Source organism: Flavobacterium chuncheonense, from assembly GCF_042686145.1.
GTDB lineage: Bacteria > Bacteroidota > Bacteroidia > Flavobacteriales > Flavobacteriaceae > Flavobacterium > Flavobacterium chuncheonense.
In genome coordinates, this window is sequence record NZ_JBHUPC010000020.1 from 719 (window position 1) to 58,389 (window position 57,671).

Annotated in this window: 50 protein-coding genes (1 of these 50 cut by a window edge); 24 read left to right on the plus strand and 26 right to left on the minus strand. The window is 32.5% G+C overall.

Going from position 1 to position 57,671, the window contains the following annotated elements; genetic code table 11:
* Positions 1-3,279, minus strand: a 3,279-nt coding sequence (locus ACFS5J_RS12445; RefSeq protein WP_379812548.1) for a beta strand repeat-containing protein, incomplete at its 3' end; no start/stop codon positions are given.
* Between the two features lie 8 nt (positions 3,280-3,287).
* A complete protein-coding gene (locus ACFS5J_RS12450; RefSeq protein ID WP_379812549.1) occupies positions 3,288-3,704 on the minus strand; it encodes a hypothetical protein in 417 nt (138 codons plus the stop codon).
* A 306-nt stretch (positions 3,705-4,010) separates the two neighbouring features.
* On the opposite strand from ACFS5J_RS12450, the gene folE reads away from it, so the two are divergent.
* The 4 genes from folE (at position 4,011) to lgt (ending at position 7,511) form a co-directional block, all read left to right on the plus strand.
* Positions 4,011-4,682: a GTP cyclohydrolase I FolE gene (folE, locus tag ACFS5J_RS12455; RefSeq protein WP_379812551.1), complete on the plus strand. Its 672-nt coding sequence runs from the start codon at positions 4,011-4,013 to the stop codon at positions 4,680-4,682.
* 107 nt (positions 4,683-4,789) lie between these two features.
* Positions 4,790-6,271, plus strand: coding sequence for a cysteine--tRNA ligase (cysS, locus tag ACFS5J_RS12460; RefSeq protein ID WP_379812552.1), 1,482 nt, complete (start codon positions 4,790-4,792; stop codon positions 6,269-6,271).
* 10 nt (positions 6,272-6,281) lie between these two features.
* Positions 6,282-6,503, plus strand: coding sequence for a membrane protein insertion efficiency factor YidD (gene yidD, locus ACFS5J_RS12465; RefSeq protein ID WP_379812672.1), 222 nt, complete (start codon positions 6,282-6,284; stop codon positions 6,501-6,503).
* Between the two features lie 84 nt (positions 6,504-6,587).
* Positions 6,588-7,511 carry a prolipoprotein diacylglyceryl transferase gene (lgt, locus tag ACFS5J_RS12470; RefSeq protein ID WP_379812553.1) on the plus strand — a complete coding sequence of 308 codons (924 nt, stop codon included), beginning with the start codon at positions 6,588-6,590 and terminating at the stop codon, positions 7,509-7,511.
* A gap of 32 nt (positions 7,512-7,543) precedes the next feature.
* Here lgt and ACFS5J_RS12475 read toward each other — a convergent pair whose 3' ends face one another.
* The 8 genes from ACFS5J_RS12475 to ACFS5J_RS12510 all read right to left on the minus strand — a co-directional run bounded on the left by ACFS5J_RS12475 (position 7,544) and on the right by ACFS5J_RS12510 (position 20,665).
* Positions 7,544-8,002 carry a hypothetical protein gene (locus tag ACFS5J_RS12475; protein ID WP_379812554.1) on the minus strand — a complete coding sequence of 153 codons (459 nt, stop codon included), beginning with the start codon at positions 8,000-8,002 and terminating at the stop codon, positions 7,544-7,546.
* 74 nt (positions 8,003-8,076) lie between these two features.
* Positions 8,077-11,004, minus strand: a complete 2,928-nt coding sequence (secDF, locus tag ACFS5J_RS12480) for a protein translocase subunit SecDF (protein ID WP_379812555.1) — start codon at positions 11,002-11,004, stop codon at positions 8,077-8,079.
* Between the two features lie 188 nt (positions 11,005-11,192).
* On the minus strand, positions 11,193-12,125 hold the full coding sequence (gene mdh / locus ACFS5J_RS12485; RefSeq protein ID WP_379812556.1) for a malate dehydrogenase: 933 nt from the start codon (positions 12,123-12,125) through the stop codon (positions 11,193-11,195).
* A gap of 40 nt (positions 12,126-12,165) precedes the next feature.
* Positions 12,166-13,173, minus strand: coding sequence for a DUF6588 family protein (locus ACFS5J_RS12490; RefSeq protein ID WP_379812557.1), 1,008 nt, complete (start codon positions 13,171-13,173; stop codon positions 12,166-12,168).
* Entirely contained in the window at positions 13,154-15,094 is a 1,941-nt protein-coding gene (gyrB, locus tag ACFS5J_RS12495) for a DNA topoisomerase (ATP-hydrolyzing) subunit B (protein WP_379812558.1), read from the minus strand. The genes ACFS5J_RS12490 and gyrB overlap by 20 nt, the downstream gene beginning before the upstream one ends.
* 255 nt (positions 15,095-15,349) lie before the next feature.
* Positions 15,350-15,799 (minus strand): hypothetical protein, encoded by a 450-nt coding sequence (locus tag ACFS5J_RS12500; RefSeq protein WP_379812559.1) that lies wholly within the window; start codon positions 15,797-15,799, stop codon positions 15,350-15,352.
* Between the two features lie 65 nt (positions 15,800-15,864).
* Positions 15,865-17,625 (minus strand): TonB-dependent receptor, encoded by a 1,761-nt coding sequence (locus ACFS5J_RS12505; RefSeq protein WP_379812560.1) that lies wholly within the window; start codon positions 17,623-17,625, stop codon positions 15,865-15,867.
* A 25-nt stretch (positions 17,626-17,650) separates the two neighbouring features.
* A complete protein-coding gene (locus tag ACFS5J_RS12510; protein WP_379812561.1) occupies positions 17,651-20,665 on the minus strand; it encodes a tetratricopeptide repeat protein in 3,015 nt (1,004 codons plus the stop codon).
* Between the two features lie 186 nt (positions 20,666-20,851).
* Between ACFS5J_RS12510 and ACFS5J_RS12515 the strand changes: the two genes are divergently transcribed.
* Positions 20,852-21,535 carry a cell division ATP-binding protein FtsE gene (locus ACFS5J_RS12515; RefSeq protein ID WP_379812562.1) on the plus strand — a complete coding sequence of 228 codons (684 nt, stop codon included), beginning with the start codon at positions 20,852-20,854 and terminating at the stop codon, positions 21,533-21,535.
* Here ACFS5J_RS12515 and ACFS5J_RS12520 read toward each other — a convergent pair.
* Complete coding sequence (locus tag ACFS5J_RS12520) at positions 21,532-22,680, minus strand: hypothetical protein (protein ID WP_379812564.1); 1,149 nt, start codon at positions 22,678-22,680, stop codon at positions 21,532-21,534. The genes ACFS5J_RS12515 and ACFS5J_RS12520 overlap by 4 nt on opposite strands.
* A 93-nt stretch (positions 22,681-22,773) precedes the next feature.
* On the opposite strand from ACFS5J_RS12520, the gene ACFS5J_RS12525 reads away from it, so the two are divergent.
* On the plus strand, positions 22,774-23,928 hold the full coding sequence (locus tag ACFS5J_RS12525) for a glycosyltransferase family 4 protein (RefSeq protein WP_379812565.1): 1,155 nt from the start codon (positions 22,774-22,776) through the stop codon (positions 23,926-23,928).
* Here ACFS5J_RS12525 and ACFS5J_RS12530 read toward each other — a convergent pair.
* The gene (locus ACFS5J_RS12530; protein WP_379812566.1) at positions 23,925-24,329 is read right to left on the minus strand and encodes a sugar 3,4-ketoisomerase; all 405 of its coding nucleotides are present in this window, start codon (positions 24,327-24,329) and stop codon (positions 23,925-23,927) included. The genes ACFS5J_RS12525 and ACFS5J_RS12530 overlap by 4 nt on opposite strands.
* A complete protein-coding gene (locus tag ACFS5J_RS12535) occupies positions 24,307-25,122 on the minus strand; it encodes a glycosyltransferase family 2 protein (protein ID WP_379812567.1) in 816 nt (271 codons plus the stop codon). The genes ACFS5J_RS12530 and ACFS5J_RS12535 overlap by 23 nt, the downstream gene beginning before the upstream one ends.
* A 57-nt stretch (positions 25,123-25,179) precedes the next feature.
* On the opposite strand from ACFS5J_RS12535, the gene ACFS5J_RS12540 reads away from it, so the two are divergent.
* Positions 25,180-26,334 (plus strand): glycosyltransferase family protein, encoded by a 1,155-nt coding sequence (locus ACFS5J_RS12540; RefSeq protein WP_379812568.1) that lies wholly within the window; start codon positions 25,180-25,182, stop codon positions 26,332-26,334.
* Here the strand turns inward: ACFS5J_RS12540 and ACFS5J_RS12545 are convergent.
* The 5 genes from ACFS5J_RS12545 to ACFS5J_RS12565 are packed head-to-tail and all read right to left on the minus strand — an operon-like array spanning position 26,285 to position 31,710.
* The gene (locus tag ACFS5J_RS12545) at positions 26,285-27,643 is read right to left on the minus strand and encodes a hypothetical protein (protein WP_379812569.1); all 1,359 of its coding nucleotides are present in this window, start codon (positions 27,641-27,643) and stop codon (positions 26,285-26,287) included. The genes ACFS5J_RS12540 and ACFS5J_RS12545 overlap by 50 nt on opposite strands.
* On the minus strand, positions 27,633-28,367 hold the full coding sequence (locus ACFS5J_RS12550; protein ID WP_379812570.1) for a glycosyltransferase: 735 nt from the start codon (positions 28,365-28,367) through the stop codon (positions 27,633-27,635). The genes ACFS5J_RS12545 and ACFS5J_RS12550 overlap by 11 nt, the downstream gene beginning before the upstream one ends.
* Positions 28,364-29,635: an O-antigen translocase gene (locus ACFS5J_RS12555; protein WP_379812571.1), complete on the minus strand. Its 1,272-nt coding sequence runs from the start codon at positions 29,633-29,635 to the stop codon at positions 28,364-28,366. The genes ACFS5J_RS12550 and ACFS5J_RS12555 overlap by 4 nt, the downstream gene beginning before the upstream one ends.
* 1 nt (position 29,636) lies before the next feature.
* Entirely contained in the window at positions 29,637-30,734 is a 1,098-nt protein-coding gene (locus ACFS5J_RS12560) for a DegT/DnrJ/EryC1/StrS family aminotransferase (protein WP_379812572.1), read from the minus strand.
* A gap of 1 nt (position 30,735) precedes the next feature.
* The gene (locus tag ACFS5J_RS12565; protein WP_379812573.1) at positions 30,736-31,710 is read right to left on the minus strand and encodes a FemAB family protein; all 975 of its coding nucleotides are present in this window, start codon (positions 31,708-31,710) and stop codon (positions 30,736-30,738) included.
* A 96-nt stretch (positions 31,711-31,806) separates the two neighbouring features.
* Here ACFS5J_RS12565 and ACFS5J_RS12570 point away from each other — a divergent pair, with 96 nt between their 5' ends.
* The 5 genes from ACFS5J_RS12570 (at position 31,807) to ACFS5J_RS12590 (ending at position 38,706) form a co-directional block, all read left to right on the plus strand.
* A complete protein-coding gene (locus tag ACFS5J_RS12570; RefSeq protein WP_379812574.1) occupies positions 31,807-33,627 on the plus strand; it encodes a T9SS type B sorting domain-containing protein in 1,821 nt (606 codons plus the stop codon).
* 149 nt (positions 33,628-33,776) lie between these two features.
* The gene (locus ACFS5J_RS12575; RefSeq protein WP_379812575.1) at positions 33,777-34,571 is read left to right on the plus strand and encodes a TrmH family RNA methyltransferase; all 795 of its coding nucleotides are present in this window, start codon (positions 33,777-33,779) and stop codon (positions 34,569-34,571) included.
* An 82-nt stretch (positions 34,572-34,653) separates the two neighbouring features.
* A complete protein-coding gene (locus ACFS5J_RS12580; RefSeq protein ID WP_379812576.1) occupies positions 34,654-36,873 on the plus strand; it encodes a RelA/SpoT family protein in 2,220 nt (739 codons plus the stop codon).
* 91 nt (positions 36,874-36,964) lie between these two features.
* Complete coding sequence (locus ACFS5J_RS12585; protein WP_379812577.1) at positions 36,965-37,405, plus strand: Fur family transcriptional regulator; 441 nt, start codon at positions 36,965-36,967, stop codon at positions 37,403-37,405.
* A 29-nt stretch (positions 37,406-37,434) separates the two neighbouring features.
* Positions 37,435-38,706 (plus strand): adenylosuccinate synthase, encoded by a 1,272-nt coding sequence (locus ACFS5J_RS12590; RefSeq protein WP_379812578.1) that lies wholly within the window; start codon positions 37,435-37,437, stop codon positions 38,704-38,706.
* A gap of 42 nt (positions 38,707-38,748) precedes the next feature.
* Here ACFS5J_RS12590 and ACFS5J_RS12595 read toward each other — a convergent pair whose 3' ends face one another.
* The 4 genes from ACFS5J_RS12595 to ACFS5J_RS12610 are packed head-to-tail and all read right to left on the minus strand — an operon-like array spanning position 38,749 to position 41,298.
* Positions 38,749-39,591 carry a DUF5777 family beta-barrel protein gene (locus tag ACFS5J_RS12595; RefSeq protein ID WP_379812579.1) on the minus strand — a complete coding sequence of 281 codons (843 nt, stop codon included), beginning with the start codon at positions 39,589-39,591 and terminating at the stop codon, positions 38,749-38,751.
* A gap of 12 nt (positions 39,592-39,603) precedes the next feature.
* A complete protein-coding gene (locus ACFS5J_RS12600; RefSeq protein WP_379812580.1) occupies positions 39,604-40,386 on the minus strand; it encodes a T9SS type A sorting domain-containing protein in 783 nt (260 codons plus the stop codon).
* Between the two features lie 6 nt (positions 40,387-40,392).
* Positions 40,393-40,905: an ankyrin repeat domain-containing protein gene (locus ACFS5J_RS12605; RefSeq protein WP_379812581.1), complete on the minus strand. Its 513-nt coding sequence runs from the start codon at positions 40,903-40,905 to the stop codon at positions 40,393-40,395.
* A gap of 3 nt (positions 40,906-40,908) precedes the next feature.
* Positions 40,909-41,298 carry an OB-fold protein gene (locus tag ACFS5J_RS12610; RefSeq protein WP_379812582.1) on the minus strand — a complete coding sequence of 130 codons (390 nt, stop codon included), beginning with the start codon at positions 41,296-41,298 and terminating at the stop codon, positions 40,909-40,911.
* 86 nt (positions 41,299-41,384) lie between these two features.
* On the opposite strand from ACFS5J_RS12610, the gene ACFS5J_RS12615 reads away from it, so the two are divergent.
* The 8 genes from ACFS5J_RS12615 to ACFS5J_RS12650 all read left to right on the plus strand — a co-directional run bounded on the left by ACFS5J_RS12615 (position 41,385) and on the right by ACFS5J_RS12650 (position 50,694).
* Positions 41,385-41,747 (plus strand): c-type cytochrome, encoded by a 363-nt coding sequence (locus ACFS5J_RS12615; RefSeq protein ID WP_379812583.1) that lies wholly within the window; start codon positions 41,385-41,387, stop codon positions 41,745-41,747.
* Positions 41,748-41,755: 8 nt separating this feature from the next.
* Complete coding sequence (locus ACFS5J_RS12620; RefSeq protein WP_379812584.1) at positions 41,756-42,292, plus strand: YceI family protein; 537 nt, start codon at positions 41,756-41,758, stop codon at positions 42,290-42,292.
* A gap of 76 nt (positions 42,293-42,368) precedes the next feature.
* Positions 42,369-44,066, plus strand: coding sequence for an OstA-like protein (locus ACFS5J_RS12625; RefSeq protein WP_379812585.1), 1,698 nt, complete (start codon positions 42,369-42,371; stop codon positions 44,064-44,066).
* Positions 44,067-44,106: 40 nt separating this feature from the next.
* Complete coding sequence (locus ACFS5J_RS12630; protein ID WP_379812587.1) at positions 44,107-45,288, plus strand: aspartate aminotransferase family protein; 1,182 nt, start codon at positions 44,107-44,109, stop codon at positions 45,286-45,288.
* A 108-nt stretch (positions 45,289-45,396) separates the two neighbouring features.
* Complete coding sequence (locus ACFS5J_RS12635; RefSeq protein WP_379812588.1) at positions 45,397-46,791, plus strand: tetratricopeptide repeat protein; 1,395 nt, start codon at positions 45,397-45,399, stop codon at positions 46,789-46,791.
* A gap of 70 nt (positions 46,792-46,861) precedes the next feature.
* The gene (locus ACFS5J_RS12640; protein ID WP_379812590.1) at positions 46,862-47,833 is read left to right on the plus strand and encodes a DUF368 domain-containing protein; all 972 of its coding nucleotides are present in this window, start codon (positions 46,862-46,864) and stop codon (positions 47,831-47,833) included.
* A 1-nt stretch (position 47,834) separates the two neighbouring features.
* A complete protein-coding gene (locus ACFS5J_RS12645) occupies positions 47,835-48,596 on the plus strand; it encodes a shikimate dehydrogenase family protein (RefSeq protein WP_379812591.1) in 762 nt (253 codons plus the stop codon).
* A gap of 205 nt (positions 48,597-48,801) precedes the next feature.
* Positions 48,802-50,694 carry a DUF349 domain-containing protein gene (locus ACFS5J_RS12650; RefSeq protein WP_379812592.1) on the plus strand — a complete coding sequence of 631 codons (1,893 nt, stop codon included), beginning with the start codon at positions 48,802-48,804 and terminating at the stop codon, positions 50,692-50,694.
* Between the two features lie 64 nt (positions 50,695-50,758).
* Here ACFS5J_RS12650 and ACFS5J_RS12655 read toward each other — a convergent pair whose 3' ends face one another.
* From ACFS5J_RS12655 to def, 4 genes are all read right to left on the minus strand, one after another.
* The gene (locus tag ACFS5J_RS12655) at positions 50,759-51,838 is read right to left on the minus strand and encodes a BamA/TamA family outer membrane protein (protein WP_379812593.1); all 1,080 of its coding nucleotides are present in this window, start codon (positions 51,836-51,838) and stop codon (positions 50,759-50,761) included.
* 95 nt (positions 51,839-51,933) lie between these two features.
* Complete coding sequence (gene mazG / locus ACFS5J_RS12660; protein WP_379812594.1) at positions 51,934-52,707, minus strand: nucleoside triphosphate pyrophosphohydrolase; 774 nt, start codon at positions 52,705-52,707, stop codon at positions 51,934-51,936.
* Positions 52,708-52,798: 91 nt separating this feature from the next.
* Positions 52,799-53,224, minus strand: coding sequence for a DUF5606 family protein (locus ACFS5J_RS12665; RefSeq protein WP_379812595.1), 426 nt, complete (start codon positions 53,222-53,224; stop codon positions 52,799-52,801).
* A 119-nt stretch (positions 53,225-53,343) separates the two neighbouring features.
* Positions 53,344-53,931, minus strand: coding sequence for a peptide deformylase (gene def / locus ACFS5J_RS12670; protein WP_379812596.1), 588 nt, complete (start codon positions 53,929-53,931; stop codon positions 53,344-53,346).
* Between the two features lie 204 nt (positions 53,932-54,135).
* Here def and ACFS5J_RS12675 point away from each other — a divergent pair, with 204 nt between their 5' ends.
* The 4 genes in view from ACFS5J_RS12675 to ACFS5J_RS12690 are tightly spaced (at most 11 nt apart) and all read left to right on the plus strand, a layout consistent with a single transcriptional unit that may run on beyond the window.
* On the plus strand, positions 54,136-54,717 hold the full coding sequence (locus ACFS5J_RS12675) for a GNAT family N-acetyltransferase (RefSeq protein WP_379812597.1): 582 nt from the start codon (positions 54,136-54,138) through the stop codon (positions 54,715-54,717).
* Positions 54,692-55,897, plus strand: coding sequence for an argininosuccinate synthase (locus ACFS5J_RS12680; RefSeq protein WP_379812598.1), 1,206 nt, complete (start codon positions 54,692-54,694; stop codon positions 55,895-55,897). The genes ACFS5J_RS12675 and ACFS5J_RS12680 overlap by 26 nt, the downstream gene beginning before the upstream one ends.
* Positions 55,897-56,871 carry an N-acetyl-gamma-glutamyl-phosphate reductase gene (gene argC, locus ACFS5J_RS12685; RefSeq protein ID WP_379812599.1) on the plus strand — a complete coding sequence of 325 codons (975 nt, stop codon included), beginning with the start codon at positions 55,897-55,899 and terminating at the stop codon, positions 56,869-56,871. The genes ACFS5J_RS12680 and argC overlap by 1 nt, the downstream gene beginning before the upstream one ends.
* Positions 56,872-56,882: 11 nt before the next feature.
* A protein-coding gene (locus tag ACFS5J_RS12690) for an aspartate aminotransferase family protein (protein ID WP_379812600.1) crosses the window boundary here: on the plus strand, positions 56,883-57,671 show its 5' portion. The gene runs 357 nt beyond the window's last position; the window shows 789 of its 1,146 coding nt (coding positions 1-789); it begins with the start codon at positions 56,883-56,885; its stop codon lies off the right edge, out of view.

Consider the following 57,671-nt stretch of genomic DNA (forward strand, 5'->3'; position numbering starts at 1 on the left):
GCCTGTTCCTAAAACTGTGTATGTAATGGTAGCTGTACCAGCTGAAACTCCTGTAATAACTCCCGTAGTTGTATCTACTGTTGCAATTGTTGCATCTCCTGAACTAAATGTTCCTCCTGCATCACCATTACTTGTATATGTTGTAGTACCAGCAATACAAATTGCTTGATTTCCACTCAATACTCCTGCATTTGGTGGTGTAGTAACGGTTACATCTAATGTCGTGAAAGTATCAGCACATCCCCCTGTTCCTAAAACGGTATACGTAATTGTTGCTGTACCGGCTGAAACTCCTGTAATAACTCCCGTAGTTGTATCAACTGTTGCAACTGCTGTATTATTAGAACTAAATGTTCCACCTGCATCACCATCACTCATAAATGTCGTAGTACCTGCAATACAGATTGCTTGATTTCCACTTAACACACCTGCATTTGGTGGTGTAGTAACGGTTACATCTAATGTAGTGAAAGTATCTGCACATCCGCCTGTTCCTAAAACTGTGTATGTAATGGTAGCCGTACCGGCTGAAACTCCTGTAATAACTCCCGTAGTTGTATCAACTGTTGCAACTGCTGTATTATTAGAACTAAATGTTCCACCTGCATCACCATCACTCATAAATGTCGTAGTACCTGCAATACAGATTGCTTGGTTTCCACTTAACACACCTGCATTTGGTGGTGTAGTAACGGTTACATCTAATGTAGTGAAAGCATCAGCACATCCTCCTGTTCCTAAAACGGTGTATGTAATGGTAGCTGTACCGGCTGAAACACCTGTAATAACTCCCGTAGTTGTATCTACTGTTGCAATTGTTGCATCTCCTGAACTAAATGTTCCCCCAGCATTACCATTACTTGTATATGTTGTAGTACCAGCAATACAAATTGCTTGATTTCCACTCAATACTCCTGCATTTGGTGGTGTAGTAACGGTTACATCTAATGTAGTGAAAGTATCTGCACATCCGCCTGTTCCTAAAACGGTGTATGTAATGGTTGCTGTACCGGCTGAAACTCCTGTAATAACTCCCGTAGTTGTATCTACTGTTGCTATTGAAGTATCAGCTGAAGTAAAACTTCCACCTGTATCACCATCACTCACAAATGTTGTAGTGCCTGCAATACAAATTGCTTGGTTTCCACTCAATACTCCTGCATTTGGTGGCGTAGTAACGGTTACATCTAATGTAGTGAAAGTATCTGCACATCCTCCTGTTCCTAAAACGGTGTATGTAATGGTAGCTGTACCGGCTGAAACTCCTGTAATAATTCCTGAAGCATCAACTGTTGCGATTGTTGTATCGCCTGAACTAAATGTTCCTCCTGTGTCTCCATCACTCACAAATGTTGTAGTACCTGCAACACAGATTGCTTGGTTTCCTGTTAAAGCTCCTGCATTTGGTGGTGTAGTAACGGTTACATCTAATGTAGATACAACATCCAAACACCCACCCGTTCCAGTAACTGTATAATTAATTGCAGTAATTCCTGCTGAAACTCCTGTAATTACACCTGTAGAAGCATCAACAGTTGCAATAGACGGATCTACTGAACTCCATGTTCCTCCTGCATCTCCATCACTTACAAATGTTGTAGTACCTCCAATACAAATCGCTTGAATACCACTTACCATTCCTGCATTTGGTGGTGTAGTAACGGTAACATCAATTGTTGAAGAATCCGCAGGACAACTTCCTACAGCTGCTAGATAATATGTAATAGTTGCTGTTCCAGCAGAAACTCCTGTAACAATTCCTGTTGCTGTATCAACTGTTGCAATAGCTGTATTACTTGAACTCCAAGTTCCTCCAGCATCACCATCACTCACAAACGTGGTTGTACCTGCAACACAAATTGCTTGATTTCCGGCTATTGTTCCCGCATTAGATAAAGCCCTAACATCTATTGTTCCTTGTTGAGATACATCAGCTGTACATCCTGAAGTTGTAACTGTATAATTAAACACCCCTGATTCAGTAGGAGTACCACTAATTGTTAAGGTAAAATCTGTAGGATTAAAAACGCTTGTTAAACCTAAAGGCAACCCTGTAACAGTCGCTCCTGTAGCTTCTCCTCCTGCTGTATATACAATATCTACGATAGCATCAGTCAAACAAATAATTTGATTGTCTGTACCAACAGCAGAAGTTAAATCTAACTCACATAATGGTGGACAATCCTCTGTTAAACTTATAAAATCAAAATTACCACAAACACCTGCAAGCACCTCAATTCCAATCATAGTATTTCCAGACCATACAAAATTTGTTGGATCTGTAATTGGGTTTCCTATCTCATCTACATAGTTAAAAACAAAGGTATTTGGATCGTTTGGAGCTACAATTCCCGCCTCTAATTGTGTTAAATCGAACGGATTTGTAGTTGTTCCACAATAAAGAACATTTCCAGGACTATTAAAAGGCACTGAACCATTAAAAGTTACCTCTATTTCATCAGTTGCAACGTCTGAACATCCAGGACGAATAACTTCAACTGAATAAGTTCCAGATGCTGTAACATTTAAGGTGTTAGTTGTTGTAGTTGCAAAAGGTGTAGTACCTCCATTAAAATACCAAGTATAGGTAGGAGTACCAGCAGTTGTAGGGGCTTGATTAAACTCAGCTACTAAATCAACATTGGTAACATTCCCACAAAAGAAACGATCTGGACCTAAATCGACACCACAAACAACATCACATGAGATTTGACCTGATGAAGGAGTAACTCCTGTTTGATTGATTGTAAATGTTCCTGCTTGTCCACTAAAATTTGTCACCAAAAGTAAATAGGTTTCTCCTTCTTGAGCATTAGGTATATGGATTGTTTCATTAAATGTAGAAGAATAACTTGCATCAACAAGATTACACGGTCCTGTATAAGTAGTTCCTGGAAAACCAGACAAACTGTTACAAATTGCAGATAAATTATTATTTGGAAATGGTCCCCATAACGCAAAGTCAACATCGATACCGTTACCTGAGTTGTTAAATTGTTGTAAATTCAATTCAATAGGACCAGACTGACCAATTGTTAAGGTAAACCATGCGGGTCTTGGAGTAGAACCAAGTGAACCATTATTACCATGGCTATTACTTCCTCCACATCCTGTAATATTACCATATCCTGTTTGATTTCCTCCAACAGTACCTGTATTAGTATTAAGATATGGACCACCTTGTCCTGAACACATTGCTGAAGCTGTTGCACAATCGGGTGATTGTGAAAATACAAAAACAGAAAACAGCAATGAAAATACTAGTAAAATTTTTTTCATCTTCAATTTTAGTTTATGTATGAAAAGTACTTCCAATCTGAAATCTCCTCACAATTTGAAACAATTCTAACTCTATATTTAAAACACTTCGCCATCATTTCGATGTGCTTTAATGTAATACTATTTTTTGTTTTAAAATTTTTATCTGAACTAGAAATCAAAATAGATTCTTTGAATTCTCTAGCAGTCTCACCATTGAAGCAGTCTAAAATAGGAACTACTTCTATCTGAACATTAGCTTTAGTCATATTAAGTTTTGAAAAATCCCAAGAAAGTACTGCATACTTATCTACAATTGAAACTTCCTTACCAGATTCTACAAGTTTAATAGTATAATCAAACTTACAATTTAAACTTTTACTCTGAGAAAAGCCAAACAGGGAAATCCCTAAAAAAAAGAGGGTTAAAAAATATTTTTTCTTCATAATTTATTTTAGTTTAAAACAAATTTAACTATATTTTAATACCTTCATTTTGTTTTTGTTTTTTTTAACATTTTAACTCAATTATGTTTAAAAAAAACACTTTACAGCTCTTAAATAACATCGATATACGTTAATCGATTAAAATTATAACAAAATATAATACTTAAATTGTAAAATTTATGAATCAAAATACATAAATGCACTTAATTAAAGTCTATACTTATTGCAAAAACATTATCATCTTTTAAACTTTATTAATTATCTTTGCGCATCAAAAAATTGCTATAATAAATTTTATTGTTACTAATGACAAATAACGAGGAATTACAAGACGAACTAGGTAACAACCATATTGCTACTAGTGCTGAAACACCTTTAAGACCAGATGCTTTTGAACTTTCTGACGAAGCAAAGATAGAATCCATAAAAAAAGACGTTGAAAGTATTTTAACAACTTTAGGTATGGACCTAACGGATGACAGCTTAAAAGGAACTCCAAATAGAGTTGCAAAAATGTTTGTTAAAGAGATTTTTGGTGGGTTAAATCCTGCAAAAAAACCAGGTTCTTCTACTTTCGACAACAAATACAAATACAATGAAATGTTAGTTGAAAAGAATATTGTAGTTTATTCAACTTGTGAACACCATTTACTACCTATTGTAGGACGCGCTCATGTTGCTTACATTTCAAACGGAACCGTTGTTGGTCTTTCTAAAATGAACCGCATTGTAGATTACTATGCAAAACGTCCTCAAGTACAAGAACGTTTGAATATTCAAATTGTTCAAGAACTTCAAAGAGTATTAGGAACTGAAGACGTTGCTTGTGTGATTGATGCTAAACATTTATGTGTTAATTCGAGAGGAATTAAAGATATCGAAAGCAGTACAGTAACAGCTGAATTTGGAGGAAAATTCAAAGAAGAAAAAACCAGAAGGGAATTTCTCGATTACATTAAATTAGACACTACGTTTTAATTATATAAATGATGAATTTAACTTTTAAATTCATCATTTTAATTTATATTTGATTCTACTTATTAAACTACTTTCACATCAACAGTAGACTACAAAAAATAATAACAATGCAATTATATCAAAACCAAAACTTAAAAATATACAACTCATTAACTGGAGAAAAAGACATTTTCAAACCGATACACGAAGGCCGTGTGGGCATGTATGTGTGTGGACCTACCGTATACAGCAATGTGCACTTGGGTAATGTTCGTACTTTTATGAGTTTTGATGTGATATATCGCTATTTGTTACATTTGGGTTATAAAGTACGCTATGTACGTAACATTACTGATGTAGGTCATATTGTTGACGATGTGGATGATGGTGAGGACAAAATTGCACGCATTGCACGCATTGAAAAAGTAGAACCAATGGAAATTGTTCAACGTTATACTGTTGATTTCCATGAAATATTGCAAGAGTTCAATTTACTACCTCCAAGTATTGAGCCTACAGCAACTGGTCATATGATTGAACAAATTGAGATTATCAAAGAAATTCTCAATAAAGGTTATGCTTACGAAGCCAATGGGTCGGTATATTTCAATGTTGTGAAATTCAACAATGATTTCAAATATGGAAAATTAAGTGGCCGCAATCTGGAGGATATGATTGCAAATACAAGAACTCTTGATGGACAAAGTGATAAATTAAACCCTCAAGATTTTGCACTTTGGAAAAAAGCTGAACCACAACACATCATGAGATGGCCGTCTCCATGGAGCGATGGATTCCCAGGTTGGCATTTAGAATGTACTGCTATGAGTACAAAATACTTAGGCGAAACCTTTGATATTCACGGAGGAGGAATGGATTTGAAATTTCCGCATCACGAATGTGAAATTGCTCAAGCAGAAGCTTGCAATGGTCATAGCCCTGTTAATTATTGGATGCATGCCAACATGCTTACCTTAAATGGTAAAAAAATGTCAAAATCTACAGGAAATAATATTTTACCTCGAGAAATTTTTACTGGCGAGAATCCGACATTAAGCAAAGGGTTCAGTTCTGGTGTTGCGCGTTTTTTCATGATGCAAGCACATTATCGTAGTATTTTAGACTTTTCAAACGATGCGATTCTAGCTGCCGAAAAAGGATATCAACGCTTTATGGAAGGATTAGATTTAATTGAAAAAATTCCTTCAAATAACACTTCATCAATAGATATCTTAACTTGGAGACAAAGTTGTTACGATGCCATGAATGATGACTTCAACACTCCTATATTGGTAGCACAACTTTTCGAAGGTATTCGATATATCAACTTAGTTAATGACGGTAAGGAAACGCTTACTACTGAAGATATCAACATATTAAAAACAACTTTAACCACTTTTGTTTTTGACGTATTGGGAATTAAAAATGAAAAACAATCATCTAATAACTCAGATAAATTAGAAGGCGTTGTTCATATGTTAATTGATATGCGAAACGAAGCTAGAGCTAATAAAAATTGGTCTTTATCCGATGAAATCAGAGACAAGTTATTAGCATTAGGCATTCAATTAAAAGATGGTAAAGAAGGAACTGGTTTTACAATAAATTAACTTGAAAAGAATAACCAAAATACTTGCCTTACCCTTTATAGTACTGGTCAGATTTTATCAAGTTGCAATATCACCCTATACACCAGCGGCATGTAGGTTTGAGCCTACATGCTCCCACTATACACTTGAAGCCTTAAAAAAGCATGGCTTTTTCAAAGGTGGTTGGTTAGCAATCAAACGTATAGGTAGCTGTCATCCTTGGGGTAAAAGTGGCTACGATCCTGTGCCGTAAAATTCAACAAAACATTTCTTTTTATTTAACACATAAACGGTTAATAATTTTTATTTTTAACCCTTAATCTACAAAACAACAATTATGCAATATGCTCTTAATATGGTTTGGAACCCATCCGAAGGAATTGATTTAGGATTTTTTATGATACGGTATTACAGCTTAATGTTTGTAATAGCGTTTGGACTTGGGTGGTATGTAATGAAAGCTATTTACCAAAGAGAAGGAATATCATTAGAAAAACTAGACAATTTATTTGTTTATACTGTATTAGCAACTTTAATAGGAGCACGTTTAGGGCATGTCTTTTTTTACGATTGGGATTATTTTAAAGATCACAAATTAGAAATCTTATTACCTATTCGAGAAAGCGCTACAGGATGGGAATTTACTGGATTTGCTGGTCTTGCGAGTCATGGTGCAGCTATTGCAATAATTTTAGTAATGTATTTTTATAGCCAGAAAGTAGTTCAAAAACCAATATTATGGATTTTGGACCGCATAGTATTACCAGTTGCAAGCGGCGCAATATTTGTCCGTTTGGGTAACTTTTTCAATTCTGAAATTGTAGGTAACGAAACTACGTCTGCTTTTGGAATAAAGTTCATCCGTGATAAATTCAATGCAAGAGAAGCTATTGAAAAAACTGGTATAAACAACGTAAACGAAGCTTATGAAGCAATTGCCAAAAACCCACAATTTAGTGATGTTTTAGCTGCTGTTACTCCAAAGCACCCAGCACAATTATACGAAGCAGTTGGTTATGTTTTTGTATTTATTATTTTATACTATTTATATTGGAAAACAGATGTCCGTAACAAAAAAGGGTATTTATTCGGTATCTTTTTAATTTTACTTTGGACTGTGCGTTTCATCGTAGAATTTGTAAAGGAAAGTCAAGGTGGTTTTGAATCTGCATTAGGCCTTTTATCAACAGGACAATGGCTAAGCATACCTTTTATACTAGCAGGCTTTTATTTCGTATTTAAAGCCAAGAAAACAAACTAAAAAAAGGCTTCTCAATATGAGAAGCCTTTTTTTTAATTCGACTTTCTAACATTAAGACCAATTCCAAGCACATTTGGCAAATAAACCAGCTTAGATGCTTGTTTTATTTCAATAGCATAAACACCTTTTTCCAAAGAAGCCTTAGACTTTAAAACGTGATATACATCACAGATATCACCAGTACAATCCCCTAAATCTTTACCATCTTTACCTTTTATCAGCACATCTACTTTAAGCCTTTCAATAGTACCACTAGGAGCTTTAATCACAACTTCTAAAGGCACATTGTCTAAGTTATAATCGTAAATGTGACCAAATTGAACCTCCAAATCATATAATTGAACATCATCTTCAATCGTAACCTCAAATAAACGTATATCATCATTAAACCATCTATTTTCACTAAAATCCTTTTGAAATTTAGTATAAACATAGTTTACATTATTACATGATGATAAAAACAAAACAGAAAACATTAGTAGGTATTTCATAATAAATATATTTCCTACAAGATAAAAAAAAAGTCCTAATTTTCATTAGGACTTTTTTTTATAGACAAATGGTCTTATTCTTCTTTTTTATTCATAGCCATTCTTTCAGCTTCTTTTTCACTCATAGTATCTGTCATTACAGGAGTAGCAACGAATAATGATGAATAAGTACCTACTAAAATACCAACTAGTATCGCAAATACGAAACCTCTAATAGTTTCTCCACCAAACATAAAGATAGCAATCAATACTACTAATGTTGTTGCAGAAGTATTAATAGTTCTACTTAATGTAGAGTTCAGCGCTTTGTTTACTAAACCTTTGAAATCTGGAGATGAATTATAGTCTAAATATTCTCTCACACGGTCAAACACAATTACCGTATCGTTCAATGAATAACCAATTACTGTCAAAATTGCAGCAATAAATGCTTGGTCAATTTCCATGTTGAATGGTAAAATTGAATGCCCTACAGAGAAAATTCCTAAAACAATGATTACGTCATGCGCAACTGCAGCAACAGCTCCAAGACCAAACTGCCATTTTCTGAACGAAATCATTAAGTAAGCAAATACTACTAGTAAAGATCCTAATACCGCCCAAATAGAGTTTGTTTTAATGTCTTTAGAAATTGTACCCGAAACTTTAGAAGCTTGCATCACCCCGTATTGTTTACCTTCATATGATGTTACAAATTTCTCATAAGATAAATCAGCTGGAAGGTATTTTTTCAATCCTTCATATAATTTTTCATTTACTTCTTTATCAATTCCTTCACCTTCTTCGTCAACTTTGTATTTTGTAGTAATCTTTAACTGATTATCATTACCAAAAACTTTTGCCTCAGCACTTCCAAAAACAGCAACTAAGTCAGCAGTAACTTCCGGAGCAGAAACCGCTTTATCAAAACGAACTTGATACGTTCTTCCTCCTACGAAATCTACACCTTGGTTTAATTTTAAAGTGAATAAAGAAATTAAACTCAATACAATCAACACACCTGAAATAGCGTAAGCCATTTTACGTTTCGCTAAGAAATCAAAGTTTAAGTTTTTAAACCAGTTTTTAGTAATTGATGTTGAGAATGTAATGTTTTCATTTCTTGACAAACTCCAATCTAAGAAGATTCTTGTAATGAAGATTGCAGTAAATAAAGATGTTAAAATACCTATTAATAAAGTTGTAGCAAAACCTTTAATTGGACCTGTACCAAATACTAATAATATAATAGCTGTTAAAGCAGTAGTGATATTAGCATCAACAATAGATGACATCGCACCTTTCCAAGTATATGAATAATTAACTGCTTCTTCAACTGTTTTACCTGAATCCAATTCTTCTTTTGCTCGTTCGTAAATAATTACGTTAGCATCAACCGCCATACCGATTGTTAATACAATACCCGCAATACCAGGTAATGTCAATACCGCACCAAAACTTGCTAATGCACCGAAGATAAATAAAATGTTCACCAATAACGCTAAGTTTGCGTAGAAACCAGCTTTACCATAGTAAACTACCATCCATAATAATACTAATGAGAAACCAATGATGAAAGAAATCATACCACTGTTTACAGCTTCAGCTCCTAAAGATGGACCTACAACATCAGATTGAATAATCTCAGCAGCAGCAGGTAATTTACCCGCACGTAATACGTTTGCTAAGTCTTTTGTTTCATTGATTGTGAAACTTCCAGAAATTTCAGATTGACCTCCTGAAATAGCTCCTCTACTTACACCAGGAGCAGAGTAAACAATATTATCTAAAACAATAGCAATAGCATTACCTTGTTGTGATACAGTACCTGTTAATTTTTCCCACTCTCTTGCACCTGCACCGTTCATTTGCATAGAAACGGCTGGTTTACCCATTTGGTCAAAAGTATCTCTTGCATCAACAATAACACCACCACTAATTGGTGCTTTTGAATCTCTTGTTCCCTTTAAAGCGTATAATTCTACAACTTCAGGAGCTTTATCGTTGATTTTACCCCAACAAAACTTAACATTTGAAAGTTGAGCTGGCAAAAGTGAACGAATATCTTTTCTTCTTAAATAACCGCCTACTTTAGAAGTATCTTTTGTTAAGAACATTCCAATATATGGAGCACCTTGTTGACCTGGAGCAACCATAGACTCAAATAAAGGATTAACCTCTACTTTTGTAGAATCTGCTTTATCTGTTAATAAAGAATCAATACCTGTAGCTACTTCTTCTTTTACTTCTTCAGTAGTTGCAACTTCTGTTTTCTTTAGAGCTTCGTTAGCAGCCATTAAGAAATTACCAATTTCTTCTACTTTATAAGTTTCCCAAAACTCAAGTTTTGCAGTTCCTTGTAATAATTTTTTAATACGATCTACGTCTTTAGCCCCTGGTAATTCAACTAAAATTCTACCAGAGTTTCCTAACATTTGTATATTAGGTTGTGTAACACCGAACTGGTCGATACGCTTTCTTAATACTTCAAAAGCACTCTCTACAGATTCTAGAACTTTTTGTTTGATAATTGGTTCAACTTGAGCATTAGTCATGTTAAACTTAATTACTTCATCCAAGTTTCTGTTACCAAAAATATCAGCATCCGCTAATTTGATGTTAGCTTTATTAGCCTCCACCATAAAAGCATCAAAATAATCTTGATTTCCTTGTTGATTTGCTTTAGCATCAGCCAAAGCTTTATTGAAAGCAGGATTGTTAGACTCATTTGCTAACCCTTTCAAAATGTCTTTTACTGAAATTTGAAGAATAACGTTAATTCCCCCTTCTAAGTCAAGACCTTTATTTAATTGATTATCTCTTACTTCATTGTATGTTTTTCCTAAAAAAACCTCTTGTTGACCTATTGAATCAAGATACGTTATTTCTTTAGAAAAATCTCCATTTGCATACGCTTTTGCGTCTTTCTCAATACTATTTGCAACAAACGTAAACGAAAGTTGATAAATACATACCAGAGCAAATAGAATCGCGAAAAATTTAATTAGTCCTTTATTCTGCATTACTATTAAAAATTAATTATTCTTTTTATAAAACGGACAAATATATAATTTACAATATGATTAACCAATTTTATTTGCCAATAAAATGGGATTTTTTTAATCTTTTTTTAAGAAAATCCTATCGTTAAATGTTATAAAAAAAACTGCCAAATAAATTTGGCAGTTTTCTATAGTTTTACTGTTATATTTTACAATACTACTGTTAACGCTTCATTCATATTGCGAACAGCGTCTGCACTTTTAGCAAACAATGCTTTTTCAGCATCATTTAGTTGAACATCTATAATTTGCTCTACTCCATCCTTACCAATAATACAAGGGACACCGATACAAATATCATTTTGACCATATTCACCCTCAAGCATTACAGAACACGGTACCATGCGTTTTTGGTCATTTAAAATTGAATCCACCAAATAGGCCACAGAAGCCCCTGGTGCATACCACGCAGAAGTACCTAACAAACCTGTTAAAGTGGCTCCACCTACCATAGTTGACGACGCTACTTTATCCATTTCTTCTTGCGATAAGAAATTTGAAACTGGAGACCCATTATAAGAAGCCAAACGCGTTAATGGAATCATCGTTGTATCACCATGACCACCAATCACCATTCCTTGAACATCTGTTCCTGGTTTTTGTAAAGCTTGTGACAAGAAATATTTAAAACGAGAACTATCAAGAGCTCCACCCATACCAATCACTCTATTTTTTGGTAAACCTGTTGCTTTTAAGGTTAAGTAAGTCATCGTATCCATAGGATTCGACACTACAATTATAACAGCATTAGGAGAATGTGCTAATATATTTTCTGCTACTGATTTTACAATACCAGCATTAATACCAATTAATTCTTCACGAGTCATTCCTGGTTTTCTTGGCACTCCTGAAGTAATAACAACGACATCACTTCCTGCTGTTTTTGAGTAATCATTTGAACTACCCGATACTTTTGTATTAAAACCTGTAGTAGTAGCACATTGCATGATATCCATAGCTTTACCTTCCGCAAAACCCTCTTTAATATCCAACAATACTACTTCGCTCGCAATACCTCTGTACGCAATAACATCTGCACAAGTTGCACCTACGTTACCCGCACCAACAATAGTTACTTTCATTATTCTTTTACGTTTTAAGTTAGTTAATTTTTATGATTGTTTAATTAATAGCGTAATTCAATCCCACATTGATATTTGTAAATTTACCAAATGAAAACGAGCTTTTAACAAAAAAATCATTAAAAAAATAGTTAAATCCAACTTCACCCATAAAATTCGTCTTTGTATCTGACAAAGAAGTCAATTGTTCATTGATTAGATTTTTAAATAAATTTTCATCTCTTCCTGAACCATCTGCCCTATACTTAAAGTCACTTGTATTAATTATAGCACTTAACATAATTTCAAACTTTTTAATTTCTTTGGAAACAGAAGCTTGAAAATGATAAGTATCCACAAAGCCTGTTAGCTGGTCTAAACCAAAATCAATATTAGCTGCACTAACATTTAAAAAATCAAAACTAATTTCTTCGTTAGAATACATAGCCATAGCTGAAAAATAAATCTTATTTTCCTCAATACTTTTAAAATACTGACTAAAGTTATGTTTTAATCCAAAACCATAAACTTGATATTCCCCTTTCTTTAATTTTGTACGGGTAGAATAGCGTCCAACGAACTCAAAGCCTAATGGCAAACCTAAGCTTGCTTGCAAATATGGATATGCAATTCTTTTTTGATTAACTCCTTCTGGTGTTTTAAAGCGAACTTCATTACCCATAAATTCTCCTACCAAATAATATTGTGTATCATTCCCTATTGCAGTAGGAACTGTTACAGCTGATTCATTTTCTATATGAAAGAATTGAAAATCATTATTATCAACATCAAAAGACTGATCGCGATTCGGTACAAAAAAAACATTAGCATGCAATCCAATATCTACTTGCCATTTCTTTTTCTTTTTAGCAGAATTCATCCATGAAGATGAAGCTTGATAAACTGCTGCGTCAGTTGCAGGAGTTATATACTGTTCTGAATAGAAAAGGGCATCTGACAACAGATACCCTAATTCTGAATTATTTGTTGTTTGTGCTTTACCCGTAAAAACACAAACCACAAATACTACTATAGATTTTACAATACTACTACGCATCAATTTTTGCATAAGCAGCATTCTTTTCAATAAACTCTCTACGAGGAGGAACTTCATCTCCCATTAACATTGAGAAAATTCTATCCGCTTCTGATAAACTATCAATTGTAACTTGACGTAACGTTCTAAAATCTGGATTAAGCGTAGTGTCCCATAATTGTTCTGCGTTCATCTCTCCAAGACCTTTATAACGCTGAATATTAACTCCACCACCCATTTCCATAGCTATTCGATCACGTTGGTTATCGTTCCAGGCATATTGCTTCTTATTACCCTTTTTAACCAAATACAATGGTGGTGCTGCAATATACACGTGACCACCTTCAATAAGCTCCTTCATAAATCTGAAGAAGAAGGTTAAAATAAGTGTTGAAATGTGAGAACCATCGACATCGGCATCACACATGATAACCACTTTATGATAACGTAATTTTGTTAAGTTTAAAGCTTTACTGTCTTCTTCAGTTCCGATTGTAACACCAAGTGCCGTAAAAATATTTCGAATCTCTTCGTTTTCAAAAACTTTATGTTGCATTGCTTTCTCCACATTCAAAATCTTACCACGTAATGGTAAAATAGCTTGAAAGTTTCGATCACGACCTTGTTTTGCAGTACCACCCGCCGAATCTCCCTCGACAAGGAATATTTCGCATTTTGCTGGATCTTGCTCAGAACAATCTGACAACTTACCTGGCAATCCTCCACCACCCATTACGGTTTTACGCTGCACCATTTCACGTGCTTTTTTAGCAGCATGACGTGCTTGAGCAGCTAAGATTACTTTTTGAACGATAATTTTAGCATCGTTAGGATTTTCTTCTAAATAGTTTTCTAGCATTTCAGCAACTGCTTGTGAAACTGGCGAAACTACTTCTCTATTTCCTAACTTTGTTTTCGTTTGTCCTTCAAACTGTGGTTCTGAAACTTTAACAGAAATAATTGCTGTTAAACCCTCACGGAAATCATCACCTGAAATCTCAAATTTTAATTTATCTAATAAACCTGAAGAGTCAGCATATTTTTTCAACGTACGCGTTAACCCCATACGGAAACCTTGTAAATGCGTTCCTCCTTCATGTGTATTAATATTATTTACATATGAAAATATGTTCTCCGAATAACTCTCATTGTAGATTAAAGCTACCTCAACAGGAACTTCTCCTTTTTCATTTTCCATCGAAATCACATGTCCAATAATTGGCACACGGTTTCCATCTAAAAACTTAACGAATTCTTTTAATCCTTCTTTAGAATGAAAAACTTCTCCAGCAAACTCTCCTTTATCATCTTTATTCCTTCTATCTGTCAATGAAATTGTAATTCCTTTATTCAAGAACGACAACTCACGCATACGAGCAGCTAAAGTATCATACGAATATTCTAGTGTTTGTGTAAAAATTGTACCATCTGGTTTAAAAGTAACTTGCGTTCCTCTTTTATCTGTAGTACCAATTTGTTTTACAGGGTACATCGCTTTACCACGCTCATATTCTTGCTCCCAAATTTTACCATCACGATGAACAGTAGCTTTCAAATGATCTGATAACGCATTAACACACGAAACCCCCACTCCATGAAGACCACCAGAAACCTTGTACGAATCTTTATCAAACTTACCTCCAGCTCCAATTTTGGTCATTACTACCTCAAGAGCAGAAACACCTTCCTTTTTGTGAATATCAACAGGAATACCACGTCCGTTATCTTCAACGGTTATAGAATTATCTTCATTAATAACTACTGAAATAGTATCACAATGGCCCGCTAAAGCCTCATCAATAGAGTTATCTACCACTTCATATACTAGGTGATGCAAACCTCTAACACCAGTATCACCAATATACATCGAGGGACGCATTCTTACGTGCTCCATTCCTTCTAACGCTTGAATACTATCCGCCGAATAATTATTCTTCTTAACTTCTTCGCTCATATATTTTGTGCTTAAAAACTCGTTTTTGTTAACAGACAAATATAACCATTATCAAAAAATATCCTCCCACTTTCTTTTTAAATATTAGGGAAGTTATTAACAAATGTTGAATATTTTAATTTTAAAGCCGTTTTAAAGCCTTAAAATTAAAAAAGCATAACTGAGTATGGTCGGAGTTCAAAAAACAACTCCTATACAATTAATTACAGTTTACCTTCTAAAAGAAAAACAGAAATTTTATAAATAACAAAAGTTTTAGATAATACTTTGAATAACAAAAGAACTTGCGTTCACACCAAAGGTTTGCCCTACAGATTTTCCCAACATTTCTTTCCCTAAAGGAGAATGCGAAGACAGTGCGATAATTTGATGACCGTCAACAACTATTTTTGGTAAAGCACAACTAACAAAAAAGTACATCCCCTCCACTTCTACCAAACTTCCCAAAACAACTTTTGATACATTTTGTTCATTTGCAATACCCTCTAAAATTGCTTTATGTTCTAAAACTTCTTTTAGCTTTTGGTTCAATTTTTCTTGCTCCAGATGCATCATAGAAAGCGCTGTTTCATGTTTATCTCCTGCTGAACCTTTGGCATCATTCTGCGCATCTTCAGCTAAATCTGTAATCATATTTCGTAACGTTGAAATACGCTTCGATATAAAATCTTGATAATTGATGTGAACTTTTTCTTTTAATGTCATTTGTCAAAAATAAAAAAACCCACAAGAATTACTACTTGCGGGTTGTACTTAAATTTTGTTCTTATTTAAAAATCAAATTTATAATTTGCTCCTATAACCACTTGAATACCTTGTACAGGATAGTTTGTCCAACGGTTGTATTGTTGATTCGCTAAATTATTTCCTCTTAAAAAGGCTGTAAGTCTATCATTATATTTATATCCTACATGCGCATTTAAATCGAAATAACTATCTAAGCTAACCACCTCTTGTGAAAATTCAGGAGGAAAAACAGCAACAAGGCTTTGCTTACTTACCATATCTTTACGTTCTCCTACAAAGAAAATTTTTGAACCGGCATACCATTTTTCTGTAATATCCACGTCTACACTTGCTCCAATTTTCATTGTTGGTAAATTCCAAGCTTCGTTGTAAACATCAGTTGAATAAGCACTAAAAGTCCCATTTAAACCAGCTGTGAAACTTTTAGAAAAATCGGCTTTTAATTCACCAAAAAATGAAAAAGTACTCACATCATCATAAACTACTTGAAAAGAGTTTGCATTAGCATAACCTTCAGTATTGGTGTTTTCAAACACATAAGCATTACTCATAAACATCGCTTTACTTACTTCATTTTTATAGGAACCTCTTACATTAAACGCTACAGCATTTGCCAATTTCCCTTTTAAACCAACATAAATATCAAATTTATTATCAGTAGGCACAACATATAATGTAGGCGACACAAATGGATTTTGATCCACAAAATCAGCATATGAGTTTTGATTCAATCCACCTTCTGCACCAGCATAACCAATTAATAAATCACCTACTAATTTATATGATGCTTTTATGTTTGGGTAAATTAAAATTTTACCATCTGTCTCATTATTTAATTTTGTTGACGCATAAAAAAGACCAACTCCTACTTGAATTGACAAATCATCTTCTTGATACAGAATGCTAGGTTTTACTCCCAAAGCGAAAGTACTATAATCAATACCTGCAGCATCACTTTCATACATTTTATCAAAATTACCTCCTACATAATCCAATACAAAATCGGCATTCACTTTTTGATCCATTACGTTAAAATCAAAATTTGGCTGAATCCAAAAACGATTTTCTCCTGAACCTAATGCATCTGAAAAGCGCTTAAATTGCATTGAAGCTTCATTGAAAAAACTTTTCTCCATGCTCATTTTTCCACCCAACATAATTGTTGTATAAGATTGCTTTTCATCTATATTTCCAATTGTTTCTTCAGAAAAAACGATATTTTCTATTGGCAAACCGTACCAATTACTAATTTGATTTTTTATTCCCAAATCAGCACTCCAACTCATATCCCGAGTTCTACTTCCGTAGGTAACATCAAAATCAGTAGTCGCGTATTTATCATCTAAAACAACTCCACTAATACCTCCTTGTGAAGACAAGTGACGCAACATACCGCCAATATAACTATTTCTACCGAAATTTTCAGTTACAAAAAGTTCTGCATTAATAGTTGGATAATTACCAAAACCAAAAGTCGCATAATTACGGTACAACTTCTCTCTTTCTGCTTTATCTACAGCAGCTGCTTTCCCTTTTGCTGGTGTAAAAGTTGACGCTACTGGAAATGAAAAGATATTGTATTGAATTTCTTCTTTTTGAGTATTCGATTCATCTTCTATAACCGGAGTTTCCTTTACTTTAAACGCATCAGAAATTGTTGGCGTATAAGGTTTAACAATGTTTACTACTTCTGAACCGATATTCTCATCTTTAACCTGAGAAAAGGAAATCTGACTTACCATTAAAGTAATACCGGCTGTTATATATATATTTAATCTATTCATAATAAATACTATAGGATATAAAAAATTATTCTGTTACTGATGAGTTTGTTTTAGCAGCTTCGGCTTTAATTTTTTCCAATTCTGCTTTTGCTTCTTCCACTACATCTGGATAATCTGTAAAATTTTTAATTACACTTTCTAAAATATAAGTCGCTTGGAAACTATCTTTTAATCCATAAAAGTTCTTAGCCATTATAACTAAACCTTTGGCTCCATAATATTTATAACCTGAATAATCTTTTGCTATCTTTTGAATAACGGTATTTGATGCTTCAAATTTCGATTCTTTATTTTTGAAGTAAGCATCATAATACAATGCTTCAGCTGCCAACTCCCCTTTTGCAATTTTCAACAAGTCTGCATACGCTTGTTTTGCTTTAACTTCATTATTCGTTTTAATCGCTGAACGCGCTACAATAATTTGCGCATCACTTTTAATTCTATCGTCAATTTTATCATTAGCTAATACCTTATCCGCATACACTACTGCACTCGTGTAATTTTCCTTTTCGTAATACACTTTCATCAAATTCGATTGTGCATACGTTTTATTTTGAGGAAAATCAGCTTCATTCTCCAAACGTAATAAAACTGCAATCGCTTTATCATTTTGTTTTGCTTTCAAATGTACTTGACACAAACGCGCTAATGCTTGCTCGGTAAACTCATTTCTAGGTTGTGCAACCACATATTCGTAATGTTTAACCGAATTACTTTCTAAACCGTCAGCAAAATACAATTGTGCTAAATAGAAATTTGCTTTTAATGCATTCAATCCATTTGGGAATTTCACTAAATAATTTGTAAATCCTGAAATAGCTTGTTTTGAATTATTCATCAAATATTGCTTCTCAGCCGACTCATAAGACGTATTATCCAAATCAGCATCTGAAACTTCAACAAAACTTAAAGTTTTCACCCAAGCCGAATATTCATCAACACGTCCATTATCAACATAAATCAAACGTGCTGTTGCTACTGCTTGAATTGATTCTGGCGAATTCGGGAACTCTGCTACAACCTTTTTAAACTTCACCAAAGCTGGTTCGCTCTTGTTATTATTATAGTAAATCAAACCTTGTTTCAAAATTGATTTTGCTACATATGAACTCGATTTATAATTGGCAATCAATTTATCATATGTTGCAATTGCTTTCGATTCGTTGTTCTCATTTACATAGGTATTTCCTAATTCATAAAGCGCATCATCTGCGTATTGAGAAGACGGATACGTTTTTACGAACTTTTCTAAATCTTCAATTTTTCTATCATTTTTACCCACAAATCCGTAGCTAATTCCTTTTTGAAAAGCAGCATAATCTGCATTCACACTTTTCATATCAATAGCTTTATTGTAAGCATCCATTGCAGGCCAATATTTTGCCGAAATGAAATTACAATCTCCTAAACGTAAATAAGCGTCGGTTTTGCGTACATTATCGTTTTTAACTTGACCAATAAATTCCGTAAAATGTTTTATGGCATTATCATAATCTTTTAATTTGAAATATGAATACGCTAAATTGTAATTCACATTTTTGAACTCTGGAGTTGCAGCAGCTTGATCATAATTAACAAACTGTTTAAAACTCAACATGGCCTCGGTGTATTGATCTAAATTGTATTCCGTTTCCGCTTTCCAAAAAGTTGCACGAGCCGTGTAGATCAAATCTTTATTTTCTGCAATTGATTTTTTAAACAAATCAAAAGCCCCACTATAATTCCCATCGGTATACAACTCTAAACCTCTGTAAAATGCCACTTTTTGATAAGCTAATCGATTTTCGGCAGTCTTATTTTTCTCTAATAGCGATAGCGCTTCTGTATAGTTCTTCGAAGTAATGTATGAGTTTATCAACAGATTGTTGATTTCCTGCTTGTACGATGAATTTGGATACTTTGCCAAATAACCATTTAAAACTTCTGGAACCGATTGATACGGATTACCCAATTCATAACTCAGTTTTGCATAGTTTAAATACGCATCTTCTTGAATTTTTGGCTCAAATTCCATTTCTGAAGCTGTTTTGAAAGCATTTAAAGATTGTTGCTTTTTATCGGTTTTCAAATAACTTTCTGCCAAATGATAATACGCATTATGCGCTACATGATCGTTACCATCAATAATTTTATTGAATTGCGCAATGGCATTTTCATAATCCTTTTGTTGGTAATAAACATAGCCTAATTGATAATAATCCGTGTTGTTCCATTTTCCTTTTTTACCCTTATAAGCTTTTAAATAAGGTAAGGCTTTATCGTATTGTTTTAGATTAAAATAGCTTTCACCAATAATTTTTGACAATTCACTTTTTTCAACTGCATTCGATTTTGGCAATTGTGCTTCACCTAATTCAATGGCTTTTTGAAAATTTCCAAGCTTAAAATTCATATCTGCTTGAAAATACCCCATTTTCTCTTTGTACTTCTCTTGATCTGAAACTTGGTCAAAATATTGACTTGCTCCTTTGTAATCATCAGAATCATACGAAATATAGCCTAAATAATATTTCGCTTGACTACCGTATACTGGTGAGTTAATTACTTTATTAAAGTATTTTTGAGCTTCTTTGTTATTCTTGGTAGCAAAAAAAGCATACCCTTTTTGAAAATTATACCTTTCTCTATCTGTATTTGACATAGAGGAAGTATCAGCCTTATTGAACCACTCTAATGCTTTTGGATAATTCCCTTCATCAAAATAATAATGGGCTACTTCAATAAAAGCTTGGTTTTGTTTAGTACTTGTTGGGAATTCTTCTACAAATCGTTCAATCAATGCATCTGCTCCATACTGATTCAATCGAATAGCACAATTGGCAATATAATAAGCACAATCAGATTTAACTTCTAAATTATTCTGAGAGGCTTTTACTTTTTCAAAAAGAATTTGAGCAGATTGGTATTGTTTTTCTTTATACAAGCTTACGGCATTATCAAACTCTTTTAAATCGTGAGTATAAATTGACGATTGTTGGGCTTGTAATAAAATAGGGCTGGATGTTAATAAAAATAACGAAAGTCGGAATGTTTTTATCATTTCTCGTATAATTTGGTGCTTCAAAGATAAGATTAGTTCAACACAATAACGAAGCACTGTGCCATATTATTGCAACAACTTTTGAACAAGTTTTATGCCAAAACAATAAATTTTACCGAAAGTAGTTATAAATTTTGTTAGCCAAATTTTAGTTATTACTTTTACACCATAATCCATATTTTTATTATGTCAATCACTATCCTTTCTTTACAAAATGTAAATGTTTATCAAGACAAAAATCCTGTTCTTACAAATGTTAACCTTGATGTAAAAAGAGGGGAATTTATTTACTTAATTGGAAAAACTGGTGCAGGAAAAAGTAGTTTTTTAAAAACACTATATGCTGACTTGCCATTGACTGATGGACAAGGTACTATAGTAGACTATCAGTTAAACGGATTAAAGGAAAAAGACATCCCTTATTTAAGAAGAAAATTAGGAGTGGTTTTCCAAGACTTCAAGTTACTTCCAGACCGAAATGTAAAAGAAAATCTTTTATTCGTACTAAGTGCTACTGGGTGGACAGTGAAGGAAGACATGAATAACAAAATTGATGAAGTATTGGATAAAGTAGGCATGAAAAATTACCTTAATAAAATGCCACATCAATTGTCTGGTGGAGAACAACAACGTATTGCAATTGCCAGAGCGCTTTTAAATGATCCAGAGCTTATTTTAGCAGACGAACCTACAGGTAATCTAGACCCTCAAACAAGTGTTGAAGTAATGGAACTTTTACGTAAAATCAACTCAAATGGCAAAACAATCGTAATGGCTACTCACGATTATGCTTTATTACTTAAATATCCTTCTAAAACATTAAAATTTGATGAAGGAAAAGTATTTGAAGTTATTCAAAGGACGGTTTAATCAATAACCTCTACTAGCTTTTTTGCATTTTGAAAATCGTTTAATTTTTCAATAAGAACTTTTTTTCGTCTAATCAGTTCTTTTTGTGCATACGGCATTTCCATTAATCTATTTATAGTTTCAACTAATTCACTGCTAGAAGCAACAATGTGGCACAATCCTATTACTTCTTGACTATCTGTAATATTTTGATTGATTACATTATGTCTTGATTGAAACAAAGTATTAATCAGTTTAAGTTTTGTACCTGATTTTTGAAATGACCACGATATACAAATATGCGCATTTGTAAATAATTCTTTCAATTGTTCGTTTGTTTGTAACTCAATAAACTGTATGTTTTGAAGGTGCTCTATTTTTTTAGTTATAATTTCTTTACCTGAACTTGAAGCAATGACAAGCTTACGATTTTTTATTTTCTTAAAAATTTCAATAACAAAAAAAGCTGATTTTAAATTATCTGAAGTTTTTAGATCACCATGAAAAAGGGTAAATTCACCAAATTCAGATAAACATTCATCTACAGAAGAATTACCGTGAAAAACAGGAACTAAAACTGAATTTCCAAAAATAGTATTCACATGATAATCATCCGCATTTGAAAGTGTGAGTACGGATTTAAAACCGCCTAAAACTGTGTTTTCATATTTTTTATAACGATTGGATTCTATCCAAAACAAAAATTTCTTAACCAAATTTGTTTCACTTAGTGCCAATCCTTTATAATAATTGTGCTCAATATTATGATATCTCAAATATTTACTTTTTGCTTTTAACCGAACATCATTATAAAGACAAGTCGTTTTTAGTCCTTCAAATAAAATTGGCGCATCAATTTTAACTAAATTATCAACTAATTCTTTTTGAGCTCTTGAAATAACTGAAATAGGCAAACTACTGAATAAATGATACCATTTAACCTCCGTCTTATAAAAGTTTACCGAAGCAGTAATTAACTGTAATTCAATACATTCCTTCGGAACTTCTTTAACAAAACAATGCAAATGAATGTCAAAACCAATTTCATATAGCGCTTTGATTTTGTAATAAACATCAATCACGCCACCGTAATTGGGTGGATAAGGGTTATCAAAAGCCACTATATTAAGTATCTTGTCTTGCATAAGTATCCAAAAATAGTACATTTGCTTGTATAATTTAAGACTAAGGAATATCTTTTTATAATTTAAACCTTGCTTTTCCCTATAAATACTTTTAAATCATTTAATACTAAACATATGAAAGTTTTACTAATAAATAATTTCAGTCAAAGCCTTGTTTTAGGCGGGGTAGAAAATTATTTATTAGAACTAATTCAGTATGCAACAAAAGATAAAAACATTGAATTTCTTTGGTATGGAAATGATTCCAAAAAAGTCAATTGGATACAGAAATTTTACAACAACAAATCGACAAAAGAGATAAAAAAGTTAATTGATGATTTTAAACCCGATGTAATCCATTGCTTCAATATTGGATCTACTATTACGCCTCATTTCATGCGGTATGCTAAAAACAAAAACATCACTATACTTTATTCTTTTCGTGATTACTATTATATCTGCCCAAAAAGTTACATGTTAACCTATGACGGTAAAATCATTAAAGAGCATAATAGTGCTTTAGAATGTATTTTTTATCATCACCCAAAGCGAAATATAGTTTTTGACAGTCTGCGTTACTTAAAACAGCAATATCACAAAAAATTTCTGAACAAATACGTAAGCTACTTTTTAACCCCTTCTGATAACTTAACTGATGCCGTAAAAAAACATTTTCACTTAGAAGGTAAAACTTTAGCCAACCCTTGCCTATTAGACAATTCCGAAAATATCAATACTTCTACTAGTAATCACATTTTGTTTGTTGGTAGAATTGAACCCGAAAAAGGGCTTATAACTTTATTAAAAGCATTTAAAGTTGTTACACAAAAGTTTCCAAAAGAAAAATTAGTTATTGCAGGTGAAGGTACTCAACTTGAACAACTTGAACATTTTAAACAGCAACATCAATTAACACAAGTTGAATTCGTTGGCAATCAAAATAGGGAACAACTCAAAACACTCTATGCTAATGCTAAATTTGTAGTGTTGCCAAGTGAATTTTTAGAATCTTATGGAAATACTGTACTCGAAGCATTTTCATTTTCAAAAACTGTAATTGCTAGTGATTTAGTAGGCATTAAAAACCAAATTATAAATAGTAATAGTGGTTTGATATATACTCATAATAATTCAAAGGCATTACAAAAAAGCATGCAAGAATTGATAAAAAATGAACAACTTAGAAAAGAATTAGAAAGCAATGCATACACCTACTCCAAAACACAGTCTATGGAAAATCATTATAAAAATCTAAAAATAATTTACAATAATTTACTTTTAAGTAATTAAATAGTTCCCTTTTTAAAATCTTCATAATCTCTTATATAATCCTCCTCATCAAAAATATCTGAAGCAATTACTAAACATACAGAACCTGAAGAAAAATCTTTCAATTCACGCCAAATTCCATTAGTAATTAACAATCCTTCGAAAGGTTTATTCAAAGTTACCTCTTTTCTAGATCTCCCATCATCTAATATTACATTAAAACTACCAGAAAGTGCAACTAAAAACTCATGTTGAAACTTATGCGAATGTCCGCCTCGCTCAGCTCCAGCCGGAACATCATACAAGTAATAAACGCGTTTAATGTCAAATGGAATAACCTCATTTTCTATAACAGAAAGATTACCTCTGGGATCTTCAATTTTTGGAATTATTATAGTTTTACAGTTTTGTATGATTGACATAAGCCTTTTTTCCTTTAATTGCTTCTGAAAACAAACTTTTCAGTTGTTGTACTTTAATTTTATGCTGTTTCACATCAAAAAACAACTTTAACAGAATCCAAAGTACATATTTCTGCTTAAATATTCTATAAAAAACAGCACTTTGATTTTGATAAATTTCTTTACTAGTTGATTTAGTTCCAGTTGTATCGTTTGGGTGTCTTAAAATAGTTTCAGGTACAAATCCTAATTTACCCTTTTTAGCTTTTAAATCGGCTAAAAAAACAGCTTCTTCACCCATTGCAAATGATGCACCTAAGCCAAAATCTTCATCAAAAGACAAATTAAATTTTTCAATTGACTCCGTTTTCAAAACCAATTCTACAGATGAAGTGTCTAAGATTTGAAACCAATTTAATTCACTTCTAGATTCTTTAGGATAATTTTTAGCCAAAATCCCTTGTTTTAAAAACTGAAATCGAATCACATCCAACTCCATAAAAGAATTGAAAGCTTCTATTATTGTAGTTTTAAAATCGGGTAAAAACACTACATCATCATCGCTTAGTAGTATCAATTTCCCTTTTGCTTGCTTAAGTATAAGGTTCCTACTTTTTGACAAACCAAATTCTTCAATATTTAGTACTCTAATATTTTTGTAATTGGAAACCAAGGGAATACCCAAAGTTTGATTAACAATCAGAATGGAATGTAATTTCCAGCTATCATTTGAAAACATCTTAAATAAAAATTCAAGATTCTCTTGATGCATGGTTGAAATTGCAATTTCTAAATCGTCTTGTTTATAAAGCACTTTAAATTATAGTATATTTACGCAAATATAATCAGAAATTAGTTATTTGAATATTTCATGAAAATACTTTTACTTGGCGAATACAGCAGACTCCACAATTCTTTAAAAGAAGGTTTAGAAACTTTAGGTCATCAAGTAATTATTGTAGGCTGTGGAGACAAATTCAAGCAATTTCCTGTGGATTATTCAATTTATGCCAAAATTTGCAATCAAAAAGGGATTTTAAATTTTTTGTTTCGTGCTATACGAAAAGCAACTACCCTTGACTTGGAAAAAATTGAAAAAGCCATTCGCTTTTATTTTCTCATTGATAAGTTTAAAGATTTTGATCATGTACAGCTTATCAATTCTGATGCCCTAGAAACTTACCCTGGTTTATCACGTTTATTATACAAAAGGTTGTTTTCTAATATAAAATCAAGAAGTTTATTAGTTTGTGGTGACGAAACTCCTATTATCGATTACCTTCTTAAAAACGAACTAAAATATTCTATTTTAACCCCATATTTTGAAGATCCAACTTTAGAAAAACAATTTCGTTATCCTTTAAAATACCAAAAAGAGGCCTATCGAAAAACTTTTGATTGGTTGGCTCAAAATTGTCAAAATTTAATCACATCTGATTTGGATTATGAAATTCCAATGCAAAAAATGGGGTTCAAAACAACATTTATTCCTAACCCGATTAACACGTTCAAAATTGAGTATACACCTTTTGAAATCAAGGATAAAATCATTATTTTTTTAGGCATTAACCGATTAAGCTATTTGAAAAAAGGAATCACTTATTTTGAAAAAGCTCTCCAACAAATTCAAGAGAAATATCTAGAAAAAGTTGAAATTACAATTACAGAAAACATTCCTTACTCACAATATATTACCCTATATAACAAAGCTCATATCCTACTCGATCAAGTTTATGCTTACGATCAAGGATACAACGCATTAGAAGCTATGGCAAAAGGCAAAGTTTTATTTACAGGTGCTGGACAAGATTTTTTGAGTCATTACAAACTTGAAGAAAATGAGGTCTGTATTAATGCTATTCCAAATACATCCGACCTTGTTAACAAATTATCCTACTTAATTGAAAACCCGGAAGCAATAAATACGATTGGAATTAATGCGCGAAAGTTCATTATCAAAAATCATGAATACACTATTATTGCAAAAACTTATTCCAATCTTTGGGAAGCTTCACAAAGTGCTTAACGAATAAAAATACCGTTAATATCATCAAGAATTCATACGGAAAACTATATTTTACATTTGTCCCATATGTTACTAAACCTTGTAATACAGAACCTGCAAAAACTACAGCTACTATAACAATTTCTGGAGTAATTTTCCTTTGTTTGAAAAACAGAAAAGTGTAAAAAGGAACTAACAATAAAAAAGAAAATTTTAAGATATACAAGATAAATCCTTGGATTTTCCAAATTACTAAAAATAAAATGTTAGCATATTTAAAATTGAATTCATCGTACCTCCAGTAAATTCGAACCTTCCAGAAATCAAACCACGACTTTGTGATTACTTGATAAAAATAATCGTCCAAATTATTTTTAATCGTTGCCTTAGCATACTCACCTAAATGATAAGAACACTCTGGAAAATATGGATAACGATATCTTAATTCATCGTAATGTGCTTGCCAAACTGACATTGCAACATCTTCGCCACTTACAATGCGCGCTTCACGTGCTTTTACATAGGGTTCCATAATCCATTTATATTCTTTGGGGCCTTTCTCTGCAAAGTAGACGCAATTTTGTGATATATTCAAACCTAAAAAACTAGTCGAAACAAAATACCCTGTATTCAATTTATTGACATAAGACCATCCAAAATACGCTACTAATGGAAAAATAAGAATGACTATTTTTTGATTGACAAATGTTCGCCAACTAAAATTTTTAATAACTGAAAAAGCATAAATAAGAAATGGAATATAGGCAAAGAATGGTTTTATCAACACCAAATATCCAAAAAGTAAACTCAACACAATTTCATTCTTTAAACTCTTTTTCTCGAAATAACTATCCGTCAGGTAGTAAAAAATGACTCCAAAAAAGAAAAGAGAAAATGATTCCATTAAAATAGCTGTCTCATAAAAGAACACATGTAAAAAAGTCTCTAGAAATAGAGTAATCCAAAGTGCATTTTGCGTTTTAAAATTTAAATTCAAGGCAATTTTATACCAAAAAACAGAGGTAAATACTCCTAAAATAAATTGGTAAATAACCGTCAAAATATTACTCCCTAATCCCAAAAAAATAAGTAAGGGATATCCAGGGCTGCGTTCACCGGTATACTCTGATAAATCAAAATTCATCAAATAATCCGCTAATTCCCAAAAACCTCCACTATCTGGATATTTTGTAACTGTTGTATAAAACAACACCAATACAAATCGGTATAAAAAACCAAATAGTACTAAAAATTTCACTTCCTTACTTTTTAAAAAAGGAATGGAAATTGCATCAAGTTTATTTAATAAAACATTGAATTTATCTAACATAATGGAAATATATTTTTAACAGTTGAAAAGGCACTTTAAGTAAGTCTGAAAATTTTATCTTAGAATTTCCTTTTTCAATCCAAGTTTGTAATGGTAATTCAATCGTTTTCAATTCAAATTGAGGGTCTAATTGTTTAAAGCGAAGCAACAATTCAACATCAAAAAGCCATTTGGTAATAAAAGGCTTCTTGAAAATAGCTATAGCTAAATTCATTTTTATAATTTTTGCACCGCATTGGGTATCATAAACTGGTATTTTGAGTACAACTTGACTTACAATAGTTGCAAAAACACGACCAAAATAATGACGTTTTAAACTACGTTGTATTGTATTACCTAACAATTTAATTCGGCTGCCCATTATAAAATTAAACTGTTGATTTTGAGTGGCAAAATCATAAATACGAGCTATTTCTTCAATTGGTGTTGCCAGATCAGCATCTAAGTATCCAATATAATCATAATTTTTAGCATCAACTCTTAAAACCGCTTCACGGATAGCTGCAGCTTTCCCATTGTTTAGATCTAAAATAATATGATTTACATTTGAAAATTCTTCACTTAATTGTTTTAATATTCTAGGGGTAGCATCATTACTTCCATCATCTACTAAAACAAAATCTAACTTTTTGTAAGTATGAAATGCTTCATGAAAATCTTGAAAAAAAACACGTTCTTCCTCATTATAAAAAGGAATAATTAATACCACTCTAGTTCCCATCATAACATTTTTCTAAAATAAAACACTATTGCCAGAAAATAAAGAACATAAGTAATAGCATACGCCATTACTGCACCCTCTAGTCCAAAATTCTGAATACAATAATAACTCGATATACATAAAATTGAAAATGATAAAACTTCAGTGATGAAATAGGTTTTTACAATTCGCTTCGCAAAAAATTGTATGGCCAAAATAAGAGTAGCGGCTCTAAAAAAATCACCTACAAGCTGCCAAATAAACAAATTGGAAACTGATGAAAACTCATCGGTATATAATATTTCTACTACTGTATCACGCATAAAATACAACAAGACTAATCCTAACGCAAAAACAGGAAAAATTGTTTTATAATACTGATATATAATAGGCTTATTATCTACAATACGAATAGTTTTTGACATTTCAGGCAGAAAATATAAAGATACCAAACTTGTGATAAACATCATATAAAAACTTGAAATTCGATTCATCGCTTCATAAAAACCAGAAGCTTCAAGCGATTGAAATTGCATAATCAATTTTCGTATGTAAATGTAAATCAAAGGTGAAACTATAGCAGAAAATAAAGCCATAGAAGCGTAAACCCATATTTTTTTTATTTGATTAAAATCAAAATTTTGAAAATCCAACAAAGTTGACACTGAAACCAATTTTGTGAAATAAAATCCTGAAAAACAAAATAAAAAAATCGACAATAATGAAACCGCTAATAAAGCTCCTAAAACACCCCATTTCCACATTAAAAAAACTGTAAGAAAAAGTCCAAAAACATGACTAAAAATCGTGGTACTTATAACCTTTTTATAAGCACTGAAACCATTGATTACAGCGGTAAAAAATAAATGTAAAATACCAAATGGAACTGTAAGTGCTACAATTTTAAAAGCCAATTCGTATTGCATATTACCATTTAACAGTGTAATAGTAAAATAGTCTGAATTAAAAAAAACACAACTACTTAGTAAGGCCGAAAAACCTAACAACACATAAAAAACCGTTGACAATAAAGTATAGACTTCTTTTTTATCTTTCTGTTTTTCAGCAATCGTTTTAACAATACCATTTTGCAAACCTAAAGTACCGACAGCTTCCAAACTACTGGTAAAACTTCTAAAATTTCCCATTAAAGCCATTCCTGAAGGACCAACTAATCTTGAAATAGCCCAAGAAGATACTAACCCTGTAAAAATACGGATTAATAAACTTAAACTATTTAATGAAGAAACTCTAAATAGATTGCTATAAAAAAAATTCCTAATCTTAGACAAATCAGTATTGGTTTAATGTCGTGATTATTTTTTGTACTTCTAACTCACTCAATGAACAATTCAATGGGATACTCAATATTTCCTCATGAATTTTATCGGTTATAGGGTAAGACAATGAATTCCATAAATCAAATGCATTTTGTTTATGTGGTGCAATAGGATAATGAATCATAGTCTCAATTCTATTTTCTTTCAAATAGGCAGCCAAATGATTTCTATCCTTCGTTCGAACTACAAATAAATGAAAAACATGATTGGAGCTTAAATTCCAAAAAGGTAAAAAAATCTTGTCGTTTTGTATTTCGGAAATATAACGTTTTGCTAAACTTCTTCTTGTTTCATTGTCCCTTTCTAAAGAAGGAAGTTTTACATTTAAAAAAGCCGCTTGTAATTCATCTAATCTTGAATTCACACCTATTCTATCGTTTTTATATTTCACTTCCGATCCATAATTTCGAATAGAAAACAAAACTTGAGCTAAAGCATCATCATTTGTAGTAATAGCTCCAGCATCTCCCAGAGCGCCTAAATTTTTACCCGGATAAAAACTAAACCCCGCAGCATGACCAAAACTTCCCGCTTTCTGACCTTCACTTGACGCACCATGTGCTTGAGCCGCATCTTCAATAACTAAAAGATTATATTCTTTTGCTAATCTCAATATAGATTGCATTTCACACAACTGCCCATATAAATGAACGGGTAAAATGGCTTTGGTTTTAGTGGTAATTTTACTTCGTATTAATTCGGTATCAATATTATAATTTTGTAAATTAGGTTCTACCATAACAGGAACCAAATCAGCTTGAATAATAGCTAAAATTGTTGCTATATAAGTATTAGCAGGAACAATAACCTCATCCTCTTTTTTCAATTTACCAAGTGCTATATAGCCTTTTAAAATTAAAACCAAAGCATCTAAACCATTTCCAACTCCAATACAGTGTTTAACACCGCAGTAGTCCGCAAAGTTTTGCTCAAACAATTTAACCTCATTTCCCAAAATATACCAACCTGCATCCAAAAAGCTTCGAAATTTAGATTGATATTCCGCTTCAAAAGGTTTATTTATTTTCTTTAAATCAAGAAATTTTATCATACTAAATAGAAGTTAACAAATTTAGCTCGTAATAATCTTGACAAAAAATCACACCCCCTAATTCTTCTTTTTGTTTTAAAAGTCCTGGATTAAAACCTTCTTTAAAAGTTGAGTCCATAACAATTCCCATATCAAAATATTCTTTACCTTCTTCTTTGTATTTTTCAAAAAGTTCAAAAAACAAAAAATCCAAAGCTCTTATTTTTTCACCTAAAACAGTTGTAGCACCATATTGTGATTTTACCACTTTTTCATTCTCAAAAACAGTAATCCCCGCAACAAGATTTCCTTCAAAATACGCATTGAATTGTTTAATATTATTTGGAAATCGATTGGCTAATAACCCAATTTCTTGACAACTATGAACTGGTTTAGCTTGATGTTTTTCTAAAAGTCGGGGTACTAAAACTTGTTCCCAAAAACCACTAAAATTAGTTTCCTGCTTTATTTCCATATAAAGTGATTTTGCTTTTCTATTATGTTTCAACTTACTTTTCGATAATAATTCTGTCTTATGCAACGGAAAAGCTAAATTCATATCTCTTCTGATGATAGTTGCTTTTTTACTGAATAAATAAAAATCAATTTCAGAAGAATGGTATTTATTATAAATAATCGGAAGACTCTTCATAATAAACTTTTTAAATCCTTGCAGCTTCAAATACTCGAGTAACAAATCCATTATAGTAAAAAGTTCTTCTCCTTTTAACTTTTTATCTATTATAAGTCCTCCGTAAGTCAATCCTTTATGTGAAAAAACAACATCTCCTTCCCTATTGGCAGGAAGAACAGCTTTCAATTTATTTTTCTCATCAAAAACCATTAATGAAAAATCTTCAAATCTATCACTATGATATTCCATAAAATCGCGGTGAAATAAAAAAGTAGCATTTTTTGCTTGAGCAATAAACGCATTCCAAAGCGCAAAATAATCTGAATTATACTGCTTAATGATGTAGTTTTTCAAAGGATTCATTTAATTTTGGAAAATTACAAAATTTTAAGTCACCTATCAATCATATCAAATAATTTCTGAAATTATTAGTAACTTGGTAGTTTAATTCCCAATAAAATGAAATTGCATATTAAAATAGTACTTTACACATTCCTACTTCTTAACACTTTACATGCTTTTTCTCAAGACATTAGCCTTTATACACAATGGAATGGTCGTTACGATTTTACTTTTATTGGTAACACCATGAACCCAGTAGAAAATACAAATTCATACCCCAATGGAATTTTTACATCTTCCACAGCTACTCTTAATTTACAAAACGACGACACTATAATAGCTGCCTATCTATATTGGGCTGGAATGGGAACAGGTGATACAGAAATAAAACTAAACGGAACCGATATGACACCAGATATCTTATTTGGTTTAAATGGGAGCTTCAGCAATTATGACTATTTCAGTGCTTTTAAAGATATTACCTCTTTTGTACAATCCACAGGGAATGGAGACTATACACTATCTGATTTTGATTTGAATTACTTAATTTCAACATACATACAAAATGCTACTCAGTTTGCGGGTTGGGCCATTTTAGTAATTTATGAAAACCAAAATCTAGCGCTTAATCAAATTAATGTTTATCATGGTTATGAAGCTTTATCACCAAATCCATATGTAGTTCCTCCAATAATGGATTCACTAACAATTAACTTAGACAATCTCTATTTAATAAGTAATACAGGGGCTAAAATAGGCTTCATTGCTTGGGAAGGTGATAGTGGCCTTGCTACTAATGAAGAATTGCATTTTTCTTCAAATGGTGTTACCAATATTCTTAGTAATAGTTTGAATCCACCAACAAATGCTTTTAATGGAACTAGTACTGAAACGAATTCCGCTACGCTTTACAATATGGATTTAGACATCTACTCCATAGAAAATTACATTGTTCCTGGAACTACTTCTGCCACCGTAACCCTACAATCAGGTCATGATTATGTCATGCTAAATACCATTGTTACCAAACTTAACAGCCAATTACCTGACGCTACTGTAACACTTTCTGAATACAATACTTCATGTGATATTGGAAATTTTAGCATAGCATATACCGTAAACAACACAAATAGTACTGATGTTTTACCTGCTAACACTACAATTGGTTTTTACATTAATAACATCTTAATTGGTACTGCAACCACTCAAAATGATATCCCTATTGGAGGAAGTGAAACTGGTGTAATAACGCTCATCATTCCTCTAAATGCTCCTGAAAACTTTACATTAACCGCAATAGTTGATTACACTGAATCAGTACCAGAATTAAATGAAGACAACAACAGTTTTAATATTACGCTATCTCAATGGTTATCGCCAATATCCAACGGATTACCTCCATTAGAAACATGTAATTTAGGCTTAACAAAAGGTGTCTTTGATTTTTCGTCATATGAAAATTTAGTTGTTAATGACAACAACGACAATGTAAGTTTCCATGAATCACAAGAAGACGCACTTAGTAACAGTAATCCCATTCTAAATACAAGTAACTACGAAACTTCAATTACTCCAAAAGAAATATTTGTTCGTATTGAAAATGAATTGGGTTGCTTTTCAATTACATCATTTATATTACTTACTAAAAACTGTCCTCCCACAGTGTACAATGCTGTTTCCGCTAACAACGATGGCATGAATGATGATTTTTTCATTGATGGTTTACGAGATATTTTTGTCAATTTTAAATTAGAAATATACAGCCGATGGGGACGCTTATTATGGACTGGTGATAACACCATTCCGAATTGGAATGGATATGTTGCAGAGGGTATTAATAATAAAAAAGCTCCTGAAGGTACTTATTATTATATTTTATATTTAAACGACCCCGATTACCCTAAACCTCTCACCGGATATTTATACTTGAATCGATAATTATTCAACATTCGAAATTATTTTTTACCCTTTAATTAAATATAGACTTCGCTTATTTGATGTTCTACTAAATGAAAACAAAAGTCATACAAATTAATTTTCAAAATAATGAAAAGCCTTTTTTGTAATTTTGCAGGAAAGTAATCAGCATGAAAGTAATAACTTCCGTTCAAAATCCATTTATAAAATCACTTGTTCAATTACAAGAAAAATCAAAAGCTCGAAAACAATCGGGAACTTTTTTAATTGAAGGACAACGTGAAATTGAATTGGCTTTAAAAGGAGATTACGTATTGGAAACTATTTTGTTTTTACCCGAAATCATTTCTGAAAATCAAGTAGACATATTGATGGGTTTTAATAAAATAGAAAAAATAGAAATTTCAAAAGACGTCTACAAAAAATTAGCGTATCGCGATACAACCGAAGGTCTCTTAGCTATTGCCAAAACAAAAAGTTTAGCACTTTCGGATTTAAACCTTTCTGAAAACCCACTCATACTTGTTGCGGAATCATTGGAAAAACCTGGTAATATTGGAGCAATCCTTCGTACTGCTGATGCAGCAAACATAGATGCAGTTATTATTGCCAATCCAAAAAGTGACTTATACAATCCTAATATCGTACGTTCGAGCGTGGGTTGTTTGTTTACACGTCAAATTGCAATTGGTACTACCGATGAAGTCATTACTTTTTTAAAAGAAAACAACATTTCTTTTTATGCCGCTACTTTACAAAACTCAACAGAATATCATACACAAAACTACGCCACACCCACAGCATTAGTTGTAGGAACCGAAGCTACTGGGCTAACTGAAAAATGGCGTTCTGAAAGTACACAAAACATCATCATTCCAATGCAAGGTGAAATTGATTCTATGAATGTTTCGGTTGCTGCGGCAATCTTGCTATTCGAAGCCAAAAGGCAACGAAATTTCTTGTAAAGGATACCCTAATAATTGTTAGTTTCAACCTTGTACATTTCGTAACTTTGTACTAACTTTAGAAGTTAGATAAAGTACATATATGACAGAGATTGATATTGAAGCAGAAAACAAAGCCATTGCGCAAGAATATAAAGAGTTACTACGAATAAGTTATCAAACGCTATCTGATGAAGATAAAAAACTAATTCGAAAAGCTTTTGATGTTGCGGTGGAAGCCCATAAAGATCAAAGAAGAAAATCAGGTGAAGCTTATATATTTCATCCAATAGCTGTTGCCAAAATTGTAGCCTCAGAAATAGGATTGGGCGCTACATCTATTGCTGCAGCATTAATGCACGATGTGGTTGAAGATACCGACATTACGGTTGAAGATATTGAAAAAATGTTCAATCCTAAAATTGCAAAAATTGTAGAAGGATTAACCAAAATAGCCAAAGTAAAAACCGACCAAGACGTATCGTTACAAGCAGAAAACTTCCGTAAAATGCTTTTGACATTAAATGAAGATGTTCGCGTAATCTTAATTAAAATTGCCGATCGCCTTCACAATATGCAAACTATGGGAAGTATGGTGGATTATAAGCAAGCCAAAATTGCTTCTGAAACACTATACATTTATGCTCCTTTGGCACACCGATTAGGTTTATACAACATTAAAACCCAATTAGAAGATTTAGGGTTAAAATATACTGAACCTGAAGTATTTCAAGAGATTGTAAGCAAAATCAAAGAAACCAAACAGGAACAAGATGCTTATATTAAATCAATCTCCGATGTACTTTCTGATTCTTTGAATGAAGAAAACATCGAATACACTATAAAAGGTCGACCAAAATCGATTTATTCGATACGTAGAAAAATGCGTGCACAAAACGTTTCTTTTGAAGAAGTTTATGACAAATTTGCCTTACGTATCATATACAAATCTGATGCGCACAATGAGAAGTTTTTAGCATGGAAAATCTATTCGATAGTAACAGATCATTATCGCCCAAGTCCAAGTCGTTTGCGTGATTGGATTTCATCGCCAAAATCTACTGGATACGAAGCCTTACACATTACCGTTATGGGACCAAAAGGCCGTTGGGTAGAAATTCAGGTTCGAAGTGAGCGAATGGATGAAATTGCAGAAAAAGGGTACGCTGCTCACTATAAATATAAAAATGCTGATACCGAAGAACATAGTTTAGAAATTTGGTTAAACCAACTGAAAGAGGCATTGGAAAACCAATCGGCTAATGCAGTTGACTTTGTTGAAGATTTTAAACTAAACTTGTACGCAAAAGAAATTTACGTATTCACACCGAAGGGTGATATTAAATCACTGCCTAAAGGTGCCACTTCTTTGGATTTTGCTTTTTCAATTCACTCTGAAATTGGAGTCCACACTAGGGGTACTCGCGTGAATGGAAAACTTGTCCCTTTGAATCATATTTTAAATAGTGGAGATCAAGTAGAAGTTATCACTTCTCCAAATCAAAAACCTAATGCACAATGGCTTGATTATGTAACTACTTCAAGAGCAAAAACCAAAATCAAAAACGTTCTCAACGAGAATACTAAAAAGATTGCCGAAGAAGGAAAAGAAATCCTTACACGAAAATTACGCCATTTAAAAATTACATTAAACGAAGCTACAACAAACGAACTAGTAAACTTTTTCAAACTACAAACAAGTTTGGATTTGTTTTACCGTATAGGGCTCGGAATTATTGAAAACCAACAACTAAAAGATTACGCAGCACAGAAAAGCAATACTTTGGTTAACTTTTTCAAAAAGACAATACAACGCTCACCTTCTGCGCAACCAGAAAATCTCAAAAAAGACGAAATCAGCAAAAAATATGATCTGCTGGTTTTTGGTACAGAACATGACAAACTAGATTATAAATTATCTAGTTGTTGTAACCCAATTCCTGGCGACGAAGTTTTTGGATTTATCACCATAAACGAAGGTATCAAAGTACATCGTAAAGACTGTCCAAATGCTATAAGTTTACAATCGAATTACGCATATCGTATTATTCCTGCCAAATGGGTAGATTCAAGTCAAGAAGAGTTTAAAGCCATTTTGAAGATTACAGGCATGGATACTTTAGGATTGACGAATAATTTAACTAAAGTTATTTCCAATCAAATGCACGTTAACATTCAAAATATTTCTTTGAGTGGAGATGCCGGAATTTTTAAAGGACAGATTACTGTAATTGTCCCAAACAACACTGTACTTAAACGACTAATCGACAACATAAAAACCGTTGACGGTATCGATAAAGTGACGCGTGTCTATCAAAATTAACAATTGAAACATAAGATTTAACGGATTTCGCAACGACAATTATTTCAATTAAAAAAATAAAAGTATCTTTGCATTTCTTTCATACGAAACAATGGAAAACAATAAAAACCAAGAAATTGTAAAAAACGTTTTTACGCAATTCTTAGAAGAAAAAGGGCATCGCAAGACACCTGAGCGCTACGCTATTCTTCAAGAAATTTACAATTCAAATGAACATTTTGATATCGAGTCATTATATATCAAAATGAAAAATAAAAATTACCGTGTAAGCCGTGCTACACTTTACAATACCATTGAATTGTTATTGGAGTGTGCATTGGTTCGTCGTCATCAGTTTGGCCAAAACCAAGCACATTATGAAAAATCATATTTTGACAAACAACACGACCACATCATTTTAACCGATACTGGTGAGGTAATTGAGTTTTGTGATCCAAGAATTCAACAAATAAAGCAAACTATGGAAGAAATATTTGGTGTTGACATACAAACACACTCGCTTTATTTTTATGGAACAAAAAAAGAAAAATAATACAACTAATTAATAAATTAACTACTAAAATGACTGTAGATTTACTACTAGGGCTTCAATGGGGTGATGAAGGTAAAGGAAAGATTGTTGATGTACTTACCTCAAAATACGATATTATTGCTCGTTTTCAAGGCGGACCAAATGCAGGTCATACACTAGAGTTCGATGGTATTAAACACGTATTAAGAACTATCCCTTCTGGAATTTTCCACAAAACGGCGATTAACATTATCGGAAACGGAGTGGTTATTGATCCAGTTGTTTTTCAAAAAGAAATTGAAGGCTTAGAGAAATTCAATATGGATATCCAATCAAAATTATTAATTTCTAGAAAAGCACACCTTATTTTACCAACGCATCGCTTACTTGATGCTGCTTCTGAAGCTTCTAAAGGTAAAGCTAAAATTGGTTCTACTTTAAAAGGTATTGGCCCAACTTATATGGACAAAACAGGTAGAAATGGATTACGTGTAGGAGATATTGAATTAGAAGATTTCAAAGAGCGTTACCGATCGTTAGCAGACAAACATGAAGCAATGATTGCTTTTTATGATGTCAACTTACAATACAACTTACAAGAAATGGAAGAAGAATTTTTCACTTCTATTGAAGAATTGAAAAAATTAACTTTCATTGACAGTGAAGAATACTTAAACAAAGCTTTAAAAGAAGGAAAATCAATCTTAGCAGAAGGAGCACAAGGTTCTTTATTAGATGTTGATTTTGGTACTTATCCATTTGTAACTTCATCAAATACTACTGCTGCAGGTGCTTGTACAGGTTTAGGTATCGCTCCTAATAAAGTAAAAGAGGTATTTGGTATTTTCAAAGCCTATACTACTCGTGTTGGTAGCGGCCCCTTCCCTACTGAATTATTTGACGAAGTAGGTAGTACAATGGCAAAAGTAGGTAACGAATTTGGTTCTGTAACTGGACGCGCTCGTCGTTGCGGTTGGTTAGACTTAGTAGCTTTAAAATATGCTGTACAAGTTAATGGTGTTACAGAATTATACATGATGAAAGGTGATGTACTTTCTGGTTTTGAAACATTAAATGTTTGTACAGGCTACAAATATAAGGGAGAAGAAATCCAACATTTACCATACAATATTGAGCCAGAAAACGTTGAGCCAATATTAACACAAATGAAAGGTTGGCAAGCTGATTTAACAGGAATGACTACTTATGAAGAACTTCCAACCGAATTGAAAGAATATATCGAATTCATTGAGAAAGAAGTTGAAGTACCAATTAAAGTTATCTCTGTTGGTCCAGATAGAAAACAAACTATTATCAAATAATTAAAAAGTCCTGATTTCATCAGGACTTTTTTTTATACTTCTTTAAAACACACGAACTAAATTAAATCCAAAAAAGATATCACCATCTCCCCAATCTCCATAGGCGTTCCCTAAATAACCTGTTTCATGTATGGCTTGAGAATTGGTAAAATGCAATTGAAAAACATGACCTCCAGTATCGATATCTACACCTACAGACAAAGGATTATGAGCAACACTATTAGATACTCTATTCAAATGCGCGGCATAATCCATTGCTAAAGCCACCCTATTGGAAATTTTATACCTACCTCCCATTCCAATTGCAAACTGACTATTATCTTGTAGATCATTTGCTACAAAGTTTTCATGAAAAAATGTTGGCGCAACCTCCAATGATAATTTATCCGAAAACTTTCTTGACATCAACAATTGAGTAGTATAATTCAGTCTATTTTCAAACTTTAAATCGGGTAACAAACTATCATCTAATTCTGCATTAACAACCAAACTATTAAACCCGACAATGGTAAAAGGGAATCCATTTTCTTGTTGCGGTATTAATCTATATTTAACAGCTCCTTCGTATGACTTTTGAAAACCACTACGCGCAACATGAACCGTCAACCAATCGGTAAAACCATACAAAAATTTAATCTGCGTGTTGGCATCATCTAATCCAAAAAAAGTTTCAAAACCAGACTTTATTGATCCAAATCTATGCGCAACAATAAAATAAAAATCACCTTGAGCCGCTAATTTTGTAGATTCTAAATTTATTATTTTAAGCGATTTAAAAGCAGATGTCACAACAACTTTTGAAGTATCGGTATCAATTTCCGCCAACAAATCGTCTTGTGCCAACGCACACATTGGCAACATCAATAATAAAAGTATTTTTCTCATATAGAATTCTGCTTAATCAATTATTACTTTTTTCCACATTGACTCACCTTCATTACGAAGTTCTACAAAATAAACCCCAGTTTCAAGGTTATCAGTATTAATAGTAACTGTTTGTGCTGCTAAATTTTCATATTCTTTTACCAGTTTTCCTGTTAAAGAATAAATAGCTAAAGCTTCAATTACAACAGGTAACTCAAAAGTTATCACCCCATTCGATGGATTAGGATAAATTTTAACCTGATTCAAAGAAAAATCTTGGGCATTTAAAGTAGAGAATGCTGTATTTAAAAAGACACCTCTGTTAGCCACTTCATGATAGGCTAATGTAAAAGAAGTACTATTCGAACGCGCCCAAGCAAAATCAACAGTAGTATCATTAAAATTAAAAACAAAATCATTTGAATCACCAGTATTGAAAGGTCTTGAATACACTAGTGTTCGTAAGCCTGTACTCGGTGTATTATTAGTATTAGAAATTAGAGTCCAATCATTTGATGCGTCAACAGAAGGTGTTACACCTACTCCATTATGTTTTGCATCTACTAAGGTTACATTGTTCCAATACACTAAATCAGAACCAGCTTGCATACCACCAGTAAATGACCCAAACTGCAAAGCAAACCATCTATCATTTGGCCCCGAAAGTGTCAAAACCACAGTTGATGTTCCACTATCCAAAACCAATTGTGCTTTCATATTAGATGCTAAATCTATCAGTCCAGTTGCTTTTTGCTGACCAAAAGCCAAAAAATGCAGAGCTACAACTAAAAGTGTTAATGTAATTTTACGCTTCATAATTACTTATTTTAATAGATTAATAATTTGTTCGTTATTCGCTAAAACAGCGTATTCAAATGCTGATTTCCCAGAATCAGTTAAAATATTTTTATCTGCTCCATTATCTAATAACTTCTTGACTATTTCAGAATTATTAAACTGTACTGCATACATTAAAGCCGTTATCCCATTTGCGTTGGTTAAATTTGGATTTGCCCCTTTTTGCAATAGCAAATCAACCAACTGAATATTACCTTTAACTGTAACAGCCATCAAAGCAGTTCCTTCTTGCGAAACATAATTTAAATCGGCTCCATTTTCCAATAAAAAATCGATTATTTCCAGATTACTACTGTAACACGCTAAAATCAAAGGGGAAAATCCATGATTATTTAATGCATTCACTACAGAATTATCTTGTTTAAAGAAAATCTTTGCTTCGGCTACAGACCCATTTCTTGCAACATCAAAAAAATCTCTATTTTGAGCTACCCCAAAAAAACAACTCAACAAAAAAAACAGTATTAATTTCCTCATAACTTAATCAATTACAGTGCACTCATCCATACGATATTCTTCTAATAAATCGTCATAACCGATGAAGCGCCCTTTTACTTTAATGATAGTACCAAAATTAACATTCACAATTGGAACATTACATTTTGCAGAAACCTTTCCCTCCAAAATAATAATATTGTTTACAACATCTACATCGGTAACTTTTCCATTAATCACAATAGTTTGATCCAAATACTTCTTATTGGCAAACTCTTCATTTTCAAGAAATGTATTTTCCAAATCAACAGCTGATATAACATAACTAGGCTTTTCAGAACTGACATCACGATGCCCTTTATAGATATAATTAAACATAGCAAAAGCAAACAAAAGCAGTATAAAAATTCCAATTAACACTTTAATCTTTTTCATAACAAACAATAAAAGAAACAATTCAAAACATTTTTATTTAAAAAGATAATAATGTAAATTTACATTAATTTTTTAACATAAAAAATATGAAATTTTCAACAAAAATAAAAGCAATAGTAATATTACTAATTTTAACAAGTTGTACTAACGATTCTCCTGATGACTTAATACCTGTTAAAGAAACACAAATAGTAACCTACTCCAATACCGTAAAATCAATTATTCAAAACAATTGTGTAAGCTGTCATGCTGAAACACCGCAAAACGGAGCTCCTATGGCATTAACAAGCTACGCATTAGTAAAAGATGCAGTTCTTAACAGAGGTCTTATTGATAGAATATCAAGAGAACAAGGAGCCCCAGGCATGATGCCAAATGGTGGAACACGATTACCACAAGCTGTAATTAACCAAGTAATCCAATGGCAAAATGATGGATTACTAGAATAAATAAAAAAATGAAAAATTTCATATTATACCTATTTCTTCTTATTACTTTGTGCAGTTATGCTCAAAATAAACGAACAACCAAATCAGGTGAAGTTACATTTGAAGCATCCGTACCTTCTTTTGAGGAAGTGAAAGCTACAAACAAAGATGTAACATGTATTTTAAATGTAGATACTGGCGAAATTGCAGCATTAGCATTAATGAAAGGCTTTCATTTTAAAGTTGCACTAATGGAAGAACATTTCAACGAAAACTATATGGAGAGTACAAAATTCCCAAAAGGTATTTTTAAAGGTAAAATTGAAAATTTCAAAATAACTGATTTATCCGAAAGCCCAATGAAATATACCATAAACGGAACACTAGAAGTACACGGAAAGCAAAAAGAGATTACTACAACAGCTTATATTAAAAATTATTCTGGCAAAATTGAAATTCAAAATACTTTCACTGTAAATACAGATGATTTTGATATTAAAATTCCTAGTGTCATCTCCAAAAAAGTAGCCAAACAAGTAAACGTTGAATGCTTATTCAAGCTATAAAATATAATGATAAAAAAATCTTAATTAGCGAGCGCTTTTGTAGTTTTTACTTATTTTTGACACAAATTACAATCGATTGAAAAAATTAGCGCTATTTTTATTTTTTATCATTGGAAACCTCCAATTAGTTCAAGCCCAAGAAACTAAAAAAAAAACCATTGATCAACAACAAACGAAAAAGATAATTATTGATCACTCCGATTTCATTGACAAAAATGAATATGAATATCCAGACGCAACTATTTTCACCGGAAATGTACGAGTAATTCACAATGGCGTAAAAATAAACTGCAACAAAGCGTATCTTTTCGACAAAGAAAATTATGTCAAAGTATTTGGAAATGTTGTTGTAAACCAAGGTGACACCATTACTCTTAACAGTCGATATGCCGAATACAATGGTGAAACAGAATTTGCTTTTGCTACTGGAGATGTAAATTTACGTTCCCCAGAATCAACTTTAACTACCGATACCATTTTCTTTGACAAGAAAAATCAGTTGGCTTTTTACAATAGCTATGGAAAGATTATCAATAAAGAAAACACATTAGTAAGTAAATCAGGAAAGTATTTTATCAGTTCCAAAAAATACCAATTTATAACTGCTGTAACGGTAACCAACCCAAAAGCTAAAATAGAAACCAACCACTTGGACTATTATGAAAACTCAGGTCATGCTTATGTATTTGGACCATCCACTATAACCAATGAGGGTAATGTAATTTACACTGAAAATGGATTTTATGACACTACCAATAATATTGGAAAACTTAAAAAGAACTCCAAGATAAGCTATGACAACAAAATTATCGAAGGAGACGATTTGTACTACGATCAAGCAAAAAACTTTTCACGTGCTATCAACAATGTAAAAATTACAGACACCATAAACAATATGGTTGCCAAAGGACATTACGCTGAAATGTACCGTGATACTCAAACTAGAAAAGATTCTATTATACTAACCAAAAGAGCTGTTGTAATTACCAAAATTGAAAACGACTCGCTGTACATGCACGGTAAAAAAATGTTGGTAACAGGACCTCCTGAAGACCGAGTTATTAGAGCATTTAACAATGTACGATTTTACAAGACCGATATGAGCGGAAAATGCGATTCGATACATTCTAACAATAAAACAGGTCTCACTCAACTTATCGGAAGACCAGTGATTTGGAATGGAGACAGCCAAATGACAGGGGATGTGATGCACTTAATTGGCAATAACCAAACTGAACAACTCGATTCTCTAAAAGTACTCAACAATGCCTTCATTGTACAAAAAGACACTTTAGGTATTAACCAATACAATCAAACCAAAGGTCAAAATTTATACGGAACCTTTAAAAATAATGAGTTGCACCAAGTTGATATTGTAAAAAATACGGAGCACATTCACTATGCATACGACGATGACAATGAACTAATTGGAATTGACAAAGGAAAATGCAGTAAAATCAGTTTGACAATTGAAAACAACCAAGTTCAAACCTTAACAAATTATAACAATACCGAATCTGAAACCTATCCAGGAGAAGAACTACCTGAAAACGCACGTAAATTAAGAGGTTTTATATGGCGTGGTGATGAACGTATCAAATCAAAAGATGATATTTTCCCTGAGGAGGAAAATATTCTTCATGAAAAAATACTTTTAGAATCGAAAGCTAAAGCTTCAGAAGAAAATGTTCCTATGGAAACTTTACCTGAAACCTTAGATTTCGATAAAAAACCTCAAAAACCAGTTAGAGAAAAGAAAATTTCTAAAAAATAATTGATTCTCTTTTTAATCAATTTACCGAATCGACAGAAATATGCTAGACGATTTTTTTAAATACCAAGCACAAACCTCTCCGCATCCATTAGCAATGGAAATTTCAAAAGCAGAAGGGTCATATATTTACGATAGTGAAGGAAAACCATATTTAGACTTTGTTGCTGGAGTATCAGCAAACACTTTAGGTCACCAACCAAAACGTGTTAATGACGCTATAAAAACACAATTGGACAAATATTCGCATGTAATGGTGTACGGAGAATACGCACAACACCCAGCTACAGAATTATGTAAATTATTAGCCACTCACTTACCAGAACCTTTAAATAAAACCTATTTAGTCAATTCTGGTACAGAAGCTATTGAAGGATCCTTAAAATTAGCACGAAGAGTAACAGGTAGAAGTCAATTGATTTCGTGTCATAACGCTTACCATGGAAACACTATGGGAAGTATGAGTGTTATGGGGTTTGAAGAGCGTAAACAAATTTTTCGCCCATTAATACCTGATGTTGATTTCATCACCTTTAACAACGAAGCTGATTTAGAAAAGATAACTACTAAAACAGCTGGTGTATTATTAGAAACCATTCAAGGAGGTGCTGGATTCATTCAACCTGAAAATGATTTCCTTAAAAAGGTACGCCAACGTTGTTCTGAAGTTGGTGCTGTAATGATTTTAGATGAAATCCAACCTGGTTTTGGAAGAACAGGAAAACTATTTGGATTTCAAAATTATGATATTGTTCCCGATGTAGTCGTAATGGGTAAAGGTATGGCAAGTGGAATGCCAGTAGGCGCTTTTACAGCGTCTGCCAAAATGATGGATTTATTAAGTCACGACCCAAAACTAGGACACATTACTACTTTTGGAGGCCATCCTGTAATTGCTGCCGCTTCTTTAGCCACACTACAAGAAGTTACAGAAAGCAACCTGATGACTGAAGCATTAGAAAAAGAACAATTATTTAGAGAATTACTTGTACATCCCTTAATCAAAGAAGTAAGAGGAAAAGGATTAATGCTAGCCGCTATGACAGAAAGTCCTGAAATCACTAATAAAGTAATTTTAGAATGTCATAAAAGAGGGCTAATTCTATTCTGGCTATTGTTTGAAGGTTGTGCTATACGCATAACGCCCCCTTTAACGATTTCAAAAGAAGAAATAAAAAAAGGTTGTGGCATTATTCTTGACGTACTTAATACGGTAGGAAATTAATAAATAGAATTGTTAATTAAATTGTTTAAAACAATTATCCTACAAAAAATAAAAGCCCCTATTAAATCCTTAATTTTAATAAGGACAAAACCATAAAAAGAGAAAGCTATGAGATTGAGTCACGATGAAGAAGAAAACAACCTTTCCTTGTCTAAATTTGAATCAATGTTAAAAACCAATAAAGTTTTTTTCTTTGATTCTGAAGAGTTTGAAGATATTATTCTTCACTACATGGACACGGGAAGAATGAATTTAGCTAAAAAAGCTTTAAAACTAGCTTTGGACCAACATCCAAAGTCTACGGGGTTAAAATTGGTTCAAGTAGAGCTTTTAGTATTTGAAGACAAATTAGATATTGCTGAAAAATTACTAAACGACCTCTACGCTATTGAACCTCACAACGAAGAAATCTACATTCAAAGAGCCAATATTTTTTCAAAACGCGATCAACACGACAAAGCTATTGCTTCACTTGAAACTGCATTAGAATATACTGATGATTATGCCGATGTTTATTCCATGATTGGAATGGAATATTTGTTCATGGACAATTTAGAAAAAGCAAAAAGCTATTTCATCAAGTGCTTGGATGAAGATATTGAAGATTACTCTGCCTTATACAATGTAGTGTATTGTTTTGATTTCTTAGATCAAAATAATGAAGCTATTGCTTATCTAGAATCGTTTATTGATAAAAATCCGTATTGTGAAGTCGCTTGGCATCAATTAGGGCGTCAATTTTATGCTGTTAAAAACTATGAAAAATCGGTTTGGGCATTTGACTACGCTACTTTAATTGATGAAAACTTTTTAGGAGCTTATCTTGAAAAAGCGAAAGGTCTTGAGAAATTAAAACGATACCAAGAAGCAATTGATTGTTACAACATAACAATGGAACTTGATGATGCAACTTCATTTGCTTTACTAAGAGTAGGAAAATGCTATGAGCGCTTAGGAAATATTGAACAAGCTTTAAAATATTATCACAAAACGGTACATGAAGACCCTTTATTAGACAAGGGATGGATTGCTATTACTGATTTTTACATTCGTCAAAAGAACTACCAAAAAGCATTATATTATGTAAACAAAGCAATTGGTATTGATGGAGACAACAGTTTGTATTGGAAACGTTTTGCTGTAATCAACCAATCGCTTGACAATTATGAAGAAGCAGAACTTGGTTACCGTAAATCATTTGAAAATGGTGATATCAATCTTGATACTTTTATACTATGGGCAAATATGCTTCAAGTACTGGGTGAATACGAAACAGCAATTGAAATTTTACTACAATCGCTAGATTTATTTCCAAACGAGTATGAAATTGAATATCGATTAGCTGGATTATACTACCTTGTTGGAGATACTAAAAAAGGAAAATTTCACTTAGTAAATGGTTTGCAACTTAATTTTAAAAACCATAGCATTATTGAAGATTATTTCCCTTCAGTTTGGAATAAAAAAACAATCCAAAATTTAATCGCAAAACACAAAATTTAACCCTAAAAACATACAAAGTCATTCGTAAACTTTACTAAAGTTTGTGAATGACTTTTTTATTAAATCCTACATGAGAAAACTTTTCCCAGATTACCTACTAATCACACTAAAAGGAATTGCTATGGGAGCAGCTGATGTCGTTCCTGGTGTATCAGGCGGTACAATAGCTTTTATTTCAGGCATCTATCAAGAACTTATTGACAGTATTAATAATATTAATCCAAGTATTTTTAAAACTTTAAAAGAAAGCGGATTAAAAGTAACTTGGGCAAAATTAAATGGTAACTTCCTTACAGCATTACTTTTAGGAATTGGGTTAAGTATAATCACATTTTCAAAAGTTATTACCCATTTACTTGAAGAACAGCCTATTCTTGTTTGGTCTTTCTTCTTTGGTTTAGTATTAGCGAGTATTAGCCTAATTTGGAAAGAAATTACGCATTGGAAACTAAGAAGTATTTCAGCATTACTGATTGGAATTCTCATCTCCTACTTTATCACAATTGCTCGACCAATACATTCTCCGGAAAGTTATCCTTATATATTTCTTTCAGGTTTTCTTGCCATTATAGCCATGATTTTACCTGGCGTTTCAGGAGCTTTTATCCTTTTGCTGATGGGTTCTTATCAAACCGTTATAGGAACAATAAACCAATTTCGTGAAGGAATTACCAAAATGAATACCGAATTATTAAGCGAAGCACTTTTAAAAATTGGAACATTTGCTTTAGGTGCAATTTTAGGCCTTAAATTATTTTCAAAAGTCCTACATTGGATGTTTTACCACCACAAAAACACAACTTTGGCTGTACTTATAGGCTTCATGATTGGCTCTTTAAACAAAATATGGCCTTGGAAAACCACATTGGAAACACGTATCAACAGTCATGGAGAAACCGTACCATTTATAGAAAAGAGTATATTGCCAAATAATTTTGAAGGCGATCCCAAAATTTTTACTGCAATTCTATTCATGATTCTAGGATTTATTTTAATTTTCGGACTTGAAAAATTAGCAACGAAATTTGGTAAAACAAACTAAGATGGCAAAAAAGAAGAAAAATAAAAAACAAGTTAAATACGGATTAATTGGCAAAAACATCAGTTATTCCTTTTCTAAAAAATATTTTTCAAACAAATTCAAAGTGTTTCATTTTGATAATTGTGAATACTTAAATTTTGACATCGAAAACATCAAATATTTCCCAGATATTTTAGCCGAAACTAAAGGTTTAAAAGGTTTAAACGTTACAATTCCATACAAAGAAGAAATTATTCCGTATTTGGATAAACTTTCCAAAAATGCAAAAACTATAGGTGCCGTAAATACGATTGTTTTCTCAAAAAAGAAAAAAATAAAAGGATACAACACCGATTATTACGGATTCAAAAAATCCTTAAAACCACTTTTGGAAGAACACCACAAAAAGGCATTAATTTTAGGAACAGGTGGTGCAAGTAAAGCAGTCGCATTTGCATTACGAAAATTAAAAATTGAGTTTGATTTTGTATCGAGAACACCTTCAGAATATGAGTTATCTTACAATGAAGTCAACGATGAAGTTTTTGACGAATACCAAATTATAATCAACACAACACCTGTTGGTACGCATCCAAACATTGATGATTGTCCAGCTTTAGATTACTCGCTTTTCACACCAAAACACATTGCATATGATTTGGTCTACAATCCAGAAGAAACCGCTTTTCTTTCAAAAGCAAAAGCACAAGGGGCAACTATTAAAAACGGTTATGAAATGTTGGTTTTCCAAGCTGAGAAAGCATGGTTACTTTGGAACAAATAAACCAATGGAATCTTTTAGTCTTAACTTTAGTATTTTCTAAACGTATTAACAAAAATCCCTTCAAAGGGATTTTTCTGTATAAAATTCAATAACAAATAATTCTTTTCTCGTAAAAAAACGCACATTTAACCGATTTCCTTTGCCTTTTTCGTACTCCTTTATTATCTTCGAGCACAATTAGTATAACCTTAAGCATTAATTGACGATGTTAGAAGAAAAGAATGATAACCTGCAAGCAGCAGACGGACAACAAAATCATGACACACAAGAAAGTGTAAGTACGAGCGCTATCAAATCTGTTCAAGATACTATAGATGATAGCAATGCTGAAGAAAATGAAGATGAATCAGTACAAGACAAACATAGCATTCCTATGTTGGATTATGATTCGCTTTCGATGGATGAATTAACAGCTGAGTTAGACAAGCTTGTACACCACCATAAAGTAATGGCTATTAAAGACCACGTTGAAGAAATTCGCAAGGCTTTCATGGACAAATACCACCACTTACTTGACGACAAACGTGACGAGTTTAATGCTAATAATACAGATGAAAATGCTGTTTTCGAATATCATTTCCCATTAAAAAATAAATTTGATTCGGTTTATGATGATTACAAAACCAATCGAAACAACTACTACAACCAATTACAAAAGAACTTAAAAAATAATTTAACGCTTCGTAACGATTTAATTGAAGAGTTAAAAAATTTAGTTGACAACACTGATGAGACCATGACCATCAGTGATATGTTCAAAAAACTAAATGAAATACGTGAAGCTTGGAAAGCTGCTGGAGCTATCCCAAGGGACAAGTACAATATTGTTTGGAACAACTTCCATTTTCACATTGAGCGTTTTTATGATTTAATTCATTTAGATAAAGAGGCTCGCGATCAAGATTTCAAACACAATTTAGAGCAAAAACAAGCTATAATTGAGCGTGCTAAAGAATTATTAGACGAAAGCGATATTATGAAAGCTTTTCGTGAGTTACAATTATTACACCGAGTTTGGAAAGAAGAAATTGGACCTGTTGATCGTGAATTTCGTGAAGCCATTTGGAATGAATTTAGCGATATAACACATCAAATGCACGAAATACGCGAAGCGTATTTTAGTCAAGCAAGAGAACGCGAAACTCAAAACCTAGCACACAAAAAAGAAATAATTGCTAAAATTGTAGCTTTAGGCAAAGAAAGTATCACAACGCATAACGGATGGCAAGCTCAAATTAAAAAAATGGAAGCTTTAAGAGAAAGTTTCTTTAAAGCTGGTAGAGTTCCTGCAGAAGTAAACGAAGATACTTGGGCTGAATTTAAAACTGCTGTTCGTGAATTTAATACTAATAAAAATGCTTTTTACAAAAACATCAAGCACGAGCAACAAGAGAATTTAAATAAAAAAATTGCTTTAGTTGAAAAAGCTGTGGCACTTCAAAACAGTGAAGATTTCAATGCGGTAACACCTGTAATGAAGCAAATACAAGAAGATTGGCGTAAAATTGGTCATGTACCAAGAAAATACTCTGATAAAATATGGAAAGAGTTTAAGGATGCTTGCAACCATTACTTTGATCGTTTACACAAAGTAAGAAACGCTGAAAACCAAGAAGAAGTTGAAGCATTTGAAAAGAAAAAAGCATATTTAGAAGAATTAAAATCTTTTGAATTAGTTGGTGACCACAAAACCGATTTAGACGCTATAAAAGCACATATTGAATCATGGAAATCAATTGGAAGAGTACCTTATAACCGCAGACATATTGAAGGTAAATTCAACAAAATATTAGATGCTTTATTTGAAAAATTAAGCCTTTCTAAAAAAGATACCGAAATGATGAAGTTTGATGCCAAACTTGAACAAATGGTAGAAAATGAAGATGACAGAGCGCTTGAAAAAGAACAATACTTTATTCGTAAAAAAATAGATGAAGTTCAAAATGAAATTTTCCAATTGGAAAATAATATCCAATTTATTAGTTCAAGTTCAAAAGGAGAAAATCCTTTTATAAAAGAAGTTAAAAAGAACATCGAGCGTCATAAGGAGGAACTAAAACTTTGGAAAGAAAAACTTAGTAAACTTAGACAGATTTAATTTTACACATCAATAAAAAAAGCCAAGTTTAATACTTGGCTTTTTTATTCTTTAATTTTATCTTTTAAAATGCCTCTCCTATTCTAAAATAAATAGCATAATCGTCCTTTCCTCTCGCCACATCCAAACCTATACGCATTTGCGTACTCTTAATTGCTAAATAACGTACTCCAAATCCACCACTTGGATAAAGACTTCCATTAAACTCACTAAACTCTGAACCATATAACGTCCCTAAACCTCCAAATCCAACCAATCCAATCCGAGGCAAAAAATTCCAACGGTATTCAGCTTGAACATCAACTTTTCCATCTCCCCTATATTTCCCATCGGTATACCCCCTTAAATCAATGCCATTAATAACAACTTGTCTTTGAAAATCTAATGTTGAAGTCGCCACTTTAGCATAAGCTCTTACTGCTAAAACATCCTTATCATTTCTAATACCATAGTAACGATTGTAGTAGGCGTTAAAAATTCCAAAATTGTTTACATTTCCCATCCATTCTGGGTACAATGTAAACATTGCATTCAACTTGCTTCCTTTTTTTGGATAATACACATTATCACGTGTATCTCTCAAAAATAACATTTGTAATGAATTATTATTAGAAATAGAATCTGTTGCCGCTTCTTCAAACCTTGTTTTTGTACGGCTGTAATAATAACCTAATCCTAAATAATTCTTCTTGTATACTTTTCGATACACTTTTGCACTCAACATTACAGAACGAGAGCCATAATCATAAAAATCAGGCTCACTATCAGGTAACTCTGTATACGTTTGAAAATTATACAATCCTGTTCCAGTAGCAGCAATTACACGCCATTTATCCTCGTTAAAATACATTTGAGTAAACAATACTGAAAACCAAGTATCGTTCGTAGTACGCACATAAAAAGCACCAGTAGTTGAACGTGGACTTATTGTATCTTCCTTTTGAAGACGGTAAGTTAACATTCCACCTCCTCCATAATAATAGCCTAGAACTTTATTATGACTAAAATAAGGAAATGGATTGAACTTTATATTTTTTTCCTTTTTAATAGAATCGGATACATTTGTAGAATCATTTTGAGCAAAAGCAGTATTGCAAAAAATAATAATCAACAATACAATTTGATGTGATAGTTTTTTATCCATAAACATTATTTTAAATGTATCAGAAATGATACACTAAAATAACCAAAAAAAAGCACTCAACGAAAAAAAACAAATGAATATCAAGACATTACCAACTAGAGTCGTTTTGCTTCTTCCCAAAACACATCCATTTCTGCAAGTGTCATATCACTTAATGGTTTCCCAAGTTCCCCGGCTTTACTTTCCAAATACATAAAGCGTTTGATAAATTTCTTATTTGTACGTTCAAGAGCATCCTCAGGATTAATTTTTAAGAAACGAGCATAATTAATCATTGAAAATAATACATCGCCAAACTCCGCTTCAATACTATCTGCATCACCTTTAATTACTTCTTCTTGTAACTCATTCAACTCCTCTTGAACTTTTTCCCAAACCTGATGTGATTCCTCCCAATCAAACCCTACACCTTTAACTTTGTCTTGGATTCGGCTTGCTTTTACTAGTGCAGGCAAACTCTTTGGAACACCTTCTAAAACAGACTTCTTACCTTCTTTTAATTTTAATTTCTCCCAATTTTGTTTTACTTCTTCCTCATTTTCTACCACAACATCTCCATAAATATGGGGATGACGATCAATGAGTTTATCACAAATAGCATTCGCAACATCAGCAATGTCAAAATCATTAGTTTCACTACCTATTTTTGCATAAAAAACAATATGTAGTAACAAATCACCAAGTTCCCTTTTAATTTCAGGTAAATCGTTATCCAAAATAGCATCGCCCAATTCATACGTTTCTTCTATGGTCAAATGACGTAGACTTTCAAGTGTTTGCTTTTTATCCCAAGGACATTTTTCACGCAAATCATCCATAATATCTAATAATCGATTAAATGCTTCTAATTGTTGTTGGCGTGTGTTCATTTTTATATAGTTTAAATTAAAAGTGAGGGTACTGTAAAAATAAAAAATCCCGCACTAAAATGCGGGATTCCCTTTTATAATTTCAGCCTGATTACTCAGCTGTTTCTTCTTTTGCTTCTTTTTCAGTTAAAGCTTCAACAGTTACATACCCTTTTGGTTGTAAAATATTGTACCAGTTTAAAATTTTCTTGATATCAGAAGTATATACTCTATCTTCATCAAATTCTGGTAAAACTTCACGAAAATATGCTTTTAAAGTAGCATCATCTCCTTTATGTGAAATTGTTGCAGCATCGTTTTCTTTAGTTGCGATAGCTTTGAAAACTTCAGATAAACGTACTTCTTCTGAATAAGTATAAACAGCGATTTCTGATAACAAACTTACATTGCTACGTAAACCAACAGTAATCTTTTTCCCGTCTAAAAGTGACTCCGCTACAAAACCTGTACGAGTTTGTAATTTTAATTCATATAAACCTGGTTTTCCAGATATAGCTAATATTTTTTGTATGCTCATTTTTCTTTATGTTAAGGTTCGCAAATATATTTTTTAATTTAAAATAAACAAAAACTAAAATCTTAAAATTCTACTAAAGAATAATTGTCTATTCTAAACTATTAAAATTAAAGCAATTATTATCTTCCTTTTTTATTGGCAAATTTCATTTTATAATCAGGTCGTGCCTTACCATCCATGATATTCATCAACTTTTTACCGATTAATTTCTTCTTTAAAGTTGACAAATGATCGGTAAATAAAATACCATCAATATGGTCATACTCATGCTGAATAACACGTGCTATTAAACCATCGTATTCTTCCGTTTTTTTATTAAAATCCTCATCAAAATACTCAATAGTTATTTTTTCATGACGAAAAACATCTTCACGAACGTCTGGAATACTTAAGCAGCCTTCGTTAAACCCCCAAAGTTCTCCTTCTTCTTTTACGATTCTAGCGTTAATGAAGGTCTTTTTGAAACCTTTCAATTCCGTAGCTTCTTCTTTTGAAACCTCATCACTATCCGCAAAAGGTTCGGTGTCCACAATAAATAAACGAATTGGTAATCCCACTTGAGGAGCAGCTAAACCTACACCATGTGCATGATACATAGTTTCATACATATTAGCAATTGTCTCCTTTAAGTTTGGATACTCTTGAGAAATATCTTCACCCATTTTTCTTAAAACAGGCTCTCCATATCCATATATAGGTAAAATCATGACTTACTTTTTAAATTTCAAAGTGCAAAAATAAGGAAACTTATTGAAAGTAACTGAAAATCTATTCTAGTAAAAGAAAAAAACACTTTAAAAGACACCAATAAAAAATAACTTATCCGTTAAATGTTATTAAAAAGATAAAATATCTTATTAATAACAAATATTAAGATTTTTTATTTAAGTTTGCCGAAATTTTGTAAATAAATGAAAATCAAACTTGAACTTACTCATGCTGGACATGCAGTATACAGCCAAACAATATTGGATGAAATGGAAAGTTCAGCCAAAGTCAGAGGCACAGGTATTGCCAAGCGTTCTATAGAATACTTGACAAAAAAGATGGAAGAAGGTAATGCTATCATTGCTCTTACTTCAGATAATGAATGGGCGGGATTTTGTTACATCGAAACCTGGAGCGATGAGAAATTTGTTGTCAACTCTGGATTAATTGTAGCACCCAAGTTCAGGCATTTAGGTTTGGCACGCCAAATCAAGCAAGCGATTTTCAACTTATCACGAACAAAGTTTCCTCATGCCAAAATATTTGGTTTAACAACTGGATTAGCCGTTATGAAAATTAACAGCGAATTGGGCTACAAACCTATCACCTATTCGGAAATTACTCAAGATGAGAATTTCTGGAGCGGTTGTAAAAGCTGTGTCAACTATGAGATATTATTGGCAAAGAACAAAAAAAATTGTTTGTGCACCGCCATGATTTACGATAATGAAAATGAAAAATTAAAACACCAATTAGAAAATGAAGAAAGTTGTATTAGCATATAGTGGAGGATTAGACACTTCATTTTGCGCCGTTTATCTATCAAAAAAATTAGGATATGAAGTTCATGCAGTAACTGTAAATACGGGAGGATTTACTAATGAAGAAATTGCTGGAATAGAAAAACGAGCCCTCGAACTTGGCGTACATTCCTATACTTGTGTTGATGCTGTAGAAAGCTATTACAACACTTGTGTGAAATATTTAATTTTTGGAAATGTATTAAAAAACAATACGTATCCATTATCGGTAAGTGCAGAAAGGACTATTCAAGCACAATCTATTGCGCAATACGCTAAAAATATAAATGCTGATGCCATTGCTCATGGAAGTACTGGTGCCGGTAATGATCAAGTTCGTTTTGATGTTATCTTTAATGTTGTTTGCCCTTCAATAGAAATCATTACTCCTATTAGAGATTTAAAGCTTTCAAGAGAAGCTGAAATTGAATTTTTGAAAGAAAACAATATCGAAATCAATTTTGAAAAGGCTTTATATTCTATCAACAAAGGACTTTGGGGTACTTCTGTAGGAGGAAAAGAGACCTTGACATCCCATTTAAACATACCTGAAAAAGCATATCCATCTCCGCTTTTAAAGACGGAAGATGATAAAACCGATATCACATTGCTTTTCAAAGAAGGTGAATTAAAAGGTATTAACAACGAAATCTTCAGTCATCCAAGCCAAGCAATTCAATATTTGGAAGAACTCGCTAAACCTTTTGCGATAGGACGTGACATACATGTAGGTGACACTATCGTTGGTATTAAAGGAAGAGTTGGTTTTGAAGCTGCCGCTGCATTGATTATACTAAAAGCACATCATCTTTTAGAAAAACATACCTTATCAAAATTCCAATTGAACTTAAAAAATCAAATGGCCGATTGGTATGGTAGTTGGCTACATGAAGGGCTTTTTTTAGACCCAGCACTGCGTGACATCGAAGCGTTTTTTACAAATACACAGAAAAACGTGAATGGTACTGTACACATAACGCTTTTACCGTATCGTTTTATTTTGAATGGGATTGAATCGGAAAATGATTTGATGGCTTCAAAATTTGGAAGCTATGGAGAAATGAACCTAGGATGGTCAGGAGAAGATGTAAAAGGCTATTCCAAAATATTGAGTAACGCATTAACAATTTACCATCAAGTTAATGCAAAAAAAATAACGTTATAATGAATACCAAAATAAAAGTAGGGGTTGTCGGAGCAGCGGGATATACAGGAGGAGAACTCATAAGACTACTTCTGCAACACCCAGCAGTTGAAATTGATTTTGTATTGAGTAGAATCTTTGATGGAAAACCCATTACGGCTGTACATAGCGATTTAATAGGCGAAACCAATTTAAGTTTTTCAAATATTTATACCAATACTGTAGTTGTTTTGTTCTTGTGTTTACCGCACAACGAAAGCAGCACATGGCTTAAAAACAATACTATTAGTAATGAAGTAAAAGTTATTGACTTAGGAAACGATTTTAGAATTAATAGTCAATTTCAAAATGAAAATTTTATCTATGGTTTACAGGAAGTAAATAAAATTGATATTGCAAAAAGTAACTACGTCGCCAATCCAGGATGTTTTGCTACCGCAATTCAATTGGCTTTACTACCGTTAGCTAATGAACAACTTCTTAAAAATGTGTATACTACAGGTATTACAGGTTCCACAGGTGCGGGACAACAATTACAATTAACTTCACATTTTAGCTGGAGAGCAAACAATATTTCGGCGTACAAAACTTTAAGTCACCAACATGTTCCTGAAATACGCAAAACATTGGAACAATTAAACAATAGCGCAATAAATCTAGCTTTTGTACCGTGGCGGGGCGATTTTACAAGAGGGATTTTTACAAGCTCTACAATTGAAACAGATTTAGACTTGGATACAATCAAAAAAAAGTATTGTAACTTTTATGAGAACAACCCTTTTGTGTTTGTTTCAGAAAACACTATCGATCTCAAGCAAGTTGTGAATACAAATAAATGTATGATTCATATTGAAAAAAATGAAACTCATATAGTCATTCACAGTGCTATTGATAATTTAATAAAAGGAGCTTCAGGTCAAGCTATCCAAAACATGAATATAATGTTTGGTCTTCCTGAAACTACGGGTTTAAAACTTAAAGCTTCTGCTTTTTAAAAAATTAAAAAATGAAATTATTTGATGTATATCCTTTATTCGACCTCAACTTTGTAAAAGCAAAAGGTTGCTTGTTATGGAATGATAAAGGCGAGAAATATTTAGATTTATATGGTGGACACGCCGTGATTTCCATTGGCCATAGCCACCCTCAATATATAAAAGCAATTAGTACGCAATTGGAAAATATTGGTTTTTATTCTAATTCTGTTAAAATTCCAATCCAAGAAGAAGTAGCGGAATTACTTGGCGAAATAAGTGGGTACGATAATTACAATCTTTTCATGTGTAATTCTGGTGCAGAGGCAAATGAAAATGCTTTAAAATTGGCTTCTTTTCATACCAACAAAAAAAAGACTATTTGTTTTACTAAAGCTTTCCATGGAAGAACTGCTGCTGCTGTGGCTGCCACAGACAATAAAAAAATTATTGCACCCTTAAACGAAACTGATAATTTCATTTTTTTACCATTCAATGATGAAAAGGCTTTAGAAGTTACTTTTCAAAAAAATGAAATCGCAGCAGTAATTATTGAAGGAATACAAGGTGTTGGAGGAGTTCAAATTCCAAATCCGAACTTCTTACAGAAAATCAGAACGCTTTGCGATATGTATGAAGCGGTTTTCATTTGTGATGAGATTCAATCGGGATATGGAAGAACTGGGAAATTTTTCGCTCATCAGCATGCCAATATTCAAGCCGATATTATTACTGTAGCAAAAGGTATGGGAAATGGCTTTCCTGTTGGTGGTGTCTTAATTACTCCAAAAATTAATGCAAAACATGGATTATTAGGAACC

Excerpts from the sequence above, each read along its gene's own strand:
- ACFS5J_RS12450 (WP_379812549.1), bottom strand. The coding sequence starts at position 3,704 with ATGAAGAAAAAATATTTTTTAACCCTCTTTTTTTTAGGGATTTCCCTG.
- folE (WP_379812551.1), top strand. The coding sequence starts at position 4,011 with ATGACAAATAACGAGGAATTACAAGACGAACTAGGTAACAACCATATT.
- cysS (WP_379812552.1), top strand. The coding sequence starts at position 4,790 with ATGCAATTATATCAAAACCAAAACTTAAAAATATACAACTCATTAACT.
- lgt (WP_379812553.1), top strand. The coding sequence starts at position 6,588 with ATGCAATATGCTCTTAATATGGTTTGGAACCCATCCGAAGGAATTGAT.
- ACFS5J_RS12475 (WP_379812554.1), bottom strand. The coding sequence starts at position 8,002 with ATGAAATACCTACTAATGTTTTCTGTTTTGTTTTTATCATCATGTAAT.
- secDF (WP_379812555.1), bottom strand. The coding sequence starts at position 11,004 with ATGCAGAATAAAGGACTAATTAAATTTTTCGCGATTCTATTTGCTCTG.
- mdh (WP_379812556.1), bottom strand. The coding sequence starts at position 12,125 with ATGAAAGTAACTATTGTTGGTGCGGGTAACGTAGGTGCAACTTGTGCA.
- ACFS5J_RS12490 (WP_379812557.1), bottom strand. The coding sequence starts at position 13,173 with ATGCAAAAATTGATGCGTAGTAGTATTGTAAAATCTATAGTAGTATTT.
- gyrB (WP_379812558.1), bottom strand. The coding sequence starts at position 15,094 with ATGAGCGAAGAAGTTAAGAAGAATAATTATTCGGCGGATAGTATTCAA.
- ACFS5J_RS12500 (WP_379812559.1), bottom strand. The coding sequence starts at position 15,799 with ATGACATTAAAAGAAAAAGTTCACATCAATTATCAAGATTTTATATCG.
- ACFS5J_RS12505 (WP_379812560.1), bottom strand. The coding sequence starts at position 17,625 with ATGAATAGATTAAATATATATATAACAGCCGGTATTACTTTAATGGTA.
- ACFS5J_RS12510 (WP_379812561.1), bottom strand. The coding sequence starts at position 20,665 with ATGATAAAAACATTCCGACTTTCGTTATTTTTATTAACATCCAGCCCT.
- ACFS5J_RS12515 (WP_379812562.1), top strand. The coding sequence starts at position 20,852 with ATGTCAATCACTATCCTTTCTTTACAAAATGTAAATGTTTATCAAGAC.
- ACFS5J_RS12520 (WP_379812564.1), bottom strand. The coding sequence starts at position 22,680 with ATGTACTATTTTTGGATACTTATGCAAGACAAGATACTTAATATAGTG.
- ACFS5J_RS12525 (WP_379812565.1), top strand. The coding sequence starts at position 22,774 with ATGAAAGTTTTACTAATAAATAATTTCAGTCAAAGCCTTGTTTTAGGC.
- ACFS5J_RS12530 (WP_379812566.1), bottom strand. The coding sequence starts at position 24,329 with ATGTCAATCATACAAAACTGTAAAACTATAATAATTCCAAAAATTGAA.
- ACFS5J_RS12540 (WP_379812568.1), top strand. The coding sequence starts at position 25,180 with ATGAAAATACTTTTACTTGGCGAATACAGCAGACTCCACAATTCTTTA.
- ACFS5J_RS12545 (WP_379812569.1), bottom strand. The coding sequence starts at position 27,643 with ATGTTAGATAAATTCAATGTTTTATTAAATAAACTTGATGCAATTTCC.
- ACFS5J_RS12550 (WP_379812570.1), bottom strand. The coding sequence starts at position 28,367 with ATGATGGGAACTAGAGTGGTATTAATTATTCCTTTTTATAATGAGGAA.
- ACFS5J_RS12560 (WP_379812572.1), bottom strand. The coding sequence starts at position 30,734 with ATGATAAAATTTCTTGATTTAAAGAAAATAAATAAACCTTTTGAAGCG.
- ACFS5J_RS12565 (WP_379812573.1), bottom strand. The coding sequence starts at position 31,710 with ATGAATCCTTTGAAAAACTACATCATTAAGCAGTATAATTCAGATTAT.
- ACFS5J_RS12570 (WP_379812574.1), top strand. The coding sequence starts at position 31,807 with ATGAAATTGCATATTAAAATAGTACTTTACACATTCCTACTTCTTAAC.
- ACFS5J_RS12575 (WP_379812575.1), top strand. The coding sequence starts at position 33,777 with ATGAAAGTAATAACTTCCGTTCAAAATCCATTTATAAAATCACTTGTT.
- ACFS5J_RS12580 (WP_379812576.1), top strand. The coding sequence starts at position 34,654 with ATGACAGAGATTGATATTGAAGCAGAAAACAAAGCCATTGCGCAAGAA.
- ACFS5J_RS12585 (WP_379812577.1), top strand. The coding sequence starts at position 36,965 with ATGGAAAACAATAAAAACCAAGAAATTGTAAAAAACGTTTTTACGCAA.
- ACFS5J_RS12590 (WP_379812578.1), top strand. The coding sequence starts at position 37,435 with ATGACTGTAGATTTACTACTAGGGCTTCAATGGGGTGATGAAGGTAAA.
- ACFS5J_RS12595 (WP_379812579.1), bottom strand. The coding sequence starts at position 39,591 with ATGAGAAAAATACTTTTATTATTGATGTTGCCAATGTGTGCGTTGGCA.
- ACFS5J_RS12600 (WP_379812580.1), bottom strand. The coding sequence starts at position 40,386 with ATGAAGCGTAAAATTACATTAACACTTTTAGTTGTAGCTCTGCATTTT.
- ACFS5J_RS12605 (WP_379812581.1), bottom strand. The coding sequence starts at position 40,905 with ATGAGGAAATTAATACTGTTTTTTTTGTTGAGTTGTTTTTTTGGGGTA.
- ACFS5J_RS12610 (WP_379812582.1), bottom strand. The coding sequence starts at position 41,298 with ATGAAAAAGATTAAAGTGTTAATTGGAATTTTTATACTGCTTTTGTTT.
- ACFS5J_RS12615 (WP_379812583.1), top strand. The coding sequence starts at position 41,385 with ATGAAATTTTCAACAAAAATAAAAGCAATAGTAATATTACTAATTTTA.
- ACFS5J_RS12620 (WP_379812584.1), top strand. The coding sequence starts at position 41,756 with ATGAAAAATTTCATATTATACCTATTTCTTCTTATTACTTTGTGCAGT.
- ACFS5J_RS12630 (WP_379812587.1), top strand. The coding sequence starts at position 44,107 with ATGCTAGACGATTTTTTTAAATACCAAGCACAAACCTCTCCGCATCCA.
- ACFS5J_RS12635 (WP_379812588.1), top strand. The coding sequence starts at position 45,397 with ATGAGATTGAGTCACGATGAAGAAGAAAACAACCTTTCCTTGTCTAAA.
- ACFS5J_RS12640 (WP_379812590.1), top strand. The coding sequence starts at position 46,862 with ATGAGAAAACTTTTCCCAGATTACCTACTAATCACACTAAAAGGAATT.
- ACFS5J_RS12645 (WP_379812591.1), top strand. The coding sequence starts at position 47,835 with ATGGCAAAAAAGAAGAAAAATAAAAAACAAGTTAAATACGGATTAATT.
- ACFS5J_RS12650 (WP_379812592.1), top strand. The coding sequence starts at position 48,802 with ATGTTAGAAGAAAAGAATGATAACCTGCAAGCAGCAGACGGACAACAA.
- ACFS5J_RS12655 (WP_379812593.1), bottom strand. The coding sequence starts at position 51,838 with ATGGATAAAAAACTATCACATCAAATTGTATTGTTGATTATTATTTTT.
- mazG (WP_379812594.1), bottom strand. The coding sequence starts at position 52,707 with ATGAACACACGCCAACAACAATTAGAAGCATTTAATCGATTATTAGAT.
- ACFS5J_RS12665 (WP_379812595.1), bottom strand. The coding sequence starts at position 53,224 with ATGAGCATACAAAAAATATTAGCTATATCTGGAAAACCAGGTTTATAT.
- def (WP_379812596.1), bottom strand. The coding sequence starts at position 53,931 with ATGATTTTACCTATATATGGATATGGAGAGCCTGTTTTAAGAAAAATG.
- ACFS5J_RS12675 (WP_379812597.1), top strand. The coding sequence starts at position 54,136 with ATGAAAATCAAACTTGAACTTACTCATGCTGGACATGCAGTATACAGC.
- ACFS5J_RS12680 (WP_379812598.1), top strand. The coding sequence starts at position 54,692 with ATGAAGAAAGTTGTATTAGCATATAGTGGAGGATTAGACACTTCATTT.
- argC (WP_379812599.1), top strand. The coding sequence starts at position 55,897 with ATGAATACCAAAATAAAAGTAGGGGTTGTCGGAGCAGCGGGATATACA.